We start from the raw sequence: 57671 nt of genomic DNA on the forward strand, positions 1-57671 counted from the left end.
AGGTCAATGTGCTATTTTGACTCGTCCTCAGTCTCTGCCACAAGTTGCCATCCCTTGCTGTTTGGATGCGCATTCAGCCACTCCTGATAGTTTGCGTAACCCTTGCACTTCATGAGTCGCAAATGAGCAGACCCTGGAATCAGGACGATTTGAAATTCCATGTTAAAATGAGATTCGTCTGGTGGATCGTTATCCGATAATAAAATACTCAACACGCCAAAATTCAATCCACCAACATCAGGAGATTCGGGATCAGGTGTGAAATTTATTGAGGCGAGTGCAAACTCAGTTTCCGTTAGGTCAAGGAAATCCGATTTCACCTCAATGGCATTATATCCCAAGGATTTATCCAATAGGTAAAAAGATGACTCTCTCCTGTTTTTAAAATGAAGGATGCACAAACGAGATCCATCTGGGCTGCCAAGTACCGTGCAACGATCTCCTCGATAATGCTCACTGCCAGGAAACAGCTTTTTCGTTTGCCCGCCACTCACTAAGCACCAGAACTCCCGGTCATTGATCATCAACTTTTTCACGCTCATTTCAGCATTCGCGATGACTGCTGAAAGCACAAAAAGAGTGAGCAAAACGAGATTCATAAATTTCACACCGCCACCTGTAGCTTGAAAGGTGCGGCCCTGAAGTGCACCGGGGTGCCCTCGCTGGCCAGCTCCCCATCCACCTCCAGTGGTGCACCAGGCATAGAAGTCACCGTGAACTCCCGGAGCTGCAGGTAATCGATGTCTTCGGCAGGCTCATACCCATCTACCAAAATGGCGCGCAGCATCTGGGCGAATTCCCAGCCTCCCAGACCGCGAAAGACCAGGACATCCAGCAGGCCATCCTGATTGGACGCACGACGGAAGACCGGCACAGGGCCGCCATAGTGCTTCCCTGCCCCGACAAGGACCACCGAGCCGTGCATGGAGGGGCGCCCCTCAATGTGGACGGAAAGCACAGGCGGCTGCCTTGTTAGCACCTGCATGGCAGACATGACGTAGCTCAGCGGGCCAAAGCGTTTTTTGCTCTCCCAAGAAGTCTCCTGGATGATTTCGGCATCAAAACCCACGCCGGCTAGCTGCACAAAATACTGGTCATTCGCCATCCAGAGATCCAGCTCCCGGAAACGGCCCTGGGAAATCTGCGCCCAGCACGCGGGCAGATCCGCGCTGGGCAGGCCCAGCTCCAGCGAAAACACGTTCATCGTCCCCACAGGCAGTACGCCCAAGGCGGTGTGTTTTTCCCCCGATGGCCTCGCCGCATTCACCCGGCTGAGCCCCTGGAGGACCTCATTCATGGTGCCGTCTCCGCCTGCTGCGACAATGAGGGGATGCCCCTCCAGGGCCAGTTTTTCCGCCAGATCCGTGGCCTGGCCGGGACCTTCCGTGAGGATGAGTTCTGGCGCTGGAGTGAGGGCGCGAATGGCCTTTTCACGCGCAGCCGCCTGGGTGCTGCGGGCGGCCGGATTCAGAATGACGGGGATTCTTTCGGGCATGAGGGGCAGCGCTTATGTCCCAGAATGCGGGTAAGCTCAAGCAACAGTTCCCTACCCCAAGCGGCTGAGGAGGCTAGGCTTCCGATCAACGGCGTTACCAACCCAGGAATCAGGGATACTTAGCCAGCAGTTCAGCGGCCTTGGCGGGCTCCACCTTCTCAAAGAAGTCGTCCTCCACCATGCAAACAGGGCCAAAGCCGCAACTGGCGAGGCACTCGGCGAATTCGATGCTGTATTTGCCATCTTCGCTCACCGCGATGGGGTGATGGTGATCGCAGTGGCTACGGTCGATCTTGGCCTCTTTGCAGAGGGCGTCCATCAGCTCGTAACTGCCCGTCATCGCACAGGAAAGCGTGCGGCAAACACGGATGTGATATTTCCCAGGCGCGCTCTGGCGGAACCCGGGATAAAAAGTCACCACTTCCAGCACCTGAATGGGCTCCAGCCCCAGCTTCGCCGCCACCCAGTTGACGATGTCATCACTGATGAAACGGTAATGCTCCTGCATCAGATGCAGGAGGGGCAAAACGGCACTGCGCTTGGAAACGGGGTAATGCGTGATCACCTCGTCCATCTTGCTCTCCAACTCTGCGGGGACTGTGAATGCCATCTTGAAGTTCAGGTATTAAAGGTTGCTAGATTCAGCGCGTGCAGGCTGTTAGCGGTCGCACTCGCCCATCACAAAGTCGAGGCTGCCCAGCACGGAAGGAATGTCGCTGAGCATGTGACCTGGCATGATCTTCGAAAGGATGCTGAGGTTCACAAACGAGGGGCTGCGGATCTTCAGACGGTAAGGGACGCCGCCGCCCTTGCTGTGGATATAGAAACCCAGCTCGCCCTTAGGATTCTCTGCACCAAAGTAAACTTCTCCGGCCGGCGCATCAATGCCCTGAGTGGCAATGATGAAGTGGTGGATCAGCTCCTCCATCTTCATCAGCACGCGGTCCTTGTTTGGCAGCAGGTTCTTGGCATCGGCCACATTGATAGGGCCGCCAGGAAGATTGGCGAAAACTTGGCGCAGGATGCGGACGCTTTGGCGCATTTCTTCCATGCGAACGAGGTAACGGTCGTAACAGTCGCCTTTGGTGCCGATGGGGATATCGAACTCGTACTTCTCGTAATCCAGGTACGGGTTCGTCTTGCGCAGGTCATGCTCCACACCGGAACCGCGAAGGTTCGGCCCGGAGATGCCGTAGGCAATGGCATCCGCCTTGGTGATGACCCCAATGTCCTGCGTACGGGCAATGAAAATCGCATTGCGGGTCAGCAACTTGTCGATCTCGTCAATGACGGGCTCCACCTCAGCCAGGAATTTCAGCACCGCTTCTGTGAAACCTTCTGGCAGATCGCGAATCTGGCCACCCACGCGGGTGTAGCTGGTGGTGAAACGGGCACCCGTGAGCTGCTCGCAGAGGTTATAAATCTTTTCACGTTCCGTGAACGTGTAGAGGAAGACCGTCATGGCCCCGACATCCATGGCAAACACGCCCACGCCCAGCAGGTGGGCAGAGATGCGGGCCAACTCACAGCAGATCACGCGGATGGCGCGGCCCCGTTCTGGCACTTCCCAGCCCATGAGTTTTTCCACCGCGAGGGCGTAGGCCACATTGTTGGCCAGGGGTGCCAAGTAATCCAACCGGTCCGTATAAGGCACGAACTGGTTGTAATGCATGTTTTCGGCGATCTTCTCATCCCCACGGTGCAGGTAACCGACATCCGGCTCCGCTTTCGTGATGGTCTCGCCATCCAGTTCCAAAATCATCCGCAGCACGCCGTGCGTGGCCGGGTGGGAGGGGCCCATGTTCAGGACCAGCTTTTCGCCCACGATGTCGCTGGTCGTCTCTTCGAGGCTGTCCAGGTGCAGCGCCACCTTGGCGGCGGTGTCCGGGGACTCGTATTCACGGGTAACAGCAGGCATAATGGGGTAAAGATGACTATTCTACGCTGGCCAAACAGCGGCAACACGAATTTGTGAAAAATTTCACAAGCTCACTACAAGATGCCCTGAAACAAGGGGTAGGACAAACAAAAAGGCTGTCTGAAAACAGACAGCCTTTCCGAGGTTGGAAATCCGGACAACGAGCCAGGAAATAAATCAGGCCGTCGGGGCAGCGCCCTCAGGAGCCTTCGGCAGCGTGAAACGAAAACGGATCTTACCACGCTTGGCAGCAGCACGAGCCTTGCGCTTGGTGCGCTCTTTCGGGTTTTCGTGGGCGCGCAGGCGGCGCATTTCTTCGAGAATGCCTTCCATCTCGAGCTTGGTTTTCAGACGCTTGAGAGCGCGGTCAACAGGCTCACCTTTGCGGATTTGGACTTCGGGCATACAGTTTCAGAGAAATGGTTTAGAAAAGGGGTGACGACTCTAGAGGCACACAGCCATTCGTCAAATGGAAAGATGGTTTGCAGATAAGGATATTTCCATCCCCGCAGTGTCCTCCTGCGGTTCATCTGCCGCCACCGGACTCTACACTGGCCACTACCTGGAAAAAAGCACTGGCCGCAAAGCAGAGCCCTCCGCCCCGCACTGGAAGAATACTCCACTAGGCGAAGTCATACTGACCGACATCGCCCCAAAAAATGAGGGTAAAAGGGGGCCGCGACAACTGGCTGCTCATCCACCACCCAAGCGCCGCCTTGTGAAACAACAGTTCTTCCAAGACCGCTCCGTGCACCGGCCCGAAGGCTGGGCCATCCGCGATCTTTTCGCTATGCTGGAAGAAACCGCCCTCACCGCCGAGACCACCACCGCTTGGCTAGAAACACTCCTCGAGGAAAACGCAGCCCATGCTTTTCACAATAATAGGTGCAGTTCCTGGTGTTTCGATGCAGTCCGAGCCCATTCGGAATCTTGACGTTCAGGGCGCTTCAGACATCGGGCAACAACAGGTGGTGCCCAGAGTAGCCTAGAACGACTGGCGGTGACTAGCGGAGGGATGAACGCCTCGAACTCTCGCAACACCTTGTCCTGCCGTCGCAATGCGTCTGCTGCCCAGTGAGGTATTGGATTTTGACCAACACCCCGAACGATCAAGTCGCCCAGGTTTACAACCGAATGTCGGCGATCTTGCCTGCGGAGTCTTGGCAAGGTTGGCTCGATGGGAGAACGCCGACGGCCGTTACTTACTGATTGAAGATGAACTGCTGGGTATTGATCAGTGCGTAGATCAGGTCCTCCACGGTGCTGAGGCCCTTTTCCTGGGCCTGAAGGCAAAGGCCCTTTTCCCTGGCGGTGGGTTTGCGGGAAAGCACGGCCATGTAAGCGGCGTCGATTCTTTCGTCGGCAGACCGGGCCTTGCCCACGGAGAGCATGAGCTGGCTGTAGCGGTGAACGATCTGCGGCAGGAGCTCTCCATTCATCAATGCCAGAGCCTGGGGAACGGAGGCTTCATTGTTGCTGTTCTCAATGATTTCCCGGTCGCTCTGGCCAAATTCGCGCAGGTAATGACCGCGCGGGGCAGGGCTTTCGATTTCCGCTGCCCGCAGCCACTGCCGAGACTGCTGGGCCCGCGAACGGAAGTAGTCCCGCCAATGTTTCCGGGGGATGGCATAGTACATGGCCTCTTCGCTCCAGGCCCTTATCTCAGCTTCGGCGACCTCCGCCTTGGTCGGCTTGGTCGTTTTGATCTTGCCATCCTCAGGGGCCATCTTGAGCCCGCCGTTCGCAGCACCGGTCGCCTGCATGTCGGCACTGGGGGCGGCTTGAATTGGAACCTCCTGATTGGGTTCATAAGCAATGATCTCAAAGGGCTTGCCGGTGACCTTCTCGAACAGCTTTTTTTGGCCAGGAATGATCACTTCCGTCATGACGGTGCGGCGGGCATTGGTATAAAGAGCAGTGATCTCCCGGCTGATGGTTTTGATTTTCACATGGCACTCAGCAGCGTGGGCGGCGGCAGCCTGTTTTTCAGGTCCGGTGGCTGTGGCGGCGATGGATTGGTATTTTTTGGCCTCCTCGCGGGCCTCCACTAACCGTTTCTGCAGGGCCTCCACACCTTCCGGCTGCTCCTGGAACTTCTTGGCGGCCATTTGAATGCTCTTAAGCGTCTCAGCCGGATCGGCGACCTTTTCCACGGCCAACCTGCGTTGCTCAAAGAATTCGTGGGAGGCCATGTTTAGCATGTCGGGATTGGGGTTGATCAGCGTCACAAAGCTGTCCCACAGTTGCTCAGCAGTCATGCGGCGCAGCAGCGGGCCTGTGAAGTGGCTGGCAGTCCCCAGTGCCACCTCCTCGTGGGAGGCCTGGCGCTGGTAGGTGCTCGTGTTGAAAAGGATGCGCAGATACGCCTTCATATCGTAATTCAGGCTCACCATCAGCTTTTCAAGATGGCTCAATAGTTCAGGATTCACTGCCACGGTAGTGTCCGTGAGATCGTCGAGCGGCTCGATCAGGGCGAGTCCGAATACCTTTTTCCACAGGCGATTGACCACGACCTTGTTGAAGCGGTCATTATCGGGATTCGCCAGCCAGCGTGCGTAGGCCTGGACCCGTGTTTCACCTGGCAGAGGAGTACATGCATGACCCATGATGGCAGCCGGTTTCACGACGGATTTGGGCTTCGCATCGTCATACTGGTAATCCGGTGGCAGGGTGACCTTGCGCTTCTCGTCAAAGGTCACCTTGGGGTAGCGCCCGATGCCACGAGGCCCGCTCATGGCCTGATTGTATAAACGCTCAGCCTTGAGCAAGTAGTCCTCAGCCGCCCGGCGTGCCCGCCCCACTTTCTCCAACTCCGCCCAGAAAGCGAGGCGGTCGGCCTCGGTGGTCGAGTTTTTGGGCCATTCAGGCTGCTTGAACGTGGTGCGAATGGCCATGCCTTGATCACGCAGAAGGTCGCTGATACCGCCCGTGAAACTGCCGCCGGAGTCTCTGATCTCCACGCCAAAGGTGAAGGCCGCCATCTCGTAGAACTGCATCTGGGTCCACTTGTCAAAGGGGTGATTGTGGCACTGGGCGCATTCGATGCGGGTGCCCAGGAAGATGCGCAACGTGCTCGCCATGTTGTCCAAGGGCATGCCACGATCACGTGTGTAGTAGCCAATCGCCCCATCGGACCAGGCCTTGCCATCTCCGGCGACCATCTCCCGCACGAACATGTCGTACGGCTTGTTGCTGCGCAGCGCATCCTTGATGAAATGAACATACGCGGGGCCTGCTCGCTGGCCCTTGGATTGCACACGCAACACATCCGCCCAGTAATGAAAGTAGTTCTGCACATAGCCCTCGGAATCGAGGAGCTTGTCGATCAGTGCGGCCCTCTTTCCATCTTCTTTGGAAGCCAGAAACTCCTCAGCCTCACGCGTGGTGGGAATGCGGCCCACCACATCCAAATAAATGCGGCGCACGAAAACACTGTCATCCGCCGGGGCGTTGGGTGTCAACTTGTTCGCTGCCCAGTCCCTCGCCAAAAACGCGTCAATTTCATCGGCGGAGGAGGAAACTTCTGGATCGGCCCGGGCGATCGGCCCAAGGCAAAACGTGACGATAATTGAACACGCCAGGAGGCTTTTCATGCAAGGTGAAACGCAGGATCAAACCTGGGTTTTGCAGATGTTTGCGTCGTCCCACATCTTGAGGAGCGGCACTCCCCCGACTACCGCAGCCGCCACGCCGACAACCTAGGCAAAGAACTTACGAGGTGACGATCCAAGGGAGCGCGGGCCTCCGAGCCCGCAGCACACCGCCAGCAGGAAACACTCCGGATCAACCAGCCAACGCCGCAAGCACGCCGACAAGCCTGAGTTCTGGCAATTCCGCATCCAACGCTCCGACGCTCCGACGACCCGCAGCGGACTCGGAGGTCCGCGCTCCATCACCGCAGAGGACTATCGGGTGACGAAGATGAAATTCGCGAAAACCCGCGACCCGGCGACGAATAAGAACATCAACGACAAGACCACCATTATCTACAACGACTATGTCACGATCCGCGACATCCCGCTGGAGGCTTACCACTACGTCGTCAACGGCAAACCCGCCCTCGAATGGGTCATGGAACGCCAGTCCGTCACCACCGACAAAGACAGCGGCATCATCAAAGACGCCAATCTCTGGGCCACCGAAACCATGGACAACCCCAAGTATCCCCTAGAACTCTTCCTCCGCGTCATCACCGTCAGCTTGGAAACGATGAAGATCGTCAAGGCATTGCCTCCACTTGAACTCAATCAGTAACGTCTTCTTCGTTTTTGCTTTGCCCTCGAGTACGCCCGCAATGTGCAGCACAAGGTCATCCTCATCAGCGGTCAGCGGCTCGCGGAGCTGATGATCGAATACGGCGTCGGAGTCTCCACCGTGCGCAGTATCGCCCTGAAGCGGGTGGACTCAGACTACTTTGAGGATTGAGGGAGTCCCCAGACAGCCGCTTTTTTACACCTCCTCGTCCTGGACCCAGGCCTTCCCGATCCGGTAGTAACGGCGGCTGGGCAAGCCGAAGATGAAGCGGTAGAGCAGGTAGAGGAAGAGTGAAAACAGGACCACTGGGATCCCCACATCCAAGACGAAAGGGAAGGTGTTTTCGACGTCCCCATACGTTCGCAGTTGTAGATAGCTATGGGTCACCCCATCACAAAACAAGACGACCAAGGCCGAACTCGCCAGAGCATAGGCCACGCGCGAGCGATGGGTAAAGACCAGCAGGACCAATCCGAGGAAACTCAAGACAGGGGCCGCTAAACTGCCCAGTTGAACTGCATAAGCATTCCAAAGTTCCTCAAAACCACTCTCTTGGATGATGCCCCAGTGGATCCAATGGATCACAACGACTTTCAGCAAAAGAATGAAAATTGCCCACTTCGTGGACCGAGGCCGGAGCAAGGGCTGTGGTGGCAAGCCCTCAGCCCCCAGCACATCCACCTGCGGCGGTGCATACGGATTCACATCGCTGCCGGGTAATTCAGACATGGCAGCACCTCAAGCGCCATAAGACTAACCCTTCAGGCCTTCCTGGCGGAGGAAGTTTTCGACCCAGGTGATGTCGTATTGGCCGTTTTGGAAGTCGCTGGTGGTGAGGACTTTGCTCTGGAGAGGGATGGTCGTTTTGATGCCTTCGACGACGAATTCACCGAGGGCGCGGCGCATGCGACGGATGGCGATCTCGCGGGTGGCACCGGTGACGATGAGCTTGGCGATCATCGAGTCATAATACGGGGGCACTTCGTAGCCGGAATAGACGTGGCTGTCCACGCGGACGCCGCGACCACCGGAGGTATACCAGAGATTGATCTTGCCGGGGCTGGGGGCGAAGTTGCGGAAGGGGTCTTCGGCGTTGATGCGGCACTCGATGGAGTGGCCACGAGGGACGGCGTTGACGACGTGCTCACTGAGCGGCAGACCGGCGGCGATGCGGATCTGCTCTTTGATGAGGTCGCAGCCATACACTTCTTCGGTGATGGGGTGCTCCACCTGGATGCGGGTGTTCATCTCCATGAAGTAGAAGTCTTCACGGTTGTTATCGACGAGGAACTCAATGGTGCCGCAGTTTTCGTAGCCGATCTCTTTGCAGATACGGACGGTGGCATCGCCCATCTTTTTACGGAGGGCATCGGTCATCTTGGGGCTGGGGCACTCCTCGATGATCTTTTGGTTACGCCGCTGCATGGAGCAGTCGCGCTCGCCGAGGTGGACGACGTTGCCCTGGCTGTCGGCGACGATCTGGAACTCGATGTGGTGCGGTTTTTCGACCAGCTTTTCCATGTACATGGAGCCGTCGCCGAAGCACTTGAGGGCTTCCATGGAGGCGGCCTGGAAGCTGGAAATGAGGGTGGCCTCGTTCAGCACGGGGCGCATGCCGCGACCACCGCCACCTGCGCTAGCCTTGATGATAACGGGATAGCCGATCTTCCGAGCCCACATGAGGGCTTCTTCCTCGTTATGGATGAGGCCATCTGAGCCGGGGGTGACGGGCACGCCTGCCTTGCGCGCAGTGGCGCGGGCGACGTTTTTGTCCCCCATCATGGAGATGACTCGGGAGCTGGGCCCGATGAACTTGATTTTGCACTGCTCGCACACGTCGGCGAATTCGGCTTTTTCGGAAAGGAAGCCGTAGCCGGGGTGGATGGCGTCCACATTCGCGATCTCCGCCGCGCTGATGATGCGGCTGATCTTCAGATAGCTCTCGCTGCTGGGGCCGGGGCCGATGCAGATGGCTTCATCAGCAAGGTGGACGTGCATGGAGTCCACATCCGCTTCAGAGTAAACGGCGACGGTTTTAACATCGAGTTCTTTGCAGGCGCGGATGATGCGGACGGCGATCTCACCACGGTTGGCGACGAGGACTTTTCGGAACATGAGGGACGGGAGAGGAAAAGGAGGTGCGTATCTTGACTTTCTGACGGCTGACCCCTTGACCCGCCTGACCATCAGGGGTCAGGGGTCAAGCATAGCGACGGTCAACTGTCCTAGGCTTTCAATTCGAAGAGGGGCTGGCCGTATTGGACCGGCTTGCCGTCTTCGACGAGGACGCGGGCGATGGTGCCACGTATCTCGGCCTTGATCTCATTCATGACCTTCATGGCCTCAATGATGCAAACGTTGGAGTTTTCATCCACGGAGTCACCAATGTTGGCAAAGGCTTTTTCGCCTGGGGCGGAGGAGCGGTAGAAGGTGCCGACCATCGGGCTGTTGATGGTAGGGCCCGCAGGCTCGGCGGCGACAGCGGCGGGCGCTGCTGCGGCAGTGGCCGCTGGAGCTGCTGCGACCGGTGCGGCGGAGGCCATGGCAACCGGGGCGGCGGCCGAGGCGACGGGGAGGTGCTTCAGCAGCTCTTTGGCCGCCTGGAAGTCAGATCCACGTCGCAGTTCGACCTTGGATCCTTGGTTTTCGAAATGAAAGTAACTGAGGTCGTTTTCGGCCATGAGGGCCACGATCTGCTTGATCTGCTTCAGGTCCAAAGCTGTGGCCTCCTTCTCGTTAGATTTTGTGTCGTCCATTAATGGGATGTGAGTGCGATTAGAGGTGTCGAGGTTAGCCCCTCTGACTGCCGTGGCAAGAATAAAGACAATCCCAGTTTAGGGACGGCCGCGAGGGCCTTTTTTTCCGGGGGCGCGTTTCACCGAGGCGCGCGGGGGCCTGCTGGGGGAGTCCCCACGGGTGGAACGTGGCTTTCCGGCACCGCCGCTGCTGCGGGGTTTGCGGTCGCCATCCGGGCGTTTCCCACGGGGACGAGGGGCCTCGTCATCACCAAAGGAGGAGCGTCCACGAGGGCCGCTGGAGCCACCACGAGGGCGGTCTTCACCATCAGAGAAACTCGGGCGAGCGGCGCCAGGGCGGTCTTTACCCCCAAAAGAAGGGCGGGCGCGGGGGGCACCGAAAGGACGATCTTCCCCTTCGGAGAAGCTTGGGCGGGGGCCACGGGGACGTTCTTCACCGCCAAAAGATTTTTTGGGGCGCGGTGCACCGAAGGGGCGCTCTTCGCCATCCGAAGGAGCGGCCCGGGGGCTGCGGGGGCGATCTTCGCTGCCAAAGGATTTTTTTCCACGAGAACCACCACGGGGGCGCTCTTCACTGCCGAAAGTTTTTTTGCCACGCGGTCCGCCACGGGGACGGTCTTCGCCTTCAGAGGTCCTGGCACGGGGGGTGCGGGGGCGGTCTTCGCTGCCGAAGGATTTCTTGGCGCGTGGGCCACCGCGAGGTTTGGCCGGGGCGCGGCGCACGGGGCGGCCAGATTCCTCATCGCCGACATCCGTAGCCGAGGCGGTTTTGGCGATCTTGGCCGGACGTCCGGTGACGCCGTCTTTGGAAAAGAAGCGCTCGACTTCGACTTCGGTGAGCTGTTTCCAGCCGCCTTTTTGAAGGCCTTTAAGCTCGAGCCAGCCGATGCGGGTGCGGGTGAGGCGCTCCACCTCAAAACCGAGCTGATAGAACATGAGGCGGATCTGGCGCTTCAGGCCCTGTTTCAGGACGACATGGGCGCGATATTCGGTGATCATCCAGGCGCGTTCGCACTTGGCGTGGCCTTCTTCAGTGAGCATGCCCTTGACCAGCTTGGCCATGGTGGCCTGGTCCATGGGCTGATCCACGATGACCTCGTATTCCTTTTCAGCACCCATACTGGGGTGAATGAGGCGGTGGGAAAGCTCCCCACGATTGGTCATCAGTAGCAGGCCCTCGCTGTCTTTATCCAGACGGCCCACGTGGTGGAGGGTCTGAAACTGCTTGGGCAGGAGCGAGTAGATCGTCATGCGATCCCGCTCATCGCTACGGCTGCAAATGTAGCCGCGCGGCTTGTGCAGGGCGATCACCACACCGCTCTCAGCTTTGACGGGCTTGCCGTCCGCGATGATTCGATCCTCATCTGAGACCTGGGTGGCCAGGTCTTTGATCACATGTCCATTGATGGAGACGCGACCTTCTTGAATGAGTACTTCGCAGCCACGGCGGGAGCCGAGGCCGCACAGGCTGAGATAACGGTTAAGGCGCACGGTGGGAGACTGCGGGGATTAACCCGCGCAAACTATTCGGATTTGGTCTTGGGCAGACCGGTCGGGAGACGACCGTCTTTCCACTGACCACGGGCCTTCATGAGCTTGATGCGCTCGCCACGCTTAAGGACGCTGCGCTTGGTACCAACGGAACCGGCGGTTTTGAGGCTGCGATGCTGAGACATGGTAAGAAAAGAAGGTTCGGGGTTGAAAAAGGGTGGCGAGAATAGGCGACTCTGCGGCTTGCGCAACTTGTTTGTTCATGGGGAGCCCTCTGGCCAGGGAGGACAAAGGGGCCGGACCCCTGGTTTCTGCCCAAGGGGGTGATGTAAAGACACGGCCATTTTTTGCCTGGTAATGGAGGTCGGACGAACTTCCCTCCTTGACCGTTGACCCCTTGACAGCCAAGCCTGGGCCGCCTGATTGAGCCATGTCCGACGCCAGCGCCACCCCCATGATGAAGCAGTATCTCGCCATCCGGCGGGAGCTTCCGGAGGATGTGCTGCTGTTTTTCCGCCTGGGGGATTTCTACGAGCTTTTTTTTGAGGATGCCAAGACGGCGGCCCCCCTGCTGAATGTCTCCCTGACCAAGCGCAATGGCGTGCCGATGTGCGGGGTGCCCCACCACGCCTCCCAGGGCTACATTGCGAAGCTGATCAGGGCGGGCAAGCGGGTGGCCATCGCAGAACAGACGACGGACCCAGTGCCTGGAAAGATCGTGGAGCGGGCGGTTTCGCAGATCCTCAGCGCGGGGACGATCAATGACCTCAACCTTCTGGAATCGAACCGGTCGAACTACCTGGCGGCGGTCTTTCGCACGGCAAAAAAGCTGGGCCTGGCCTATGTGGACCTCACCACGGGGGAATTTGAGGTGGCGGAATTTAAGGAAGCGGTGGACCTAGTGGATGAGCTGGAGCGCATCCAGGCCAGTGAGCTGCTGCACAGTGAGGAGCAGCGGGATTTGATCGAGTCTCTCGGCAGCCCCGCCTGCGCCCTGGCCGTGGAGGGGTACCTTTTCTTGGAAGATCAGGCGGACCACGCGCTGACGCAGCATTTTAAGGTGAAGTCTCTGGATGGTTTCGGCTGCCAGGGCCTGACGGCAGCGCTGTGTGCGGCCGGCTGCATCCTGCAGTATCTGCAATTTCAATTGCGGCGAAATGTGGACCACATCCAGCGTCTGCGTGTGGCCCAGACGAGTGATTTTGTGCTCATTGATGCGGCGAGCCAGAGCCACCTGGAACTGGTGACGGCACGCGGTGGCGCCCAACATACTTTGCTGAGTGCGCTGGACCGCACCTGCACGCCCATGGGGGGGCGCAAGCTGCGCCACTGGGTGCTGCACCCGCTGCGGGATCTGGAGCAACTGACGCAGCGGCAGGACATGGTGGCCACGCTGCTGGCAGAATCCCTTTTGTTAGGCCAGTTGCGCACACTACTCAAAGAGGTGCGGGATCTGGAGCGCACCAGCAGCCGCCTCAGCCAGGGAAGCGGCAATGGGCGCGATCTGCTGGCCATGGCCGCCTCTTTGGAAGTGGTGCCTTCGCTGAAAATGGCGATGGAGCAGGCGCGCAGTGCGGACTTTGCCCGGCTGCTGGTGAACCTTCATGACCTCTCTGCCCTGGCCACCCAGATCCAGCAGGCGCTGGTGGAAGAGCCGCCCATGCAAATCAAGGAAGGGGGCGTCTTCCGCCCGGGTTACCTGCCGGAGCTGGATGAGCTGCGCGATGCTTCCACGTTAGGCCGCCAGTGGATCGCCGATTTACAAAATCGCGAGATCGAACGCACGGGCATCAAGAGCCTGAAGATCAAGTATAACGCCGTGTTTGGTTATTTCATCGAGATCACCAAAGCGAACGTAGGCAGCGTGCCGGCCGACTACCATCGCAAGCAGACCACGGTGAATGGCGAGCGCTACATCACGGATGAGCTCAAGCGCATGGAGGATAAAATCCTGGGCGCTGAGGAACGCAGCAAGGTATTAGAGTATGAGGAATTCATCGGCCTGCGCAGCCGGGTGCTCACACATCTGGCAGAGATTCAGGAAACAGCGGCCGTGCTGGCGGTACTGGATGCGCTTTGCTCCCTGGCGGAGACGGCACGGTTGTTCAACTACACGCGCCCCGTCCTCAATGACACGCGGCATCTTTTCATCCGCGATGGCCGCCACCCGGTGCTGGATCAGAACCTGACCAGTGGCGAACGTTTTGTGCCCAATGACGTGACGCTGGAGCCTGAGGAAAGCCGCCTCATCCTCATCACCGGGCCGAACATGGCGGGCAAAAGCACCTACCTGCGGCAGACGGCGCTGCTCACCCTCATGGCGCAGATCGGCAGTTACTTACCCGCCACCAGCGCGGAGATCGGTCTGGTGGACCGCATCTTTACCCGCATCGGTGCCAGCGACGACCTGGCCCGTGGCCAATCCACCTTCATGGTGGAGATGAATGAGACGGCGCTGATCCTGAACAACGCCACGGAGCGCAGCCTCGTCATCCTGGATGAGATCGGCCGCGGCACCAGCACCTTTGATGGACTGAGCATTGCCTGGAGCGTGGCCGAGCACCTGCACGACCACATTGGCGCGCGCGCTTTGTTTGCCACCCACTACCACGAGATCACGGCCCTGGCCCAAAGCCGTAGCGCGGTGAAGAACTACAACGTGGCCGTGAAGGAATGGAACCAGCAGATCATCTTCCTGCGCAAGATCCTGCCCGGTTGCGCGGAGAAAAGCTACGGCATCCAGGTGGCCCGCCTCGCCGGCCTGCCAGAGAACGTCATTGAGCGGGCTAAAGAAGTGCTGGCGCAGTTGGAAGCCGGGCATCAACCGGCGGAGAGCGTGACGCATGTGCCGATACCGACGAGTGTGCCCGCCAAAGTTAAGAAGACTCGCCTAACGAATGATGCGGATGCAGGGCAGATGGTGTTGTTTGGGTGATTCGGAGAGTTCTCTATTTGCCCGAGTTCTTGAGATGAACTGATTTTTCGCAAAGGTCACAAGGCATCTTTCATTGACGGATTACGACACCTCGGAAGGGTTGCTGCGTGTTTCCCAAGCCTGATTCGGCCTTACTGTTCCTACTGAACGAACTGACGTCCCGTGGGCCTCGGAAAGGCTTGTTCCAATGGAGTGATCCACTACCAGCCATATTGGAAAAAATCCACGCCACAAACAACATTGCAGCCTTGCCGTACTTGTTGCCCTTCATTCACCACCCCAGCGAAAAAAATCGTGATTTCGCAGAACGGATAGTCGCTCAATTGCTTCCTCAACTGGACGCCAGTCAAATTACCGCCTTGGAAAGCTTGATTCGTGAAAGCTGGTCCACATTTAATCATGACGGCCATAAGTTTCTCGCCTTATCGACCGAAGGTTGGAAACTAAGCACCTTAGCAGCAAGCGGATGGAGACGTGAAAAAGCCGTGGCAAAACTTGCCAGTTCCAAAGATTCCGAGGCGCTCCCATACGTTCTTTTGCGGCTCAACGACTGGGTGCCCCAAGTTCAGGCAGCGGCTCATCAGTGGTTTTCATCATGCTCTGATTTTATTGATATCAGGCAGATCATTCAGTGTGCCCCCATCTTGGCAGCACTCACCGAACGAGGACGCGGACAGTCATCGCCATGGGTCCAAACTTTGATTGAGCGGTTGGCTGCACCGGAAATTTCTCCACTGCTTTTGAGTGCCTTGCCGTCTTCAGGCACTCGATCCCGCCAATTGATTTTCTCTCAGCTTGCAAAAGGCGGTTCATTAAAAAATTCAGAGCTTCAACAAGCTTTGCTCACACATGCAGATCCCATGCTTGGGGTGCTTTTACTGAAGCATCTTCACACGAAAGATTCTGAACTACCTGACCATCTTCTGCTACGCGCGATCACGTCTAGACGCTCGCTGTTGCGGCGGTATGCATGGCATCGATTTTCGGAAAGGCAATTAAGCCAAGCTACAGAACTTCTCACAAAGGCCCTGTTCGATCCCACTTCAAGCATGCGCACATTCGCGCAGTATTATTTGTCGAAAGACATTTCATCTGAAGAGCTGCAGAGTCGTTATGCGGAGGCACTGAAGATTTTGTCCAGTTCCAATCAGATGATTGCGATCTCCATTCTGGGTTTTCATGAATCCAAGGGTCAATGGCTTACCGACGATTACCTGCCTTGGCTAAATCATTCAAGTGTTCGTGTCAGAGCATCTGCACTACGCTGCTTCGCAACGGCTCACTTTGATCAGTCATTGCCATGGCTGAAAAAAGAAATGCTGAACGTCAGCAGTCCAACTTTAGGCAAATTAGCGACGGCCTTGCTTCAACGCAGACCTTACGCCTTAACGATGGATATCATTACCTCAATGCTTAGCAGCGAAGAATCTGACGTCGTGCGCCTCCGTGCATTCCAACTACTTTGTAAAAGAGGAAAATGGGAGCAGCTCCCTTGTCTCTTGCAGCTCACACGAGACTCTAGCGAATCACTACGGCACAAAGCTGTTTCACGGCTATCGGTGTGGCTCAAGGACTACAACCGTTCTCAAATACAACCCACTCCAAAGCAGATTCAGCAAGCTGTTACAGAGCTGTGCAAATCGAAGCCTGTCATGAGTCTAGCATTGCATCTGGAGTTTCACAGCTTGCTAAGCAGCCTCCTCCCTAGATAGAGGTAGAGGAGGCACTTTTCGATGGCTTACCAAGAAAAAGGAACTGGAAGCTGGCTTGATTCTCCCTCTTTTGAGCCAGTAGATCCAGATAGCTTTATCTTTGCGAGGCCGCAACGAGTGCACCTGCAAAAAAACAGCCACGTCGTTGTTGGCAAGTGTCGTGTCATCGGTTAGGCTTCAGCCATCATGATTCTATTCTCATTTGCTTGATCCTCTGAACGCAGAGGTCCTGGCCACGAAGCTGGGAAGTTAAACTCCTGCGCCTAGGCGCGACGGGAGGATCAAGACCCATTTTTGCATTAGAAAATCATGAATACCCATCATGGGCAGGCTTCGGCGTGCCCTCAAGGGCCGACCTTGTCGGCCATCCTCGCGGGGCGTGCCTGGAAGGCGCGCACGCTGCGTAACAATTGCCTGCGCCAGCATGCTCATGCCCTGGCGCGATGTTTCAGGAGGCAGGATCTGCGTGCCCTGAAACAAACCTGCATCCGTCTGGTGACGATTTTAGAAACACGTAGCCGCGTGTTCCACGAAATCCATCCCACGGAGCTTGCCCTGGTGCCTGCTCTCACGCGATTAAGTGCCTATGAAGACCGCTGGTTACAAGCTCCTGAGGACTGGCAACCCCGTCCACAAGACGATGCTGCCTCTCAGTGGGCGGACTTCCTGCGGCATCTGCTGGCCCGGTACCCGGTGCCGCGCTTTATGGATGCGGCGTGGCTCGTGAAAGGACCTTTGGAGCACTTCGAACGCGACTGCTGGTGCGCACTGGGTTTCGGCCAGAGCCTGCGCAAGGTGCCTGGATTTCCAGCCAGCGTGTCGAACCGAGTTTTACACTTAACGTTAGGCCGTCAGGAGAGCGCGTCTCTTCCTTTGGCCATCTGGGAGACTCAGATGGATCTCCTCCAGGCAACCTCGGCACTGCGGAGGGCGGTTTTGGCCAGCGGGGTCACCCAAGAGCTTTACCGCCATGGCGTCTATACGCGACTGCTGGAAAAATTCGCCGCTGGGCCAGAGGAGGCGGCCAGCCACTGGACCGTGGTCACGCAAGCCCTGGCGGTGGCTGACATGGAGGGACGCGCGGGTCAGGTGGAGGCTTTGTTAAAACTGCCGTTGAGCAGGCTCATCCACCACAGCATCCGGTGGGTGACGCGACTGCTGAAGGAGAACGGCCATTTGCTGACGGAGAAGCAGGTGCAGCAGGCGGTGGCCAAGGCAGAACTGTCCCGGCTGGCCGCCTCCCGCTGGTCTCCCCTCCTGGCAACCAACCTGTGCAGAAAACTGCCAAGCATGGGCCCGTGAGCCCGTGGCAAATGGAGGAACTCTGCTCCGTCCCTGAACTGAAGGCGGAGGGTAAGGTGATGAACCACTGCGTGGCGGGCTATGCCCACCGCTGCAAGCAGGGGCACTCCGCCATCTTCAGTCTGCGCCGCTATGAAACCCATGCCGATGGGCAGACGGATCTGAAATCTTATGCCACCCTGGAAGTGCGAGTACTCAGCCGCAAGATCGTGCAAATCCAAGCCTACCATAACCGACCCGTGAACGGCGTGGTGATGTCCATGATCCGGCAATGGGCAACAGCGCATCAGCTGATGTAGGACGCTGTGCTGAAAGTCTTTGTCAGATGGCCTTGATCATCCTAATTCGACACAGCACTTCCTCCCTGTAGAGCGTTGTTAGAAGCTCCAGAAGGAGAAAATACGTCGTTGGAATGCTGAGGGTGTCAGCTCCATGATCTTCCCTCTCCCTAGGGTTTGCTTTCCCCAGGCATCACCGGCAGCAACACCCGCGAGCGGTGTTCCTTTTCATGCAGGATGGTGTGGGTGCCGGGCTGGGTTTCAGCCAGCCAGGTAGCGGTCTGGGGGCCGCCGGTTTGGTTGTTAGGCTCATACAATGGGGCACCGGTGCTGGTGAGGGTGATGCGGAGGCGGTGGCCGGCATTGAGGATGAGGCTGGTGTGGCCGATGGTCCATTTCAGCCGGGCAGGCTGGCCGGGGGAGAGGAGAACCTGCTTGTCAAAACCTTCGCGGTAACGGGCACGCAGGGGGTAATCCATGAGCAGGATGCTGCGGCCATCGGGATAGACATCGGAGACGCGGAGGATGAAGTCGGTATCCGGAACGGTGGAGGTGACCCAGAGATCGGCGTGGATTTCGCCGGTGATTTCCAGCGGCGTGGTGAGGGGAGCGGTGGTCCAGGTGCGGACGTCTTTTTGCTGCTCCACCGCCTGGGCATCTTTGGCCCCCGGAAAGGCGCGGCCGGGGATTTCCATGGGCCGGCGGGGATCGCACTCATAACTCGTGCTGCTGGTGGGCGAAGTGGGGGTCTCGGTCGTTAGCAGGCCGTGAGAATGGAGATAAAAAGGAGTAGCGGTGGTGGCCGGGGGCCAGTCGGCGGCCTCACGCCACACATTGCCAGGGGCACCGGGCTCGCCCACGGCCCCCATGACGTAGTAGCGGACGGCGTGTTCCTTTTCGATGCCGTTGTCCACGCCTTTCAGCCAGTGGTCAAACCAGCGCACCATGTGGTCCACCTCCGGCCAGATGGCGTTTTCAGGATACGTGAGGTCGCCCACCTTACTGCCTTTATTCAGGCGGCCATGCAGCCAGGGGCCTAACAAAAGTTGCTGAAAGGCATGCGGCTTACGCCCGATGAAGCTGTGGATGCTGCCCTGGACCATGAAGTCATACCAACTGCCGATGGTGAAGCAGGGAACGGTCATTTTGGCAAAGTGGGGCCGGGTGTCTTCGACCTTCCAGTAGTCATCGTAGTCCGGGTGTGCATCCCACTCCTTCAGCAGCGCCGCATTGTCTTCAGGGTTGCGGCAGTTCGCGCCGAAGTCAGCAAAACGACCGGGGCGTGTGATGCCGCCGATGCGGTAGCCCTCATGAAAAAGGCTGGTGCCGGTATCCACCATGTACTGGCAGGCCAGGTGCGGCGGCTGGGTGACGGCGAGGAAGTTCTGCGCAAAGCCGCCCTGAGAACCGCCAAAGCTGCCCACCTTGCCCGTGCACCAGGGCTGGGTGGCCAGCCATTCGCAGGTGTCATAACCATCTTTCTGCTCTCCCCAACCGAGGGCCCGATACCCCACGTAGCGCCCCTCGCTGCGCTGAGCACCGCGGAAGTTTACCATGGCCACGGCGTATCCACGGCGGGCGAGTTCGGCCGAGTTTTTTCGCGAACCGCTGCTGGTGAGGGTGGCGTAGCGTTGCTCAAAAACGACCGGCCACTTCCCTTCCCCCTCCGGCAAGTAAAGATAGGCCGAAAGGCGGACTCCATCGCGCATGGGTATCCATACATGCTGCTCGCGCACGCCGGGAAGATCCAGAGGAGGCAGGTCTTGCCCGAAGAGAGCCAGGGTGGAAAAGACAGCCAAGATGGCGAAGGCGAATTTCATGGAGAAGACAATACGCAAGGCTGCGTGAGGAAACTTGCGGCGAGGTGTAGCGGGCAGCCAACTCAGAAGTTTTGATCCCGATGCCTCACCCGTAGAAACCTGGATGAATAGAACGGTGTATCATGAATGACTGGCCCACTCTTCATCCTGACCATGAAAATTCTCGCTGCTGCTCTGACCTTTTTTCTCACGATCTCCCTGGCACACGCAGACCCCAAAGAGGAAGCGCGACAACTGAGCCGACAGGCCTTTAAGATGGATCGTGAGATGCACCAACGGATCCCGAACATTGATGACCGCGATCCTGCACTCAAAGCCCTACACGAGGAATCCACCAAGGCTTTGATGACCTCTGAAGCAGCGCTGAAAACGCATCCAGCTCTAGCAGATGCTCGGGCGCAGCGAACCGCAGCTTTCGACAAGATGGCAGCCATGATAAGCCAAGGAGATGCGGCAGCACGAGACGAGGCCAAGGCTGCGTATGCGGAGAGCGAACGACATATCCACCTCCAAGCGCGGCAGGTGCCTGAGCTTTCAGCTTTACTGGTTGCAGCGGACCAGGCGGGCACAGCCTACAGCCAGAAAAGAGAGAGCGTGTATGCCAGCCAGCCTGAGACGGCGGACCTGGCCAAAAAGGCAGCCGAACTTCGAGCCAAAGCGGCAGAGCTACGCCGGGCTGCACGGTGATCATCGGTCCACCTTCAGCCGCATGAACCCGCGCCCGATCAAGGGTAGGCGCGCAGACTGGGTGCCATCGGGATTCATGGTGATGGCACTGGGGGGAAGATCGGTCCAGTTCACCAGATTGACGGACTGCTGTAGGCGTGGCGGGGCCCATTCGGCAGCGGGTGGGCGGAGGCGATAGGTCCAGACGAGCTGTCGATCCACGCTGCCATTTTCGACCTGCGGCAGAATGAGGCTGGGCGTGGCCACGGAGGCGGAGGCCCCTTCCAGGGCGAATTCCACGGCATTCGTTAGGCCGTCGCCATCGGGATCATCCTGAGGCGCGGTTTGACCATTGGTGATGCCTTGCGTGGCGATCCATTCTTTGAATGGGAGATCGGCATCTAGGCCCAAAATGTCGGTGACGATTTCCCGATCCGTCAGCGGGGTGATCTGGGGGGCGACATCCATGGCCCGGAAGGCCTCGATGACCATCTGGGCGATCTTTCCATGAGCACTGGTGGCGGGGTGGAAACCATCGCCTGAGAAGGCGTAACGGGGCCGGGAATCGGGATCGGCCTCCTTAAAAAAATCAATACCGCCGATGCGAAAGGGGCCGCTGATGATGTCCTTGGTAAACTGATAGACGCCGGGGACAAAACCGATGCCCTTGCTCTGCGCAAAGGTGGCGAGCTGGGCATTGAGGCTATCGAGTGCAGCCGTGACGCGGGCGGTTTTCACTGGGTCCGTCGGGTACTGCCGCTGCACATCCGGCGCACAGCCCAGATGCGGGACGGAGACGAGCACAATGGGCAGGGAGGACTTCACCCCACGCACGTAATTGACGATCCACTGAAGGTTATCCCGGGTGGCATTGATGTAGGTCGTGGGGGAAGCCCCGTTGTAGATCTGGCCGTAGTAGCTATCCACATCATTGCCGCCGGCGAAGATGACGATGCGTTCAGCGGCATCTTCGATTTGGCCTTCCAGTTCCATGATCCACCAAAAATTCTGGATGCGGCTGAGCTGCGTGCGGATCTCCGTCGTCGTCGCACCGGGGAAGGCCCAGTTGTGCTCATGCCCGGTGAGTCGAGGGTCGGCATAAGCCCTGAATTCGCCCAAATCAAACGAGGCATTGCGGTGCTCGTGCAGGATTTCAGCCCAATTACGCGAGTCCCAGGAGTCGGGGTTGACTGGGAAGAGAGCGGGAAATTCCACCTCGTATTCCTTGGTCAGGCTGTCGCCAATGACGAGGCATTGCGCAGCCTTGGCAGGCACGCATAGCGTGGCCAAGAGGAGTGGCAGGCAGAGACGAAAAAGGGGGTACACAACAGTTCTCTGACGGAAGATTACGTGAAACAGTTCAAGTCCGGCCCTATTTTACTGGGATTCATTGCACGGAGATTGAATTTTCCTGAACGCTCATTGCGTGTTACTGTCTCCCGCCCTCATGGCTAACGTCCCTCAATCCACGACCTGGAGTTCGACTCCGCGCTCTTCCTTCCGCTCCCGTGAGGACTGGAGCCTGAAGTGGTGGATCATGTTTGCCCTCATCCTTTCCTTTTTGATGCATGGGCTGCTGTACGTGAGTTTTGACAAAATCAGCCGTTTCCTGGGAACCAGCGCGCCCTCCAAGGTGGTGATCAACAAGGTACCCGAGCGGATTAAAATTGATCCCAAGAAGCTGCAGGAGCAAAAGGCCATCCAGGAAATTCCTGAACTGATCGCACCGGGTAACCAGCCGGATATCAAATCCTTTGAGCCGAATTTGGACAACTTCGACAAGGCCCAGATGGTGCCTGAGAATCAGGAGATCGACCTGACGCCGAACGTCAAAGACGTGACCAATTTCATCCGCGCCAATGACCCCGGCGATGGCAAGACGCCGGGCGGCAAAATGCCCGACATGGCCGCCATGCTCGCTCCCCAGGCCATCGCAACGCCGGACTTGGCAACGGAGATGGCCAGCGTGCGCCGGGATGTGCTGTCCAAGCCCGTTTCTGAAAAACAGATGCTGCTGGATGCCGGTGGCCTGGACCCTGTGGATGGCGGCAAGGTGGACATGAAGCTTCTGGATCAGGTGAAGGCCCAAGGCCAGGGCGACGGTGCCGGGCAGCGGGTGAAAGGCTTCAGCAACCTGGATGACCTCCTGGGTGGGGGTGGCAGCATGGGCGGCAGTACGGCTCCCATTTTGATGCCCACGGACCTGCTCTTCGAATACGGCAGCGACCAACTGGCCGAAGGTGCCCGCCTGAGCCTGATGAAGCTGGGTTTTCTGATCGAAAAAAACCCGAATTCCCTCTTCATCATCGAAGGTCATACCGACAGCTACGGCGGGGATGAATACAATTTGGAACTGAGCATCCGCCGCGCCAATGCCGTGGTGCAGTGGCTGCGCGACTCCCTGCGCCTGGGTGTGGACCGCATCCAAGCCGCCGGCATGGGCAAGACCAAGCCCATCGTTCCCACCACCGGCACGGTGGAAGAACAGGGGCTAAATCGCCGCGTGGAGATCAAGGTCCGTCCTCGGAAATAAATTTCTTAAGGGCCGAACGTTGCGCTTTGGGTGGCAGCGGCGTAACATGAGAAGACATTCATGAGCGCACCCGACGAGTCCAAAGATCAACGGCTGAAACAGGCCGAGAAGATCACCAGCCATCCCGAGCAGTATAAAGTCTGCGAAGGCTGTGGGTCCATCGTGGTGGCCCGTGCCGTCACCTGTCCGAGCTGCCACGCCTACAAGTTCGATGCCACGGCGACACGCGTCGTCACCCAGGCCAAAGATCTGGCCCTGCGCAGCGCTCACTCGGTGCTGAGTTCGGATTTGACGTGAAGTTTAGGTTCTGACGCGAAGCTCCAGAATTTTGGAGACTTCGATGTCGAGGAATTAAGGGGTGGATGCATTCTGTGGGAGGGCATCGTGCAGACGGCGGGACGCCGTCACTCCTTGAACCCATCGGTCCGCGAAGTGCAGGACCGAAGGTGCCGTATTCAGCGGCGGAAGGGTGAGACAGGCGGTGGCTTCTGCGATTCTTCGCGGGTGCGTTCTTTATCGGCGCTGTTGCGATAGAAGATGACGCCGTTGCGCTTGAGGTTGGTGATGAGGTCTTTGAATTCCGATTTCAGCTCCGGGTCATTCATCAGGGCACCCAGGAGACCTTTGCCGGAAGTGATATTGCGGGCAGCGACGGAGAAGCTGTCGGCGGCGGTTTTGATGGATTTAAGGGAGGCATCGGCCGTGGCCATGGCGGTATCTGCCTTGGCGATGACGGGGTCCAACTTGTCAATCATGGGGCCGAGCTTCTGGGTGCTGGCCTCGACATTTTTGGCGGAGACTTTGAAGCTGGCAGCAGCGTCCTTGATATCGGCAATGGCAGCCTTGAGGTTGTTGGCATTTTCATCACCCAGCACTTTTTCATCCACGCGTGTCATGGTGTTGTTCAGGTGCTCCATGCTTTCCTTGAAGTCGGTGATGGTGGTGTCTGATAGAGCACCCTTGTTCACCTTTTCCATGGCGGCTTTCACATCCACCAGGGCGGTGCGCACGTCATCCAGGACGAGGTCCACCTTCTTAGCCACCACTTCGGCCTGGCCTTGCAGGTCGGAAAGGCCGCCGGATTTGCTGCCTTCGATGATTTTGTCATAGTCATGCGGCAGAAATTTGTCCGACAGGAGACCGCTGGGTTTGATCTCCACCAGGGCATCTCCCATGAGGCCTTTGGAGCCGATGCCAAACGTAGCATCCACAGGAATGTCCACGACGTCGAAGATCTCCAGCGTCATGATGACGCCGGTGAAGGTCTCATTGAGTTCGGGGTGCTTCACCACCTTGCCCACTTTGGACCCGCCAAGAAAGACAGGGGAGCCTTCTTTGATGCCGGAGGCGTTTGGAAAGGCCACCTTCAGGCGGTAGGTGTCGCGAAAGAGGGTGCGCAGGCTGCCAAATTCCAGGATGATGCCGCCGAGCATCAGCAGGCCCACGAGGAGGAAGAGGCCCACGAGGATTTCTGTTTTGCGATCTTTAGTCATACGGGTCTTAGGCACAGAGGCCGGAGCGTCCGGCGATGAAATTTTGGATGTCGGGATTCGTGGAAGCACGCAGCTCGTCCCGCGTTCCGAGGAAGGAGACCACGCCGTTTTTCAGCATGGCCACCCGGTCGGCGATCTTGAACACGCTGCCCATGTCATGGGTGATGACGATGCTGGTGACGCGGAAGCGCTTTTGCAGACGGATGATCATCTGATCAATCACGTCCGTGACGATGGGGTCGAGCCCGGCGGTGGGCTCGTCATACAAGACGCATTCAGGGCGGCAGATGATGGCGCGGGCGATGCCCACACGCTTGCGCATGCCGCCGGAGAGATTGATGGGCATCTTATCTTTGTGCTCCGCCAGTTCCACCAGCTCCAGGGCCTCATGCACTTGCTGATCAATGTCGTCCTGGTTCGTCACACCAGCTTCTTTCAGCGGGAAGGCCACGTTTTGAGCCACGGTGAGGCTGTCAAAAAGGGCGGCGTTTTGAAAGAGATAGCCCATGCGGCGGCGGAACTTCACCAACTCCCGTTCATTCAGACTGCACAGGTCCACGCCATCCAGCTCCACCCGGCCTTCATCGGGATGCAGGAGGCCGATGATGTGCTTGAGCAGCACGCTTTTGCCCTCGCCGCTGGGGCCGATGAGCACCAGTGTTTCGCCATGGTGAATAGTGAGATCCACACCTTGCAGCGTCTTTTGCTCACCAAAGCTTTTTTTCAAGCCGGTGATGCGGATGAAAGGCACGTCTGGATTGACGACTGGGAGGGCGGGCTCGTTCATCACAGAGCAGTCCCCAGGGGGAAAAAGTAGTTCAACAGCAGGGTGAGGAAGAAATTCGCCACCAGCAGAGCCAAGGAGGAAAACACGACTGCCCGCGTGGTGCCCAGACCCACGCCCACGGCTCCATTGGAGGCGACCAATCCCTGATGGCAGGAGATGATGACGATGAGGATGCCGAAGACGAACCCCTTCACCATGCCAAAGCTGAGGTCCTCCAGATTGGTATGGTCCCGCACATGCTCCCAGAACCAGGCAAAAGGGATGCCAAACACACCCGTGCCCACGATGACCGAGGCCCCCAGGCCAAAGACGATGCACTCGGCGATGAGCAGCGGCATGGAAATCAGCATGGCCAGGAAACGCGGCAACACCAGATAGTCCACCGGATGCGCCCCCATCACGCGGAGGGCATCAATCTGCTCGCTCACCTTCAGGGTGCCGATTTCAGCCGCCATGGAGGCACCCACACGGCCCGTGACCATGAGTCCAGCCAGCACGGGGCCCAGTTCCCGGCACAGGGAGACGCTGACGATGCCGCCCACGGTGGACTCGATGCCGAAGTCCTTGAATTTGAAATACGATTGCGCCGTGAACACCGCGCCCGTGAAGGCCCCGGTGACCAGCACCACCGCCTGGGAGCCATAGCCGATCATGACCATCTGCTCCGCCATGAGGCGCAGGCGCAGGGTGCCCTTCGTCAGAGACTCCCACAGCTCACCCACCAGCGCGCCCAACTGCCCCAGGTAAGCCAGGAAGTTTAAGAAAGCGCGCCCAGGCAAGGCCAGGAATCCGAACAATGCATCCATCAGGCCGCCACGATGGCACGCTGCCGGGCAAAGGCAACCCATGAGACGGTGCCAAACACGAGTAAGTAAAGACGCTTAAAATCCAAAAAAGGCAGGATGTACCGACGGTCTTAAACCCTGCAGTCGGTGATTTAAGGCTGCCAGCCGACCGGTTGTGTCCAGGCTTTCTGTAGCTGGCCAGGAGTGGCCGGGTTTTTCATGACCTGATCGGAGATGATGATGGCGCGGACGTAGAGTTCATCACCTGTCATTTGGTAGCTGGATTCCAGGCTGTCACTGCTGGCGAGGAGTTTGCCCACTTCTTCGCTGTGCTTCAGGCGCACGGGGTAGTTGTCATCGGCAGGGGCAGGCACTTCTTGGACAGCGCGGTTGTAGTTCTTCGGCGTACCACGGAATTCGGTGGTGTATTTCACGCCGGGTTCACCCTGAATTTTGACGGTGAGTTTGCGGGTGGTTTTGTCAAAGGTGACGTCTTTCAGCGTGACCCCGCAGGAGGCGTAGAAATCTCCCCGGTGCATGGCTTCCACCAGCGCATCGCCATCCAGCTTATCCGCCTTCACCATGACCCAGCCGCGTCCCGAGGTGGCTGTACCACCATGGTAATGATGGCTGTCATCGGTACCCAGGGCGAAAAGCGGTGCGGCCTTCAGCTCGACGAGGCGGATGGTATTGGCGATGTCCCAGACGCGCTCAGTCGAGGTATCCACACGCGCGGGGTCACCCTCAGGGTAGGTGGAAGGGTGGCCGTTATAAACTTCGAAAAATTTGTCCTCGATGACGTGGGCGATGTCCTCGGCACTCACGGCCCAGCGAAAGTTGGGATGATTTAGGTGAGACATGATGGGCTTGCCCTTTTTCAACCCCTGCGCCGCGATGGCCTGCAAATTCGTGCGCATCGTCTCACGGATGGAAACCAGGTCCTTCACTGGCTGTATCGCCTCCGTGAGATTGATGGCATTGATGTGAATGGGCGATTTGGCAAAGCCTGCGCTGACTTCCTCCGCCTGCACCAGCAGGAACTTTCCTGGCACCTCCAGCTTCCCGCGATATTCTTCCAGGGTCTTCAGCTTCACTTCCACACCGCCTTTCTCGGTCGGGCGGGTGACCAACCAGTCGGCACCAAAGCGTTCGGTGCATTTCTCCACCACCTTGCGGCCCAGGGTGATCTTTTTCTTTTCAATGGTGGATTCCGCCACCCATTTATCACCTTCTGCCAGGGTGTTGTGATCCGACATGCAGAGGAAGTCATACCCTTGGTCCTTATACCAGGCACAGATCATCTCTGGGAAGTCATTGCCGTCACTCCACAGAGAATGGGTGTGCGTGTTCCCCTTGAACCAGCGCGGTTCGTCGGCAGTGACAGCGGTAGCGAAAAAAAGAAACGGCAGGAGGGCAAATCTCATGAGGGTTCTCCTTGAACGCGGCGTATCGGCACGAACAATCAGACGCTCATGTTAAATTCTGTACACCTAGCTCTCGCGAATACTGAAGCGCACCTGCTGGCGTTGCGTCAGGAGTCAGGCCACTGGGAAGGGCAGCTTTCCAGCAGTGCGCTCTCCACCGCCACCGCCGTGGTGGCCCTTCGGGGAGTGGATGCCGTGGCGCATCGCGACATGATCGAAGCCGGCACACGCTGGCTCATCACCCATCAGAATGACGATGGAGGCTGGGGAGATACCACCATCAGCAAGAGCAATCTTTCCACCACCCTCCTCTGCTGGAGTGCGCTTCAGGCAGCCACAGGCCTGGCAGATCAGGCTATATCCAAGGCTGAGAAGTGGATCACGGGGCAGGTCGGCTCATTGAAACCCGAGGCGATTGCCCAGGCGGTGATCGGGCGGTATGGCAAGGACAAGACTTTTTCGGTTCCCATCCTCATGCTGTGCACCATCGGCGGCACGATGGGGAAAAAAGCCTGGCGTCGCGTACTGCCCCTGCCGTTTGAGCTGGCGGCTTTACCACGCTCTTGGTTCGGCGCAGTGGGCCTGCCCGTGGTCAGTTATGCCCTGCCCGCCTTGATCGCCATCGGCCATGCGCGGTTTAAAAATGCGCCTCCTGCCTGGTGGAATCCGCTGCGATGGCTGCGGGCGGCTTTGTGGCCACGCATCCGGCCCATGTTAAAGACCCTTCAGCCCAGCAGTGGCGGCTACTTAGAGGCCACACCCCTAACCAGCTTTGTGACCATGGCCCTGGCCGCAGCCGAGGAGAAAAACCACCCCTGCATCCCCGGGGCGGTGGCGTTTTTAAAACGCTCCATGCGCGCCGATGGCAGTTGGCCCATTGATACGAATCTGGCCACCTGGGGTACCACCCTGGCCAGCAAAGCCCTGGGCCATACGGACGAGCGCGTGCGCCAGTGGCTGCAAGGGCAGCAGTATCAAACGATGCACCCCTTTACCAATGCAGCGCCAGGTGGCTGGGCGTGGACGGACCTGCCCGGCGGGGTGCCAGATGCGGATGATACAGCGGGGGCCTTGATCGCCATGAAGCTGACGCCGGGAGAGGGCGCTGGAGGCCCTGCGCAGGCGGGCATCACCTGGCTGCTGGACCTGCAAAATCGCGATGGCGGCGTGCCCACCTTTTGCCGTGGCTGGGGAACCCTGCCGTTTGACCGCAGCACACCCGAACTCACGGCCCATGCCCTGCTAGCCTGGTGGCTGTGGGAGAAAGAGCTACCTTCCGCGCAACGGCAAAAGGTGGCCGAGGGCACGCGCCAAGCCTTAAAGTACCTGCGCCGCACACAGCGCGCCGATGGCTCCTGGATTCCCCTGTGGTTCGGCAATGAACACACCGCCGATGAAGAAAATCCCGTCTATGGCACCGCCCAGGTAGTAGCCTATCTCAGCGGCAGCGAAGCCCTGGCCGCGCAGGCTGGCGACCTCATCGAAAGCGGTCGGCATTACCTGCTGACCACACAAAAGACGGATGGAAGCTGGGGCGGGGATCTGCACGCCCCCGCCTCTTTGGAGGAGACCGCTGTGGCGCTGAATGCTCTGCTGCTACTGCCAGGGAAAGAGCCCCTGGACTACGCCACACGCGCCACCCTCTGGCTGGTGAACGCAACGCAGAATGGCACGCACTTTCCTGCCGCGCCCATCGGCCTGTATTTTGCGCGTTTGTGGTACCACGAGCGGCTTTACCCGGTGATCTGGACGCTGCAGGCACTTCGCCGCGTAAAAGCGGTCTTGTCGTCCGTTGATGAACCCGGTACAACCACGCCACCATGACCACTACCCGCCGTACGTTTTTGACCACGCTCGCTTCTTCGGCTGCCGCAGCCTCCACCTTCGCCCGTGACTGGACCGGGCAGATCCCCGAGCGGTATCCAGACCCGGATGTCATCGCCCTGGAGCCAGCTTTTTCCAAATACATCCAGGGAAACTCCCCCATCCGTCGTCTGCACACAGGCATGCTGTGGGCAGAAGGTCCGGCCTGGAATGGTACGGGCAATTACCTCGTCTGGAGCGACATCCCGAACAATGCGCAGATGCGCTACCTGCCGGAAGATGGCCACGTGAGCATGATGCGGAACAATTCCGGCAACAGCAATGGCAACACCTTTGACTGGCAGGGCCGCCAGATCTCCTGCGAGCACGCAAACCGCCGTGTGACCCGTTATGAACTCAATGGTAAAGTCACCGTTCTCGCCGCCGAATTTGAAGGCAAACCCCTCAACGCGCCGAACGATGCAGTGGTGCATCCCGATGGCGGCGTGTGGTTCACGGACCCTGGCTACGGCAGCATGATGGACTACGAAGGCAACAAGGGCGAACTGCATCACAAGGAGGCCGTTTACCGCATCGCCCCCGATGGCAAGATCACCAAAGTGAGCGACGCCGAGGCCAAGCCTAACGGATTGTGCTTCAGCCCTGACTATAAAAAACTGTACGTCGTGGATACAGGCCCGGCCAAAAACATCCGCGTGTATGACGTGGTGGATGGAGTGAAGCTGGACGCGAATAAAGAGTTTGCCGTGAACAAGGGTGCTCTCACGGACAAAGCAGGCAACGGCGGCTCCGACGGCGTCCGCTGCGACGTGGACGGCAATGTCTGGGCCACGGCCGGGTGGATCGGCGATGGCTACGATGGAGTCCATGTCTTCTCTCCGGAAGGTCAGCGCATCGGCCTCATCAAGCTTCCCGAAACCGGCAGCAACCTGTGCTTTGGTGGGCCAAAGCGGAACCGTCTTTTCATCACGGCCAGCCAGTCGTTGTACTCGCTGTATGTGAATACAAATGGCGCGCATTTCTGCTGAGACGGGTCAAACAGATCAATCCCCAACTCACCCTTTACAAAACTGACCCGCATTTACCTTTGCGATCAGCAGGACGCGGGTGAGGATGGAGACGTTATGCAAACCATCTCTGTTCTCATTGGTCTCGTCTGTGCGGCCTTGCTGATCCCCGGCCTGATCCCGCTGCTCGGTTGGACATTGTGGGCAACGTTGTTCGGGGCACTGATCGGCATCATCTTTGGTTCATTCCCCAAACGCAAGATCGGCCTAACCATTAACATGGCTGTTGCCCTCATTGCGGCGCTCCGCCTGTTCCTGGGCGGCGGCGTTATTTGATCGGCACTTTGACTCGCCCGTGCTTCACACTCACGTGAGGATTGTCACGGGCGAGAAAGCGCCAGGGGAAATCGGCTGCTTGGCTGATGCCCACACGCACATCGCTGAGGACTTCGAGGCTCTCGGGCCCTGAGCGTAAGCCACAGCCTTTCAATCGGCGACTGCCTGCCATGGTGGCTCCATGATGGATACCCCCGATACCGAGCGCGAGAGCAAGCTTGCCTGGGCCGGAGCAAAGGTCCGTCACCTTGGGTCGTTGCCGGCGCTGCTGCATTTCGGCGATCCCCAGGCGTGGATCAAGAGCGCGGATGAGGATGAGGCCATCGCGCTCGCCACCTTTCACCAGCAGGTTAAACAGCCAGTACATGCCGTAGTTAAAATAGACGTAAGCCGTGCCAGGGGCCTGACTTTTCACAAACTCGCGCGCGCTGGGTCGGGTAGCGGTGTGGCAGGCGGGATCGCCCTCCACGGCATAGGCCTCGGTCTCCACAATGATCCCTGAGCAGCCCTGCCAGACGAGCTCCACGCCGATGAGGTCGCGCGCGACGGTAAGCACGTCGCGCTCGAAATAATCGTTGGTTAGGAAAGCCATGGTTACAGCCCGGTGGGGTGATCCACAAACGTCCATGGCAGGCCGAACTGGTCCTGGAGATGCTGGGCCAGGGCTTTGACGCCGAAGGTCTCGGTGGCGTAATGGCCGCCATAGAGGACATTGATGCCCAGTTCTTCCGCCAGGGTGTAGCTCCAGTGTGGCCCTTCACCCGTTATAAAGGTATCCACCCCGGCACGCGCAGCGGCAGCCACTTCGGACCCGGAACCTCCAGAGGAGATGCCGATCTTGCGCGTGATCTTGGGCCCCGCGGCGCAGACGTGCACGCGCCCGCCGTCCAGCGCCGTGGTGAAGCGGGAGATCACTTCCTCCAAAGGAAGCTTGGCCTCGCAGGTGACCCCGACGGCCATGCCTTTGTAATCCAGAAACCCACCGCTGGGCTGCAATTGCATGGCCTGGGCGATCTGCGCGTTGTTGCCTAACTGAGGATGCACATCCAAAGGCAGGTGGACGCTGTAAATGGCCAGGTTATTTTCCAAAGCGAGGCTGAGACGCTCAAATGTGGCTCCAGTCCACGGCTGCAGGCCGCTCCAAAACATACCGTGGTGAACGATGAGGAGATCTGCCCCGGCGGCGATGGCCTTTTTCACCACGGGCAAAGTGGCATCCACGGCTGCGACGACATGGCTCACTTCACCTGGGCGATTGGCCAGTTGCAGGCCATTAACGGCGGGGGTGTAGTCCGGCAGTTCGCGGATGCGCAGGAGGGTATCGAGGTGGGCCGTGAGGTCAGTCAGCTTCATGCGGCTAACAGATCATGGTTGAGGCCGGGGCTCCACCAGATTTCACCTCACTTCGGCGTCGTCAGCACCTTCAGGCCTTCCGGACTGAAGTCAGCGTCGGTCAAGGTGACGCCATGTTTGATGCGCGAGCCTTCCATGACGGTACCGCTGCCGCTGGACCCAGCGCGCGTGATGCTGAGACTGGCGGGCAGGTGGCGGTCGAGATCATCTTTTTCCACGCGGGTGGTCTCCATGCGGACGACGACCTGGCCTGCGGCATTGTACTTTTCCACACGCAGGGGCACACGGCGTTTGGGGTCAATCCAGCTTTTCACAGAGGCGTAGCTGGAGCGATCCGAGGAGCCGGGTTTGGACTCTAAAATCTGGCAGTTCACGCGGCCCACATCTTCGGTGCCGACGAGGGTTTGCTGGCTCCAGCCGAAGAAGTTTTCGATCAAGTCCTCATAGGTCAGGTCACTGCCAAAGAGGCCTTCTTTGAGCTGCGCAGCGGAGAGGGATTTGACGCTGTCAGGCGGGACAAAAAGGGTCCCGCGTGCGGCCTGGCCGCTGGGCTTGCGCAGCAGGACAGACTCACCTTTGCGCTCTTTGGGGAACAGGATCTGGTACACCAGGTCGGTGCCTGCCTGGGTGTGGCGTTCTTTGGTCTGGATCTGGATGGCCCCGCCGCCATTCACCTCCAGGCGCAGGCGAACGTAGGCCGTGCCGTCGAGGCGATCGGCATTCAGGCGTGCGGCCAGTTCTGCTGCTGTGGCGGGAGATTCAGCCGCTGTGGCGGGAGCCAGAGCTGCCCAGCCAAGGGCGAGCATCGCAAAAGAAAGGGGGAACGTCTTCATGGTCAAAGGCATCGTTTCTCGCGGCCATCTTGCACGCGTAACTCCACAGATTGTATCGGGGCCTAAGACCGGAAAAAGGAAAATCTGTGGCTGGCCACCCCCCAGCTCACCCATTCAGCGCGGCGGCGGGATTCAGGCGGGAGCTGCGCCAGGCGGGGTAGAGGCCGCTGAGGACGCCCACGATGACGGCGATGGCCACGGCTTTGAGTAAGAGCGAGGGGCTCAGGTCTGGCTCCAGCAGGCCTTTGATGGCGGGAGCGTTTTGCATAGCCTCCACACCCAGGATGCCGAGAAGGACACCGCCGATCCCGCCGGCGAAACCCAGCAGGGCAGACTCCCACAGCACCATGCGCACGATGCGGCTGCGCTTCCAGCCCAGGGCGAGGAGCACGCAGATTTCCTGCTTCCGCTCAAAGACGGTCATGAGCATGGTATTCATCACGCCCAGCACGCCCACAAGCACGGCCAGCAGGGAGGTGCCCCAGCTCATGGCGCGGATCATTTTGTAGCCTTGGCTGTTGTTAAAATGTTGGGCCACAGAAACGGCGCGCACTTCAGGGGCCACCTTGTTGATCTCGGCACACAGGACCTGCAGTTGCTCCTCCGTCATGCCGGGCTGGGCCCGCACGTCCACCACATTGATCTTGCCCTCGCTGGCCATCAGCGTTTGAAAAACGGGCAGCGCCAGGATGATGGAGCCATCTTCCACCAGGGCACCGCCATTGACGATGCCCACCACGGCTAGCTCGGTGGCCTCGACTTGCAGGGTATCCCCGACTTTCTTTTTCAGCACTTCGGCGGCGGTTTGCCCCAGGACCACGGCCTGCTCATTCTCATCCTTCGGCAGGCGACCGGAGGTGACCGTCAGCTTATCCCAGGTGAAGCCACCCCACTCGCGGGCTGAGACCATGATCATATCCGCCTCTTCCACGCTCATGAGTTCCACCATGAGCATGCAGGTGGCGGAAACTTGCGGCAGTTTGGCAATGCGATCCCGCACCGTGGGGCTGAAGGGCTTGGGCACCATCGCGCCGCCCATGTTGCTGACCACAATGTCCGTCCCGCGTGCCTTCAGGCCGGTGGCCCAGCTTTTTTCAAAGCCTTCTGAAATGCCCACCAGAGCCACCACAGCGGCGATGCCGATGGAGATGCCCACCAGGGTGAGGGCGGTGCGAACGCGGCGGCGTAGTAGGCCACGAACCACGATGGTGAAGAAATTCATAATTCGTTAGGCTTGGGCTGGAGTCACCGCTGGCAGGGCACCGTCGGAGACCACCTGGCCGTCCTTCATCAAAATCGTGCGGGTGGCCAGACGGGCGATGCCGAGATCATGCGTCACCATCACCAGCGTCATCTTTTGCTCTTCATGCAGCTTCACCAACAGGTCGAGGACCTGGGCGGCATTGTGGCTGTCTAGATTGCCTGTCGGTTCATCCGCCAGCAGCACGGAGGGGCGATTCGCCAAGCTGCGGGCGATGGCCACGCGCTGGCGTTCACCACCGGAAAGTTTGCCGGGAAAATGGTGGATGCGATGGCCCAGGCCTACCTGCTCCAGCAGCTCCACCGCGCGGTCGCGCCGTTCCTTGAGGCTGAGTTTTCCCTCAAACATGGGGATCTGTACATTCTCCACCGCCGTGTAGGTAGGCAGCAGGTGAAAGGCCTGGAAGATGAAGCCGATCTCATGCGCACGATAGGCCGCCGGGTCTGCCACGTCTGGCAAAGATAGACCGCGATAATTCAGCGTGCCAGCCGCCGGACGATCCAGCGCGCCGAGCATTTGCAGGAGGGTGCTTTTGCCACAGCCGCTGGGGCCCGTGATGGCCACAAACTCACCGGCTTTGACCTGGAAACTGACGCCACGCAGGGCCTGCACTTGGCCGCCGTCGTAGTCCTTTTTCAGGCCGATGGCTTCGTAAACCAAAGACGCAGCGCTGGAGGACGGGGGAGGGGCACTCATCAGGTGGAAAGGGAAAAACAACCGTGCCCCACTCAACCCGGCATGGCCATGGAAGAAGGGGCTTCTGGAGACTTCGGCTGGCTGCGCCATTGTGGCCCTACTTTAGGGTCGGCAAGGTCACGCAGCAGATCCAGCACGGCCAGGCGATAGCTAGAGTAGGGAGCCGTTTCCTCCTCCGTGCGGGGCGCGAGCTCGGCGGCACGCGCGGGCAGTTCCCAGTGGTGCATGCCCAGGTGGCGATGGTGCAGGCCATGAAAGGGCTCATGCAAAAGCGTGTAGGCCAGCACTTTGCCGGTCCAGCCTTCATCCACGATGCTCCGCGTGGCCCCAGTGGCGCTGGTGCCGCGCAGGCCCACGTGCTCCACGTACTTGCGCCAGCTTTGCAGATTGGCCGCCATCATCGCAGGCAGCAGATACAGGCACAGATAATATTTCCACAGGCCAAACCACGCGACGGTGGCCACCACCACGGACCAAAAGACCACGATGCCGATGATCTCCTGCCAGATGCGTTTGCGCACGCGTTTGTTCCGGATGGGGGAATTCGCCCGGAAGAAGGTGCGCAGAAACAGGTAGGGCGTGAACCACAGGCCAAAGGTCAGCTCTAAAAAGGCGGCCATGCGCCGCAGCCAGCGCGGGGTCTGCGGGTCCACAAAGGGCCACAGCTCCTCATCCCGCTCCGTGGCCAGGTGCATGTGATGCGTCTGGTGAGCGGCACGGTATAAACTAAAGCTGGTTAGGCTGAGGATGCCGATGAAGACGCCGTCGAATTCATTGAACTTCCGGTTCTTCCGAAGCAGGCCGTGCGAGGCCTCATGAAAGCCGATGAGCACCCCGTGCATGAAATGCCCCGCCAGCAGGACCAGCGGGACCACCAGCCACCAGTTCTCATGATACAGCGCGGCCATGAGGCCGGCCTGGATAAAGACGAGCACAAAAACCAGGATCTGAAAGGCTGAGCGACTGATCCAGTGCGGTTCATGGGGATCGGCCCCGTCACCTTTCACGGTGAGGTCCAGGGGATCAGAAGAAGAGGCGGCGGCATTCATCACATTCAGGCCAGGAGATCGGCGAGGGGAGTATGGGGTGAGAGGGATACGTTGGCCAGCACGCGTTGGTAGCGGCGGTTCAGTTCCTGCGTGTCTTCAGGAGTGAAAAGGGAGGGCCTGTAGAGCCACACCACTTCCAGTTCGTCCCCATCCTCCGTCACTTCACAGGCCAGGTCAAACCGGGCGGTGCCGGTGGACCGCATGCGCAGTTTAAATGACAAACTCGGCAGGGTGATGTCTGGGATGGGGTGGTTTTGCAGGGCAAAACGCACGTCGTAGATCGGGTTGTGCCCGGCCTCCGCTTGCACGCCCAGCGCTTTCGCAAGTTCGGCAAAGGGTATGGCTTCCGCGAAGCAGTCCATGCTGGCATCTTGCACGCGCTTCACCGCCGTGGCAAAGGTCTGCGTGAGGTCCACCTGCCCGCGGAGGGGCACCACACCGGCAAAGTAGCCCATGGTTTCCTTCGCGGCCTGTTTGGTACGATTCGCCACGGGGCTGCCGACGATGATGTCCGTCTTCCCGGTCCACTGCGCCAGGGTGACCTGGAACGCGGCTAACAAAGTATTGAACAGCGTCGCGCCCGTGGTCTTTGCCAGAGCGCGGATGTTGCGGGTGGCCTCCGGGGAGAGGCTGGAGGCCCAGTAGGTGAGCTTTCCAGCACGCGCCGTTTCATCCGCCGGGCGTTCCCACAGGCGGGGAATCTCCGCCAGATGCTTGCGCCAGAAAGCGGCGCGTGTTTCCAGCTCTGAGGCTTGCCAAGAAGCGCGTTCTGCCGCCGCCCAGGCGGTGTAACTCATCTCCACCGGCGGCAGGGGACCCCCGCCAGGAAGCTTGTTTTGCAGATAAGCCGCCGCCAGTTCCTGAACGAAGACGCCCAGGGTCCAGCCATCGGCAATGGCATGATGGATGGCAAACACCAGCACCAGATCTCCCGGCCCACGTTGCAGCATCTCCACTCGGTAGAGAGGCCCGCGCAGCATGTCGAAAGGTCGGGTAAAAATCTCCCGCATCACGGCTTCCAAAGCCTCTCCGTGAGCTTGCTCCGCGGGCAGTTCACGGTAATCCAGCACCACGGTGCCAGTGCGGCGGATCATCTGAAACGGCTGCTCCTTTCCGGGGAGGAAAGACAGCCGCAGTACTTCCTGCCGCTCCACCACCAGCTTCAGCGCCGCATCGCAGTCCGCCTGCGTGATGTTGCCCCGCACCTCGATGAAAGCGCAGATGTGGTTGCCGATGTCACCGGGGGCGACGGGCGAATTTTCCCACAGCTCACGCTGGGGCAGGCTCAGGGGCTGGAGACGGATTTCACCGCTCTCCAGCCACTGTTTGAGGTTGGCACGAAGGTCTAGAGACATGTCAGGATGACATCGGCTTAGGCACCGGCTTTGCGTGCGGCTTTGGCAGCCGGGGCCGGGATTTCCTCTGCCGCCGTCACATCATCCAGCAGGCTGGCAATGTCGTCATCCGAGATGGCATCCAGATCCACTTCATCCACGGAGGTGGGGGCCTCCACGACCGCAGGGGCCGCTGGCGCTTTCGCCGCCGCACCGGAGGCACCGCCCAAATGCTCGCCAATGAGCGCGGCCAACTGGCCGATGGTGCGGGCACGCATGAGGCTGGTCGGTGGCAGAGCCACGCCGATGGTGCTTTCGATGAGGTTTTCGATCTCGACCCCCATGAGGGAATCCAGACCCAAATCCGTCAGCGGCTGGTCATCGCGTAGGCTGTCTGGCTTCACGCGCAGGACGGAGCCGACAACTTCTCTCAAAGCCTGGGCAATGATGCCCGCGCGATCTTCGGCGGAGGCGGCGTCAATCTTCGCACGCCAATCCCCGGTCATGCCGCCAGACTCCGCACTTTCCACGCCCGAGGCGAAGATGTGCTCCAGCAAAGGATTTTCCTGGAGACCGCGGAAGGACTGCCGCCACTTGGCCCAATCCACCCGCAGTGCGGCCACCTGGGCTGAGCCTGCGGTGAGGAAGGTTTCCAGCAAGGAAACGACCTCGCCCGGAGTGATGGCGGAGGTGCCCTGGCGTGCCAGGAACTCGGCCACCTTCTCATTGCGCGCCACGTAGCCTTCGCCACCCAGCACACCCCAGTTCACCGCCAGAGCGGGCAGGCCCAGAGCCCGGCGATGATGCGCCAGGGAATCCAGGAAGGCATTGGCACCGGAGTAGTTACTCTGGGCCGGATTGCCAAACACGCTGGAGATGGAGGAGAACATGACGAAGCAGTCCAGATTCAGATCCAGCGTGCCTTCATGCAGCTTCCAGGCACCGAGCGCCTTGGGGGCCAAAACGGTGCGCATGCGCTCGCGGTTCAGCACGCCCATCGGCGCATCGTCAATGACCATGGCCAGGTGGAACACACCTTTCAGCGGCACCTTGGCAGCCTCGATCTCACGCAGCATCCGTGTAATGTCCTCCGGCTCGCCGGCATCGCCTTTCAGGATCTGGATCTTCACACCCTGACTTTCCATCTGGGTGACAAAGGCCTTCGCCTCAGGCGTGGATGCACCACTGCGGCTGGCCAGCGCCAAATGACGCGCGCCACAGTCCACCAACCACTGCGACAGCACGCGGCCAAAGCCACCAAAGCCACCGGTGATGAGGTAAGTGCCCTCGGCCTTCACTTCAAATCCAGGCGCTGGGGCTTCACCCCGGCGATTCACAAACGCATCCGTGAAGGTCACCACCACTTTGCCTGTGTGCTTGCCAGCCGCCATGAGGCGGAAGGCGGCATCCACGCGGCTAGCAGGGTAGGCGCGGAAGGGCAGCGGGCGCAGGGCCCCCTGTTCCACCAGCTCCACCAGCTCACCTAACAAACGACGTGTCAGTTCTTCATCCCCACCAAAGACCGCATCCATAGCCACGACGTGGAAGGAGGCGTTCTTGCGCAGGTGCCAGAGTGGGATGCGAGAGTTTTGGTAAATGTCGCGTTTGCCGATCTCAATGAAACGACCGAACTCGGACAAGCAGGAAAGGCCCATGGGGATGGCCTCGGCCGCGAGGGCATTCAGCACCACATCCACGCCTTTACGATTCGTCAGGTCCATGACCGCATCGGCAAAGTCGGCGCGGCGGGAGTCAATGACATGCTTCACACCCAGCGTTTGCAGCAGGGCGCGCTTGGAGGCGCTGCCTGCCGTGGCGATGACTTCACAACCCAGATGCAGAGCGATCTGGATGGCCGACATGCCCACGCCACCTGCACCGGCGTGGACCAGGATGGTCTCGCCTTTGCGCATGCGGGCCACATTGTTCAGCGCGTGCCAGGAGGTCATGAAGACCACCGGCAGCGTGGCTGCACCCTCAAAGGACAGATGATCTGGAATGCGCACCACATCCCCACCACGGGCCAGGGTGTGCGTGGCCAGGCCATACACGGCCAAACCAAAAACGCGATCACCCACGGCGACGTGCTTGATGTCCTTGCCGATGGCGAGAACGATCCCGCCGACTTCATCGCCAAAGATGCGAGCGTCCGGTGTTTCCGCCGGATACAGCGCCAGCGCTTTGAGCACGTCGCGGAAGTTCATGCCTGCGGCTTTCACTTCGATGAGCACTTCTCCATCCCCACACACCGGCAGGGTGAAGGGGGTGAGCTTCAGCGTGTCCAGCATGCCGCGTTCACGCGACTCCAGGCGCAGCGGGATCTTGGGATCCAGCACGGTTTCCTTCACCGGCAGACCGCGCTTGATGCGCTGCACATAACGAGCTTCACCACGGATGGCGATCTCGCGCTCCCCGTGTTCCTGCAGCAGCTCACGCCACAGCAGGGCGGCATCTTCAGCGGAGGCTTCCGGGGGAAGATCCAGGCCACGGCAGGCAAAGTTCGGGTGCTCACTGACGATGACGCGGAAGACACCGATGGACGGTGCCTGCGCCACATTGGTCAGCCCCATGTGCTGGCCTGCGGGCTGGGCCCCTCGGGTGATGAGGTCCATCCGCAGCTTGACGGCCGGGGTGGTGTTTTCAATCGCCTGCGTCAGGTGCAGCAGGGCATCAATGCCCATCAGCGCCGCATCGCCTTCGCCTTTGCCCGCGGGTTCATCCAGCGTCCACAGGTAGGTCATACGCTCGGGCGGGGTATCGTCCGCATAGGAGGTGACCAGGGTCATCCAGTCTTCCGGCGTATCGGCACGCAGGGTGTAGTCATCGCCTTTGGCTGCATAGGCAGCACCGCGGCGGGCCGTGCGCACACGGACACCAGCGGCTTTGAGCTGCGCCACCAGTTGATCTCCCAGACCACCCTTGTCAGCGAACACCAGCCAAGAGGCCTCAGGTGCCAATGGCAAAGTTTGTTCGGCATCCACCTGCGTCACCGCTTGCGTCTCCGTCCAGGCTTTGCGGCCCAAAAGACCGATCTGCCCCTCTCCCCCACGCGGACCGTGCAGACCCGGGATGGAGGTGGTTTCGGCAAAGCCTGCCGTTTTCATCGCGGCTTCCCACTCAGGGCGCTGCATCAGCGGTTGATCCGGACGCAGATCACGATCTGTCAGATGCCACCAGCCGCTGGTGAGGCCGAAGACGCTTTCCGTCCAGAGCTGCGGCGTGGCCACATCCATGAACACCAGGCTACCGCCCTGTTTCAGCACCTCATGCAGGTAACCCAGCGTGGCGCGCACATCCGCCACGGCATGGATCACGTTCGTGCCAATGACGAGGTCATAGGTGCCCGCTTCGTAGCCTTGCGCGGCGGGCGGTTGTTCCAGGTTAAACACTTTGAACTCCACCTCAGGGAAGGCCGCCAGCTTTTGTCCCGCGACGGAGAAGAACCCGGCGGACACGTCGGTAAACGTGTAGGAATGCAGGCCGCGTGGCAGCAGCGGCAGCAGGTAGGCACTGAGGCCCCCGGTACCGGCACCCACTTCCAGGATGCGTAGGCCGCGCCCTTCCGGCAGGTTTTTCGCCGCCTCATTCACTGCGCTGGTGATGGCCGCCATCCAGTGACTGGAGAGCAAACCGTCGCCGTAGAATTGATCCAGCAGATCGCTGTTAGCGCCGCCGAAGAGCACCTGCACGGCATCTTTCTCACCGCGTAGGATCGGACCCAATTCCGCACACGTGATGTTCACCAGCATGCCTTCCGGCAAGTGGCCGGGGTTTTGATCCACGAAGGTTTTCAGCACTTCCGTGGCGTTGTCCGCAGCGGCATCGAAGGTCGCCGTCGGCACATGGCCTGCGCCCTTCACAGCCAGCAGGCCGCGCTTGGTCAGGTCATTCACCAGGTGGTGATACACGCGCTGCATCGGCGCAGCCACTTTCAGGCTGTCCACGGTCCACACTTCGTCGGCCTTTAGGCCAGCGGCCATCTGGCGCAGACCGCGAGCGATCTGGGCGGCGGCGAGGTCATCCTCAGCGGCCATGGTGGCCTCCAGGTTCGCCTTGCCACGCACGGCGATGACTTCTTCCAGCGTCTTCTGAGCCGCCTCTTTCAGGTCGGCCAAAGGCACCGGAGTCAGGGTAGCGGGTGTGCCCACCGAGGCGGTGCGTTCCCAGTCCACATGATACAGCAGATCGCGTGTGCCACTGGTGCCTGCGCGGCGGGCGGCGGCCATGCTGACGGCGCGGAAACCATCCACCAACACGCAAGGCGCGCCGGATTCATCGTAGAGGCCGATGTTGCCCTCGATGAACTCGTCATTGAACTGCACCACTTTCGCCTGCACCCGCGTCACGGCGCCTGGAGAGCGCAGATACAGGATGCGGCCAAAGCGCACGGGCAGCTTCATCTTCGCCTTGCGATCTTCCACCGTTTTAGACCCGGCAGAGAAGGTATGCAGCGCGCCATCCAGAAGGACGGGGTGCAGGCAATACTCACCCGCACGATGGGCGATGTTTTCAGACAGCGCCACGCGGCCTGCGGCCTTGCCACCGGCTGCCCACAGCTCACGCACGGCGCGGAATTCATCGCCATAACGCAGGCCCAGGTCACTCATGTGCTGGTAGAAATCCGTCACGTCCAGGGACGTCAGGCCCTCCGTGGCACCTTCCCAGGTCGTGGCATTGAACAGAGATTCCGTACGCTCACCGCGCATGGAGCCGACCACGTGGACGGACCATGCCGCCCCGGTGTCGAATTTGCTCTGGATGGTGAAGGTGCGCTCGTTCGGCTCATAGGTCACTTCCAGCACCACGCCGGAAGGGTTTTCTGTGAGGATCAGCGGCTTGCGGATTTCAAAGTCTTCCACAGCGAAGGGGCGACCTTCAAAGTATTGCGCCCCCGCTTCGAGGATGAGTTCCACAAAACCGGCTCCAGGGAAGATGACGTGGCTTTCCACCTTGTGATCTTTCAGGAAGGCCATGTGGCGATTGTCCAGACGCGCGATCCACGTCGGCGTAGCGCGCGGCAGGCGGATGTCCAGCAGGCCTTTGCCCCCAGCACCAAGACGGCCTTCGCGCCAATCTGGCGATTCATTCCACCAGCGGGCCTTGTCCCACGCATAGGTCGGCAGGGCCAGTTGATGACGGGAAGGCGTCATGCCTTTGAAGTCCAGATCCACACAGGCGCGGTGCAGTTCCAGAGCGGCTTCCAGCATGGATTCATGCTCACGATCCCGGCGTGCCGAAGCCACCACCGGGGCCTTTTGATTGCGCGCACCCAGGCACTCCTGGATGGACAGGGACAGGGCTGGGTGAGCGGTGATTTCCAGCCACACATCCACGCCGAAGTCTGCCAGCGCATTCACCGCTGGGGCGAACATCACTGCCTGCCGGATGCCACGGCCCCAGTGGCCTGCATCGCACTCTTTGCCGCTGATGCGGTCACCGGTGACGGTGCTGAAAAACGGCACCGTTTCTTCACGCGGTTCCAGCTCGGTCAGTGCCGCCACGAGTTCATCGGCCGCAGGCTGCATGTAGGCATGGTGGAAGGGGTGATCCACCCGCACAAAACGGGCAAACACACTGTCCGCCTCCAGCTCCACACGAATCTTTTCCAGCGACTCCTTCGGCCCAGATAGGGTCAAAGAACGCGGGCCATTGAAAGCGGCGATGCTGACCACGCGGTCATGCCGCGAGATGACGGCCAGGGCGGATTCCTCATCCAGACCCACAGCCAGCATGGTGCCTGCGCCACGAGCGCATTCATTCATGAAACGCGCACGCAGGGCGATGACCTTCGCGCCTTCTTCCAGGCTCAGCACGCCCGCCACGCAGGCAGCGGCGATCTCACCCACGCTGTGGCCCACGATGGCCGCAGGCTGCACGCCCCAGGATTTCCACAGTTCCGAAAGGGACACCTGCATGGCAAAGATGGCCGGCTGGGCGATCTCCGTCATGCTCATCTTCGAGTCCTTTTCATCGCGGCCTAACTCCTCCAGGAGGGAGAATTTGGCCCACGGCTTCAGCGCCGCAGCGCAGGCCTCCATCGACTTGCGGAAGACCGGCTCATTCTTCATGAGTTCACGGCCCATGCCCCACCACTGAGGGCCCTGGCCACTCATGACAAAGCCTACCCGCGCAGCGGTCTCGCGCCGTGGGGAGAACCCACTGCGCACGTTTGGCACTTCCGAGCCGACGCCAAAGGCATTCAGCGTGGCGATGGCCTCATGCGCCGTCTTCGCCACCATCGTCAGGCGATGCTGGTGATGATTGCGCCGCGCTCCCAGGGTGTAGCAGAGGTCCGGCAGCACCGGGGAGGTGCCGTTGGATTTCTCATGATCTTCCAGCCAGGTAGAAAGGCGATACGCCGTGGCCTTCAGCGCCTCTTCCGAGCGGGCCGAAAGCACCAGGGGCCAAGGGCGATCAAAGGCCGAGGCGGGCAGCTTGACATGCGGTTTGTTAGGCGCTTCCGCCAGGATGACGTGGGAGTTGGCCCCGCCAAAGCCGAAGGAATTCACCCCAGCCATGCGCACTTCGTAGCTTTCCGGGAAGTCTTCCATCTCCACCGGGATGCGCAGTTTCAGCGCCTTGAAATCAATGTGCGGATTCGGCGTTTTGAAGTGCAGGCTCGGCGGGATCTTGCCGTGCTTCAGCACCAGCAGCGCCTTGACCAGACCGGCCACGCCAGCCGCTGTTTCCATGTGCCCCAGGTTCGTTTTAACGGAACCCATGGCGAGGGGGGAGCCTTCGTCGCGGTCTTCACAAAGAGCTTCAGAAAGCGCCGTGGCCTCGATGGGATCTCCCACCGCCGTGCCCGTGCCGTGCGCCTCGATGTAGCCGATCTCGCTTGGGCTGATGCCCGCGTCTTTGCACGCATCCTTCACCAGCCGGGCCTGGGCCTCGGGGCTGGGCAGGGAGATGCCATTCGTGTGGCCGTCCTGGTTGGTGGACGTACCCAGGATGACGCCCTGGATCGGGTCGCCATCGGCAATGGCCTGGGAAAGCTTTTTCATCATCACCATGCCTGCGCCTTCCGCACGCACGAAGCCATTGGCATCTGCATCGAAGGCTTTGCACATGCCGTCTGGAGACAGCATGGAGGCCTGGGAGAAACCGATGAACCCACCCGGGGTGATCATCACCGTCACGCCACCGGCCAGGGCGGTGTGCCCGCGCCCGGTCCAGATGTATTCGCAGGCTGCATGCACCGCTGTGAGGGCGGAGGAGCAGGCCGTATCCATGGCCACGCTGGGGCCCGTGAGATTCAGCGAGTAGGAGATGCGGTTCGCCGCGATGGAGTGTGCGCTGCCCGTGGAGGAGTGCGCGCCGATGCCTGCGGAGTCAAACGGAGTGCCCTGGATGACCTGATAGTCTGTGTGGGAAACACCCACATAGACGCCAATGTCCGTGCCTTTTTCCAGATCCAGCACGATGCCAGCATCTTCAATCGCTTCCCAGGCGGTCTCTAAGACCAGTCGCTGCTGCGGGTCCACATACGGGGCCTCGCGCGGGGAGATGCCGAAAAACTGCGGATCATACTGATCAATAGAATCCAAAAAGCCGCCGCGTTTGGCAATGGACTTCCCGGCTAGGCCTGGCTCAGCATCGTAAAAACGTTCGATGTTCCAGCGATCTGGGGGCACTTCGCACACCGCATCACGCCCCTCCGCCAGTAATTTCCAAAAAGCTTCGACGTCGTTAATTCCGCCGGGAAAGCGGCAGCCGATACCAATGATGGCGATTCCTTCTTTATGCATGCAGTTCAAGCGTAGGGGGAGTTGGGGAGACGAGTTTTTTTGCCAAAACTGACGCCGCCCGTAATTCGAATCGTGCGAAGTGCCTGCTGTGCGTCCCTGTTTTTTCAGAGATTGTTAAAATCAGCAGTTCACCGGGGGTCATTTGGGCAAAACAGTATTTTTTGCAGTGGCCCATAGAGGGCATACACCGCTAATTTAATGACTATCGCTCAATTTTGGCGATAAGAAACGCATAAAACGTCTCAGCAACGATGGTTCTGTGAACAAAACCCTTTAACTTGAGGACTGACTTAACAAGATGTGTGGCATTGCAGGCGTGATGGATCTGGTCGGGCGGCGCAGTGTGCCGCACGAAATCATCGAACGAATGTCCCTGGCCCTTTATCACCGGGGGCCCGATGAAGAAGGCTTCTTTATCCGCCCTGGACTGGCCATGGCCTCGCGCCGCCTCAGCATCGTTGGCCTAGCTGATGGTCAGCAGCCCATGCACAACGAGGACAAAAATGTCTCCGTCGTTTTTAATGGCGAGCTTTTCGACCACGTGGAAAAGCGCGTGGAGCTGGCTGCCCGGGGCCACACCCTGGTCACCCACTGCGATACCGAGATCATCCCCCACATGTGGGAAGAGAGTGCCGAGGGCATGTTCGAGCGCCTTCGCGGCCAGTTCGCCATCGCCCTGTGGGATGAGCGGCAGCAGAAACTGACCTTGGGGCGAGATCGTTTCGGCATCAGCCCACTCTATTGGACTCGCCAGGGCGACTGGCTGCTCTTTGCCTCCGAGATCAAGAGCCTGCTCGCCTCTGGCATGGTCCCCGCCATCCCGGACCGGCGCGGCATTGACCACGTCTTCACCTTTTCCGCGCTGCCCGGTCCCATCACTTGCTTTGAGGGCATCCAGATGCTGCCCCCGGCGCATTTCCTAGAGGTGCTGCCCGGTCACAGCCACGGCAGCCCCAGCATCCGCGAGCGCCGCTACTGGGACATGGACTTCCCCGATGCCGGCCAGGAAAACCCCGAGACGAATGCGAAGACCCTGGTGGATGAGTTTGAACACGTCATGCTCGATGCCGTGGGCAAACGCCTGCGCGCGGATGTGCCCGTGGGCTCTTACCTCTCTGGTGGTGTGGACTCCAGCATGATCCTGGCTCTGGCCTGTCACCTGCGCGGCAAGTCCATCTCCACCTACACCGTACGGGTGAATGACCCGAAGCTGGACGAACTGGATGCCGCCAGCATGGTGGCCAAATTCATCGGCGCACCACCTCCCGTTGTGCAGGAGTTTACTCACGAGGACGCGATCTCCACGTATCCCAAACTCATCGCGGCCGCGGAAGCCCCGGTCATTGACACCTCCTGCGCCTCCCTTTTGCAACTGGCCCAAAAAGTCCACGAATGTGGTCAAAAAGTGGTACTCACCGGCGAAGGTGCAGACGAGTGGCTCGTCGGTTACCCCTGGTACAAAGCCGCGAAGATCATCGGTTTTCTCGATGCCATCCCCGGTCTGCGCATCAGTGATAAAGCTCGCCGCGCCTTCCTGAGATTCAGCGACGTGCCTCAATATCCTCCGAGCTTCCGTGCCCGCACCGAGGCCAACGTTGGCGGCCCGAATGCCTGGATTGATAGCTACGGCCTGCTGGGCCTAGCAAAGCTGCGCTTTTACTCCGACTCCATGCACACCGTGCGGGAATCCACCGATCCCTGGTCCACCCTCGGTATGAACCTGGACCGCGCCAAAAAATGGCACCCGCTGAATCGTGGCATCTGGGTCGCTGGTCGCGTCACCCTGGCCGGGCATCTTCTCCAGGCCAAGGGCGACCGCGTGGCCATGCACTCCTCTGTGGAAGTGCGCTACCCCTTCCTGGATGAGGCCGTCTTTGACTTTTGCGCCAAGCTGCATCCCGACTGGAAGCTGCGTGGCTTTCGCGACAAGCACCTCCTTCGTCTCCTGGCCGAACGCTGGCTGCCACCGTCCATTTACAAACGTGGCAAGGTCATCTTCCGCGCTCCGCTGGACAGCTTCCACCTCGAGCCCGAGCCGCCCTACATCCGCCAGCTCCTCAGTGAGGATTCGCTCAAACGCACGGGCTACTTCGATGCAGCCACAGTCCAACACTGGCGCAAAACGTACAGTACTCTGCGAGCGACCTCCCTGCCCCGCCTTTCCATTGAGATGGGCCTTGCTGCGGTTGTTGCCACCCAGCTCTGGCATCACCAGTACATTGATGGCTCCCTCTGCGATCTACCTTCCCAAGCCCGCACAGGTCCTTTGGTTACCATCCCGTAAAACAGCTTTTGACGCCAAAGTGCGCCCGCGAGGAACAGGTCACCTCACTGGCACACAATGGAATAGCAGCGGTGGAGAGACAATCTCCACCGCTCTGTTTTAAGTCATTTAAAGGCTCGCAAGCAAAGACCTACCAACCGACTTGGCCTCTTCGTCGTCCTTTTCCACGCTCGGCATCTTGAGACCTTTGGCGAGGTATTTGCGCGCTTCGCCCTTATTGCCCATCTGGGCGTGGGTGCGGCCTAACTCAATGTAGTGAATGAGGCGACGAGGATTGAGGGCGATGGCTTTTTCCAGACAGGTCACGGCCTCGGTGGTACTTGCCTCGGGCAGCTCTTCATAAACCAGGGCGGCCAGGGTGCGCTTGATGCCGCTGATGTCGGCCACATTGCGATGCCAGCGACCAATGATGTGCCAAGCGAGATCGTTGCGGGGATTGAGCTGGATGGCTTTTTCCGCTCCTTGTTTGATGAGTTTGGAGCAGCGCACTTGCTCGCCGGAGTCCTGGAGCGGCAGCATTTTCCCGTAGCTGATGGCGGGGGAAAGTTGGGCATCGGAGTTCTTCGGGGCCAGAGCGGCGGCCCGCTGACCATAACCCAGGGCGACTTTGCCGAGTTTGAGCTTTTCCGTTTTAGAAGCGGTGTCCGCCATAAGGTGGCGATACTGCCGGGCAATGCGCACGAGCACGTCAGCATTTTGGGGATCGAGCTTTTCAGCCTGGAGGTAGTAGATCAGAGCCTGGTTGGCATCCAGCTTCAGGTCATAGACCTCGCCTTGTTTCACCAAGTCCTGCACGGACTGTGCCTGAACTGAGCCTGCAAGCAAAATGCCCGATGCGCAAATCGCACGGACGCCGAACCAAAAGGATGACCAATTTTTCATAAGCGCTTGGAACTCACAATGCGCCCAGCGTTCAAAAGTTCCGCCTCACTTAAACGGGGTCCCACCAGTTGCAGGCTGGTGACAGGGACTTCCTTGCCCTGCACCGGCACCGGGATGGCGATGGCGGGGTTGCCCGAGTAATTGAAACTCACGGTGTTTTGCAAACTGAAGGTGACAGCCTCAAACAGCACGGAACCGCCGAAACGGGGGATGGCGGGTGGCAACTGCTTCAGCGTGGGCAGGGCGATGAGGTCCACGCGGCCAAAGGTGCGACGCAGGGTGCGCTGCCAGGCGGCTTTGCGTTTCAGCGCGGCCTCGTAGCCGCCGGTGACGTGCTCAATCCGGCCTAACAAAATGGTTGCTTTCGTCACGCTGGAGACGCCGCGCTTGTTGCTATATGGCTCATCATTCGTCCAGGCATCTCCCACGGCGATGGTGAGGCCATCCTTTTGGGCCTGGTCCCAGGCGTCTTTGAAGGCCTTGTCCAGTTTCACAATGCGGAAGCCGGATTTTTTCAGAGCTGAATCAATGGCGCGGTCAATTTCGGGGTCGGTGCCGTCCACGTAGAGGCGGCCCACGCGCAGGCTGCGGCCATTAGGGTGCTCGGCCCGGGCCTCGGCGTATTCGTCTTCAAAGCCCGCCTTCAGCAGGCTCATGCCGGTGGCCAGGTTGGGGATGGTTTTGGCAAGAGGGCCCACGGTGTCCAGGTTCTTCGGCGACATGGGAAACACGCCTTTCAGGGAGACGAGACCGTAGGTGGTCTTCAGCCCATACACGCCACAGCAGGCGGCAGGGATGCGCACGGAGCCGCCAGTATCGGTGCCAAAAGCGATGTCTGCCATGCCGGTGGCCACGGAGACGGCGGAGCCGCTGGAGGAGCCGCCGGAGATGACGCGGTGCTTACGATCCGTCAGCGGACTGCGCGGGGTGCCAAAGTGGGGATTCACACCGGAGGAGGTCACGCCAAATTCACTGGCATTGGTCTTGCCTACAATATGGACGCCACGCGCGCGAGCCAGCCGGAGGCAGGCGGCATCCTGCCTGGCGGGGGGATTGTTCTTTGCCAAGTAGGCGGAGCCTGCGGAGGTGACCTGACCTTTGATGTCAATGAAGTCCTTCACCGCCAGTTTCAGGCTGCCCTCTGGGGCGGGCCAGTAGCGGACAAAGACATGGTCGGTGGGGTTGCGGGCGGGCTTGGTGGCTACCAGCGTGCACGAAGGTAGAGTGGGTAGCAAACAGGCGACTGTGAGGAGCGTGGAGGCCAGCCGGAAGTGAGGGGGACGCATAGGGAGAGTGAAACAGGGGAGTGAGGGATAAGCCAGCGAAATTCAAAGACCGACCCACTAGAAACGTGCCAGATCGTCGGCAGTCCGCAGATACATGGAGATCATTTCGGGGAGCTATTCGCGCCTGCGGCGGAGGATGGATGGCAGAGAATGCGAAATGTTAAAACGCACTTTTTGTTACGCACAAGAAGTGACCGGATGGCGAATAGACAGTGCGGGCGGTGATACTGCCTGCCCCAAAAACCAAACTCCTAACTGTTTCTGCATCATGAAAGTTCTCTTCACTCATTCCCTGAAGGCGGGCCTGCTGGCCACCACGCTCCTCACCTCCTCCTCTCTGCTGGCGCAGGTGCAGCGGGTGGAAACCGTCACGGCGACTTCTTCGGAAGGCGTCATCAATGAATTCGGCCCGCAGTCCATCATCATCCGCTCCAGCACGGGCGCTACGCCTTCCCGCTACACCTTCCGCGAGACCACCACGTATGTGGATGAGTACGGCAATCCAGTCTCCACCTCCGTGGTGAAGTCTGGCCTGCCAGTGACCGTGTTTTACAGCCAGGAAGGCGATGCCATGGTGGCCACTAAAGTGGTGGTGCGCGGCATCAATACCCCCACGGCTCCTGCGGTGGAAACCAGCCAGACCACGACCACGGGTGTGATCAATACCTACGGCCCTGAAGGCCTGGTGGTGCGCACAGAGACCTCGGCAGATCCCCTGCGCTACACCTTCAGCAAGACCACCACCTATGTGGATGAAAATGGCCAGCCCGTCTCCATCGAGACCGTGAAGTCCGGCCTGCCCGTGACCGTGTACTACACCCGCAGTGGCGACAGCCTGGTGGCCAATAAGGTCATCGTCCGCCGTTCGGCCGCCATCGTGCCCGTGCCTGCGCCGACCGTGGAAAAGAAAACCACCACGACCACCCGCAGCACCATCATCAAAGGCGACGACTGAGCCGCCTAACATTCTTTGCACAACCAAACCCTCAAACCAACTCACCTCATGAAAAAACTCGTTTATTCCTGCATCGGCGGCGTTTGCCTATTGGCCCTGGCTTCCTGTGAATCCACCGACTACGACGACGATGATGAAGATCGCCGCGTGCAGACGCAGACCACCGTCACGGAAGAAGTCGTGCGCTCCACCCCCTATCCGGGCGTGATCCAGACGCAGACCACGACTGAGCGCGCATACTAATCTTTGCCCTCCAGTTTTCAAAGCTGTCTCTTCGCTGCCCCGGATGTTTTCCGGGGCAGCTTTTTTTATTCACTGTTAGGCTGAATCACCCCGGTAGGCGCGCGGGCTCCGTCTTTCCCCAGGTGCTGGGGGAGAGCATGGTGGTAAGCCAGTGGCGCATGGCTTTGAAGCCGCGCATGAGGGTGCTATCCATCACCTCCTGGCAGCCGAACCGCTGCGCGATAGACTCCTCCAGGCGGCGGTAGCGGGGCAGGAGGATGAGGGCATTGCGCGGGCGGGTGGTGGCATCGCCACGCTGGGCCACGGTGGGGTGCAGCAGGCCCCGGCAGAGGACCATCTCCTGACTGCTGACGGGGACTTTTTTCTCCGGCAGGAGCAACCACGGGCGATAGACGAAGTGGGCGGTGGGGTGGCCTTCCTCCAGCCGCAACCAGCCCAGGGTGCGGACGGGCACGCCCTCGGTGCGGCGGGCGAGGAAGCCCTTCACCCCGCGATCCAGATCGGCCTTTTGGGCGCGTTTATTCAGCAGAAAGTCTCGGCCCATGAGCGTGCCAAACAGGGTGAGGCGGAAGGACCACCCGGCCAGCAGCAGGCCGATGAGGATGAGGGTGAAACACACCAGCAGCGCCGGAATGGGCGTGACGGGGATGAGCGCGGCGCTGCCGGTGACCAGCGTGAGCAGGCCCAGCTTCGTCAGCTTCAGCCCGGCATCCACAATACCAAAGGGCGAGAGCGCGATGAGGACATTCAGCGCGTGGGAGCTGAGCCACACGGCGGCAAAGGCGAAGATGGAAAGCGGCACGGTGAGCCAGGGCGTGTGCAGCACGGCATCCAGCCCCGCCGTCATGGGCAGCATGGCCAGGCCAGAGGCAGGCAGCCCCTCCATCGCCTGAGTGGGGATGCGCTCCACCTGCGCCATGGCCAGGGCGACCAGGGGGACAAAGGCGGTGCTGGCCACCAGGGCACTGGCTTTGTCCTCAAACAGCTCGGCAAAGTCCAGGGGCTTTTTCACCAGGGCCGGGGCGGCCGCGCCCAGGAAGTCTTTTAAAAAACACAGGCCGATGAGCGCCAGGCCCGTGCCCCAGGCATACGGGTGGCAGTACCAGGGCAGGCGATGACGCAGCGCGGGCTGGGTTTCATAATATTTCCAGGCCCCGATGGCGCTCATGCCTAACAAGGGGCTGATGGCCACGCCGGTGATCTCAGACACGCCTTCCGCCAGGGCCACGCCGGGCACGATCATGTCCGCCTGCAGCTTTTTCGTCAGGGCCTCCTTTGCGGGCGAAGGCGCGGTTTCCTGAGCCATGGCCGGGGCGAGGCTGAGCAGACCGAGGGTGAAGGTGAGGCAGACCGATTTCAAAAAACGTGCGTTCATGGGGGCAGCATCAGGGGTTGGGGTGGACTGCGCAGACGGGGTACAGGATGCCTGAAGTCGGAGATTTGCCAGTTACAATTTTCAGCGCATCTCCTACCCACCCTTAAAACGGTACTCGCACATCGCCCGATCCCGTGCATACTCACCGATGCCTTTTAAAGCTCTTGGCCTTGACGCCAAAATTCTCCAAGCCATCGCCGAAGCTGGTTATACCGAACCTACCCCCATCCAGGCCGCTGCCATCCCGCCCATCATCGCGGGGCATGACCTCATCGGAATCGCCCAGACAGGCACGGGCAAAACCGCCGCTTTCACACTACCGGTGCTGACCTGCCTGGCGAATGCCCAGGGCGAAGGCCAGAGCAAGCGTGGCACGAAAGTGCTGATCCTGGCGCCCACTCGTGAGCTGGTGGTGCAGATCGAAGAAAACGTCCTGGCTTATGCCAAACACCTGCCGCTCACCATCGCGAAAGTCTTTGGCGGCGTGGGCGAGCGCCCGCAGATCAACTCTCTGCGCAATGGCTGCGACATCGTCATCGCCACTCCCGGCCGCCTCATTGACCTCATGGGTCAGGGCCACGGCGACTTCAGCGGGCTGAAGCACCTGGTGCTGGATGAGGCCGACCGCATGCTGGACATGGGCTTCCTGCCGAGCATCAAACGCATCGTTCAAAAGATGCCGCGCAAGCGCCAGACGCTGATGTTTTCCGCCACGCTTTCCAAGGAGATCGAGGCCCTGACGCATGAGTTCCAGAGCCACCCGAAGATCGTCCAAATCGGCCGCCGCTCAAACCCAGCGGAGACGGTGACGCAGCTCGTCTATGAAGTGCCTGTGCACCTGAAGCCCTCCCTCCTCAGCCATCTGCTGAAGGACGACCAGATGAACATGGTGCTGGTCTTTACCCGCACGAAACACGGTGCCGACCGCGTGGCGCGCAAGCTGGAACAGACCGGCGTGCGCTGTGCCACGCTGCATGCCAATCGTTCCCAGAACCAGCGCCTGAAGGCCCTGGCCGACTTCAAATCGGGCGAGGTGCGCGTGCTGGTGGCCACGGACATCGCCGCGCGCGGCATTGATGTGGATGGCATCTCGCACGTGGTGAATTTTGACTTCCCCATGCATGCGGAAGATTACGTCCACCGCATCGGCCGCACGGGTCGTGCGCAGGCCATCGGGGACGCCATCAGCTTCATCAGCCCCGAGGATCAGTCCTCGCTGAAAGCCCTGGAGCGCTTCATCAATCGCGGCCTCATTCGCAAGAAAGCCGAAGGGTTTGACTACAATGCCTCCGCACCTCCCCGCAGCGAAGAGCCGCCACGTTATCGCGATCCACGTTCCCAAGGGCGCGGTGGTCGGCCTCAGGGTCAAGATGGTCAAGGTGGCCGTGGTCAAGGAGGTCAAGGTGGACGCTCGCAAGGCCAGGGCGGGCAAGGCGGTCGCCCCCAGGGTGAGCGACCTGCTCGCGGTGGACAGGGTGGTGCTCGCGATGCCCGTGGCCCCGGCGGCCCCGGCCAGGGCGGTGGCCAGCCACGCCCCGCGCGTGCGCAGTCCAGCAGCGGCCCAGCCTCCAGCCAGGGTGAATCGGAATCTGGCAGCAAACGCAGCCTGTGGAAGCGCCTCTCGGGGCGTTGATTCTTGAGTCGCGCCATCACGGTGGCGCGGATGCCTGGGATTCTTAAAGCGTTTTTAAGCGGGGTGGACGAAGCCACGTTGGGGCGAACTCATCACTCGGAGAGTGATGCTGTTGGCCCCAGCCAAGCCTCGTTCGCCATGGAGCGCACGCGTCTCGCGTGCTGAGTTTCGCGTCCTCGCGGAACTCCCATCTAGCGACACCGTTCTCCCCCTTTGCACCTTCGCCAAACCTGACGCCGGGACGCCGTCACACCTTGAACCCCTCGGCCTCCGTCTGCCAGCTCACCGTACAGTACCCACCCACTCCCAGAGTGATGCCGTTCGCCCCAGCCAGCCCTCGATCGCCCCTTTGCATCCACCCGCCCTGGAGGAGAGAAAGCCATTAGCCGGGGGTGGAGTGCAGAGGCGTCGTTGGGGGGAAAAGGGCAGCCTTTTGCGGACGAGGATTCTGGCCCCACGGCTGCCTAACCGCTTATTGACGCACCCTCCCAAATACCAACACCGCATTTTGATGCTTGCCTCTAGCTGAGGCATTCTTCACGCTGCCGTTATGCGCTCCCTTTTACTTCCTTTTGTGTTCCTCGCCACTGCGGCGCAGGCTGAGTTCACCCTGGAACAGCAGCAGGTGCCGCTGGAGGTGCTGCCGACGGATCCGGCTCTGGCGAAGGTGGTGCTGCTGGCGGGCACGCCGAGCAATAAACCGGGCCAGCACGAGTACTTCGCCGGTTGCGCTTTGCTCATGGACTGGCTGAAGCAGGCCCCTGGTGTTGCCCCGGTGATGGTGGCGGAGGGCTGGCCGAAAAATGAGGCGGTGCTGGAGGGCGTGCGCTGTGTGGTCATCTACATGGATGGCGGGGACAAGCTGTCCTTCCTCACGCCGGATCGCTGGGCCCGCATACAGGCCCTGGCTGCCGCTGGCACGGGGCTGGTCATCTTGCATCAGGCCATTGACTGCCCGGCGGATCGCGCGGCGGATTTTAAGCAATGGTTCGGCGCTGTGTTCCAGAGTGACATCGGCTGCCGGGGCCACTGGGATGTGCAGTTTGACAGCGTACCTGAGCACCCCATCAATCAAGGCCTAACCACCTTTGCTCTGCCGAAAGATGGCTGGCTCTATAACCTGCACTTTGCGGATAAAGGCGTGACGCCCCTGCTGGCCTGCCCCATGCCGGATAGCAGCCGGAAGAACAAAGCGGCGAAAGCCCACGCGGGCCGTGCGGAGACCGTGGCCTGGGCCTATGAACGGCCGGCGGGCGGGCGCAGCTTTGGCTTCACCGGCTGTGATCTGCATGCGAACTGGGCGAATGAAAACCAGCGCAAGCTGCTGCTGAATGGCATCCTTTGGACCAGCAAGCTGGAGGTTCCTGCGCAGGGCCTGGCCTCCACCACCACGCCCGATGCCCTGGCGAAAAACTGGGACCGCAAAGTCTTCCTGAAAAAGCCTGCCAAGGCCACGAATTAGCCCCCACCGTTACCTCGTCATGTCGCCCTAGCAGGCCGCGCGCGTGCGTGAAGCCATCGTGCCACTGTGCGTGGAGCCTCCGGCGAATTAAGGCCGGGTCAAAAACCACTCGAACTTCTGTGTGACCTGCGCGCCACCATCGCTGCCGCCACTTTCCATGCGCATGAGAAAGTGCTGGTTCGTCACCTGGGTGATGAAGTAGCGAAACTGGTACCCCTGCTCCGACTGGCTGCCCACCCAGGCCCGCAGTGCCTTGCCCGTGTAGCCCGTGGCCGGGTCTGTGCAGCCCAGCGCCAGGCAGGTATCGCTGAGGCTCAGCAGACCCAGCCCTTGCTCAAAGACCTCGATCCCCGCAGGGCGCAGAGGCACCGTCTGGGTGTAGCCATCCATCGTCAGCTTCAGCGTGCCGGTTCCCTGCTTCGCATCCAGCGTCAGATCCACCTTGTCCTGACTTGGCTTTTTGATCAGCGGCATCTTTTGGACATTGGCCGTGATGGTTTTTTCTTTGAAGTCAATTTTGGCCGATCCCCCCGGAGCTTTCACACTCGTGGTGGCCTCGATGGACTCGGCCTTTAACACCCCCGCCTGCAGCAGGGATACGGACCCTAACAGACCCGTCATGAGAAGCAAAAAGCAAGGAATACGGCGCATGGCTACCACCAGACAACCGAGCCCCGCATTTCGTTGAATCCGTGAAAAGATTGTCGCGGCGAGCTTGCATTGATGGAGCAGCAGCGTCAGTTCCCCTTTTTAAACAACCCAGTCACATGGCCAGGAACTCAGCAGCCTCCGTCGTCGTCGTGGGGTCCATGAATGTGGACCTCATTGCTTCCGTGAAGCGTCTGCCCGCTGCGGGCGAGACGGTCTCGGCCTCGTCCCTGGAAAAACGCTTCGGCGGCAAAGGGGCGAATCAAGCCCTGGCCGCTGCCCGCCATGGGGCACTGGTGACCCTCATCGGCTGCCTGGGCGATGACCCCGATGGCCGCGACTACCGCAATCACCTGCGTCGCGAAGGCATCAACTGCAGCGCCGTGAACACGGTGAAAGGCGGCACGGGCAATGCCTTCATCGCCGTGGATGCGAAGGGCGAAAACCAGATCATCGTCATCCCTGGGGCGAATGCCGCCCTCACCGCCCCCTCGCTAAAGATGCAGCGTTCACGGATCGAGGTGGCCAAGGCCCTGCTCATCCAGTTGGAAGTGCCGCTGGAGACCGTGGTGGAATCCATCAAACTCGCCAATGGCCGCGACGTGCCCGTGGTGCTGAATCCCTCGCCCATCCACCCGGAATTCCCCTGGGGCGAGGTGGCCATCACCGTGTTAATTGTGAACAGCGGCGAGGCCCAGCAGATCTTCGGCGCGGATGCGGAAGAGATGGCTGAGAAAGTGGAGGAATGGAAAGCCTGGCTGGGCCAAAAAAAGGTCCGCACGCTCATCGTCACACGCGGTGAAAAATCCACCCTCGTGCTCACCGAGACGGGTCTGAAGAAGGTGGCCACGCACAAGGTCAAAGCCGTGGATACCGTGGGCGCAGGCGATACCTTCGCCGGAGCCTTCACCACCCACCTTGCCGAAGGCGCGCCCCTGCTGGAATGCGTGCGCTGGGCCAATACCGCCGGGGCACTGGCCACCCTGAAAGTCGGCGCCCAAGAAGGCATCCCGCATCGCGGCGATGTGCAGAGCGCGCTGAATGACTAACTTCGAGTGTAATAAAGAAGTGGTTAGGTTTGCGTCCTGCGCGTAACCAGAAACACCACTGTCGTCATTCCCCGAATACACACAAAAAAGGACACCACCGTTCGGTGATGCCCTTTTACATTTAAAGGTTTACGCTTTGTGAGCGACCTCAGAAGTTCCACTGAAGCTGCAGACCCAGGCGGTCCGCATTTTCCACTTCGTCATAGGGGGCGGCGGAGGTGTTGGTGCGCTGGAAGGTGTGGGTGTACATGAGGGTCAGCTCGATGTCCTTGTTCGGTGCCCATTCCAGACCCACGTCCACTTCGGAGACATTGTCCCAGGGGGAGTTGGTGCCGAATTTACGACCACCTTCATAGTGGTTGTAGCGGATGAAGGGGAACCAACTGGCTTCGCCTTGTTTGATTCGGTAGTTTGCCTGGATATAGCCACCCTGAAGTGAGGCTGTCTCAATGGTGGTCATGTCATCGGAGAGCTGAGGGCCACGGCCCCAGGCCCATTCCGCCTCGATCCCGAAGGGCTGCGGATACAGGACGTAGGTGAGGGCCATGCGCTCATCCTTGTTGCCATGCTCGGGAGAGCTGGGGGTGCCCACACCGGCGATGTTGGACGTGCGGCTGACGAAGCTGCCAGTGTAGCCCTGCAGACCGAATTCCATGATCTGACCGCTTTTGAATTCCACCGGATAGGCAAAACGGGCCACGTAGTGCGGCTGACCGTTGAGGTCGCCACGGTTCAGGCCCTGGCCATTGTAGGCACCGATGCCA

The 57671-nt window shown here is 59.9% G+C and carries 49 protein-coding genes and 1 pseudogene (1 of these 50 cut by a window edge); 20 read left to right on the forward strand and 30 right to left on the reverse strand.

All coding sequences use genetic code 11. From position 1 onward, the window contains the following. Positions 1–11: 11 nt before the first annotated feature. The 5 genes from ABEB25_RS12755 to rpsU all read right to left on the reverse strand — a co-directional run bounded on the left by ABEB25_RS12755 (position 12) and on the right by rpsU (position 3818). Positions 12–599, reverse strand: a complete 588-nt coding sequence (locus ABEB25_RS12755; RefSeq protein ID WP_345736794.1) for a hypothetical protein — start codon at positions 597–599, stop codon at positions 12–14. Between the two features lie 5 nt (positions 600–604). Next, positions 605–1495 (reverse strand): diacylglycerol/lipid kinase family protein, encoded by an 891-nt coding sequence (locus ABEB25_RS12760; RefSeq protein ID WP_345736795.1) that lies wholly within the window; start codon positions 1493–1495, stop codon positions 605–607. Positions 1496–1604: 109 nt separating this feature from the next. After that, complete coding sequence (locus ABEB25_RS12765) at positions 1605–2105, reverse strand: NADH-quinone oxidoreductase subunit NuoE family protein (protein WP_345736796.1); 501 nt, start codon at positions 2103–2105, stop codon at positions 1605–1607. 48 nt (positions 2106–2153) lie between these two features. Then, a complete protein-coding gene (gene nuoD / locus ABEB25_RS12770) occupies positions 2154–3413 on the reverse strand; it encodes an NADH dehydrogenase (quinone) subunit D (protein WP_345736797.1) in 1260 nt (419 codons plus the stop codon). A gap of 177 nt (positions 3414–3590) precedes the next feature. Further along, positions 3591–3818: a 30S ribosomal protein S21 gene (rpsU, locus tag ABEB25_RS12775; protein WP_184209660.1), complete on the reverse strand. Its 228-nt coding sequence runs from the start codon at positions 3816–3818 to the stop codon at positions 3591–3593. 64 nt (positions 3819–3882) lie between these two features. On the opposite strand from rpsU, the gene ABEB25_RS12780 reads away from it, so the two are divergent. Next, a complete protein-coding gene (locus tag ABEB25_RS12780) occupies positions 3883–4347 on the forward strand; it encodes a hypothetical protein (RefSeq protein ID WP_345736798.1) in 465 nt (154 codons plus the stop codon). Positions 4348–4487: 140 nt separating this feature from the next. Beyond that, the gene (locus ABEB25_RS24510; protein WP_425572046.1) at positions 4488–4622 is read left to right on the forward strand and encodes an SOS response-associated peptidase family protein; all 135 of its coding nucleotides are present in this window, start codon (positions 4488–4490) and stop codon (positions 4620–4622) included. On the opposite strand, the gene ABEB25_RS12785 is transcribed toward ABEB25_RS24510, so the two are convergent. Then, positions 4616–7006: a DUF1549 domain-containing protein gene (locus ABEB25_RS12785; protein WP_345736799.1), complete on the reverse strand. Its 2391-nt coding sequence runs from the start codon at positions 7004–7006 to the stop codon at positions 4616–4618. The genes ABEB25_RS24510 and ABEB25_RS12785 overlap by 7 nt on opposite strands. A 298-nt stretch (positions 7007–7304) precedes the next feature. Between ABEB25_RS12785 and ABEB25_RS12790 the strand changes: the two are divergent. Both ABEB25_RS12790 and ABEB25_RS12795 read left to right on the forward strand, forming a co-directional pair. Beyond that, positions 7305–7667: pseudogene (locus ABEB25_RS12790) on the forward strand (type ISP restriction/modification enzyme); the annotation flags it as partial. A 42-nt stretch (positions 7668–7709) separates the two neighbouring features. Beyond that, a complete protein-coding gene (locus tag ABEB25_RS12795) occupies positions 7710–7838 on the forward strand; it encodes a hypothetical protein (protein ID WP_345736800.1) in 129 nt (42 codons plus the stop codon). Positions 7839–7862: 24 nt separating this feature from the next. On the opposite strand, the gene ABEB25_RS12800 is transcribed toward ABEB25_RS12795, so the two are convergent. The 5 genes from ABEB25_RS12800 to ABEB25_RS12820 all read right to left on the reverse strand — a co-directional run bounded on the left by ABEB25_RS12800 (position 7863) and on the right by ABEB25_RS12820 (position 12099). Continuing rightward, positions 7863–8396, reverse strand: a complete 534-nt coding sequence (locus tag ABEB25_RS12800) for a hypothetical protein (RefSeq protein ID WP_345736801.1) — start codon at positions 8394–8396, stop codon at positions 7863–7865. Between the two features lie 24 nt (positions 8397–8420). Further along, a complete protein-coding gene (gene accC, locus ABEB25_RS12805) occupies positions 8421–9782 on the reverse strand; it encodes an acetyl-CoA carboxylase biotin carboxylase subunit (protein WP_345736802.1) in 1362 nt (453 codons plus the stop codon). A 110-nt stretch (positions 9783–9892) separates the two neighbouring features. Further along, positions 9893–10423, reverse strand: coding sequence for an acetyl-CoA carboxylase biotin carboxyl carrier protein (gene accB / locus ABEB25_RS12810; protein WP_345736803.1), 531 nt, complete (start codon positions 10421–10423; stop codon positions 9893–9895). A 78-nt stretch (positions 10424–10501) separates the two neighbouring features. Next, positions 10502–11914 carry a pseudouridine synthase gene (locus ABEB25_RS12815; RefSeq protein WP_345736804.1) on the reverse strand — a complete coding sequence of 471 codons (1413 nt, stop codon included), beginning with the start codon at positions 11912–11914 and terminating at the stop codon, positions 10502–10504. A gap of 32 nt (positions 11915–11946) precedes the next feature. After that, positions 11947–12099: a small basic protein gene (locus ABEB25_RS12820; RefSeq protein WP_184204702.1), complete on the reverse strand. Its 153-nt coding sequence runs from the start codon at positions 12097–12099 to the stop codon at positions 11947–11949. 245 nt (positions 12100–12344) lie between these two features. Between ABEB25_RS12820 and mutS the strand changes: the two genes are divergently transcribed. The 4 genes from mutS (at position 12345) to ABEB25_RS12840 (ending at position 18162) form a co-directional block, all read left to right on the forward strand. Further along, positions 12345–14849: a DNA mismatch repair protein MutS gene (gene mutS, locus ABEB25_RS12825; RefSeq protein ID WP_345736805.1), complete on the forward strand. Its 2505-nt coding sequence runs from the start codon at positions 12345–12347 to the stop codon at positions 14847–14849. A gap of 212 nt (positions 14850–15061) precedes the next feature. Continuing rightward, positions 15062–16561, forward strand: coding sequence for a HEAT repeat domain-containing protein (locus tag ABEB25_RS12830; RefSeq protein ID WP_345736806.1), 1500 nt, complete (start codon positions 15062–15064; stop codon positions 16559–16561). Positions 16562–16870: 309 nt separating this feature from the next. Beyond that, the gene (locus tag ABEB25_RS12835; protein ID WP_345736807.1) at positions 16871–17863 is read left to right on the forward strand and encodes a hypothetical protein; all 993 of its coding nucleotides are present in this window, start codon (positions 16871–16873) and stop codon (positions 17861–17863) included. After that, positions 17860–18162 carry a PcfJ domain-containing protein gene (locus ABEB25_RS12840; protein WP_345736808.1) on the forward strand — a complete coding sequence of 101 codons (303 nt, stop codon included), beginning with the start codon at positions 17860–17862 and terminating at the stop codon, positions 18160–18162. Before ABEB25_RS12835 ends, ABEB25_RS12840 begins: the two co-directional genes overlap by 4 nt. 149 nt (positions 18163–18311) lie before the next feature. Here ABEB25_RS12840 and ABEB25_RS12845 read toward each other — a convergent pair whose 3' ends face one another. Then, complete coding sequence (locus tag ABEB25_RS12845) at positions 18312–19961, reverse strand: CocE/NonD family hydrolase (protein WP_345736809.1); 1650 nt, start codon at positions 19959–19961, stop codon at positions 18312–18314. Between the two features lie 153 nt (positions 19962–20114). Between ABEB25_RS12845 and ABEB25_RS12850 the strand changes: the two genes are divergently transcribed. Further along, on the forward strand, positions 20115–20648 hold the full coding sequence (locus ABEB25_RS12850) for a hypothetical protein (RefSeq protein WP_345736810.1): 534 nt from the start codon (positions 20115–20117) through the stop codon (positions 20646–20648). Here the strand turns inward: ABEB25_RS12850 and ABEB25_RS12855 are convergent, their stop codons facing one another. Continuing rightward, complete coding sequence (locus tag ABEB25_RS12855) at positions 20649–21902, reverse strand: SGNH/GDSL hydrolase family protein (protein ID WP_345736811.1); 1254 nt, start codon at positions 21900–21902, stop codon at positions 20649–20651. Between the two features lie 916 nt (positions 21903–22818). Between ABEB25_RS12855 and ABEB25_RS24515 the strand changes: the two genes are divergently transcribed. Together ABEB25_RS24515 and ABEB25_RS12865 are read left to right on the forward strand one after the other, a co-directional pair. Then, a complete protein-coding gene (locus tag ABEB25_RS24515; protein ID WP_425572061.1) occupies positions 22819–23160 on the forward strand; it encodes an OmpA family protein in 342 nt (113 codons plus the stop codon). A 60-nt stretch (positions 23161–23220) separates the two neighbouring features. Beyond that, positions 23221–23457, forward strand: coding sequence for a hypothetical protein (locus tag ABEB25_RS12865; protein ID WP_345736813.1), 237 nt, complete (start codon positions 23221–23223; stop codon positions 23455–23457). A 158-nt stretch (positions 23458–23615) separates the two neighbouring features. On the opposite strand, the gene ABEB25_RS12870 is transcribed toward ABEB25_RS12865, so the two are convergent. From ABEB25_RS12870 to ABEB25_RS12885, 4 genes are all read right to left on the reverse strand, one after another. Then, on the reverse strand, positions 23616–24653 hold the full coding sequence (locus ABEB25_RS12870; RefSeq protein WP_345736814.1) for an MlaD family protein: 1038 nt from the start codon (positions 24651–24653) through the stop codon (positions 23616–23618). A gap of 7 nt (positions 24654–24660) precedes the next feature. After that, positions 24661–25440 (reverse strand): ABC transporter ATP-binding protein, encoded by a 780-nt coding sequence (locus ABEB25_RS12875; protein WP_345736815.1) that lies wholly within the window; start codon positions 25438–25440, stop codon positions 24661–24663. Continuing rightward, positions 25440–26246 (reverse strand): MlaE family ABC transporter permease, encoded by an 807-nt coding sequence (locus ABEB25_RS12880; RefSeq protein WP_345736816.1) that lies wholly within the window; start codon positions 26244–26246, stop codon positions 25440–25442. Before ABEB25_RS12880 ends, ABEB25_RS12875 begins: the two co-directional genes overlap by 1 nt. 131 nt (positions 26247–26377) lie before the next feature. Then, positions 26378–27649 (reverse strand): PHP domain-containing protein, encoded by a 1272-nt coding sequence (locus tag ABEB25_RS12885; protein WP_345736817.1) that lies wholly within the window; start codon positions 27647–27649, stop codon positions 26378–26380. 48 nt (positions 27650–27697) lie between these two features. Here ABEB25_RS12885 and ABEB25_RS12890 point away from each other — a divergent pair, with 48 nt between their 5' ends. The 3 genes from ABEB25_RS12890 (at position 27698) to ABEB25_RS12900 (ending at position 30816) form a co-directional block, all read left to right on the forward strand. Further along, positions 27698–29473 (forward strand): prenyltransferase/squalene oxidase repeat-containing protein, encoded by a 1776-nt coding sequence (locus ABEB25_RS12890; RefSeq protein ID WP_345736818.1) that lies wholly within the window; start codon positions 27698–27700, stop codon positions 29471–29473. Then, positions 29470–30501, forward strand: coding sequence for an SMP-30/gluconolactonase/LRE family protein (locus tag ABEB25_RS12895; protein WP_345736819.1), 1032 nt, complete (start codon positions 29470–29472; stop codon positions 30499–30501). Before ABEB25_RS12890 ends, ABEB25_RS12895 begins: the two co-directional genes overlap by 4 nt. Before the next feature lie 96 nt (positions 30502–30597). Beyond that, positions 30598–30816: a hypothetical protein gene (locus ABEB25_RS12900; RefSeq protein WP_345736820.1), complete on the forward strand. Its 219-nt coding sequence runs from the start codon at positions 30598–30600 to the stop codon at positions 30814–30816. Here ABEB25_RS12900 and ABEB25_RS12905 read toward each other — a convergent pair. From ABEB25_RS12905 to ABEB25_RS12940, 8 genes are all read right to left on the reverse strand, one after another. Further along, the gene (locus ABEB25_RS12905) at positions 30809–31408 is read right to left on the reverse strand and encodes a DNA-3-methyladenine glycosylase (RefSeq protein WP_345736821.1); all 600 of its coding nucleotides are present in this window, start codon (positions 31406–31408) and stop codon (positions 30809–30811) included. The two genes, ABEB25_RS12900 and ABEB25_RS12905, sit on opposite strands and share 8 nt — an antisense overlap. A gap of 2 nt (positions 31409–31410) precedes the next feature. Next, a complete protein-coding gene (locus ABEB25_RS12910; RefSeq protein ID WP_345736822.1) occupies positions 31411–32169 on the reverse strand; it encodes a Nif3-like dinuclear metal center hexameric protein in 759 nt (252 codons plus the stop codon). 47 nt (positions 32170–32216) lie between these two features. After that, a complete protein-coding gene (locus ABEB25_RS12915) occupies positions 32217–33002 on the reverse strand; it encodes an outer membrane lipoprotein-sorting protein (RefSeq protein ID WP_345736823.1) in 786 nt (261 codons plus the stop codon). A 106-nt stretch (positions 33003–33108) separates the two neighbouring features. Then, a complete protein-coding gene (locus tag ABEB25_RS12920; RefSeq protein ID WP_345736824.1) occupies positions 33109–34224 on the reverse strand; it encodes an ABC transporter permease in 1116 nt (371 codons plus the stop codon). 6 nt (positions 34225–34230) lie between these two features. Beyond that, positions 34231–34959: an ABC transporter ATP-binding protein gene (locus tag ABEB25_RS12925; protein ID WP_345736825.1), complete on the reverse strand. Its 729-nt coding sequence runs from the start codon at positions 34957–34959 to the stop codon at positions 34231–34233. A 32-nt stretch (positions 34960–34991) separates the two neighbouring features. Continuing rightward, positions 34992–36008, reverse strand: a complete 1017-nt coding sequence (locus ABEB25_RS12930) for a fatty acid desaturase family protein (protein ID WP_345736826.1) — start codon at positions 36006–36008, stop codon at positions 34992–34994. 5 nt (positions 36009–36013) lie between these two features. Further along, the gene (locus ABEB25_RS12935) at positions 36014–37363 is read right to left on the reverse strand and encodes a condensation domain-containing protein (RefSeq protein ID WP_345736827.1); all 1350 of its coding nucleotides are present in this window, start codon (positions 37361–37363) and stop codon (positions 36014–36016) included. A gap of 17 nt (positions 37364–37380) precedes the next feature. Beyond that, the gene (locus ABEB25_RS12940; RefSeq protein ID WP_345736828.1) at positions 37381–45090 is read right to left on the reverse strand and encodes an SDR family NAD(P)-dependent oxidoreductase; all 7710 of its coding nucleotides are present in this window, start codon (positions 45088–45090) and stop codon (positions 37381–37383) included. Between the two features lie 298 nt (positions 45091–45388). On the opposite strand from ABEB25_RS12940, the gene asnB reads away from it, so the two are divergent. Further along, entirely contained in the window at positions 45389–47374 is a 1986-nt protein-coding gene (asnB, locus tag ABEB25_RS12945; RefSeq protein WP_345736829.1) for an asparagine synthase (glutamine-hydrolyzing), read from the forward strand. 108 nt (positions 47375–47482) lie between these two features. On the opposite strand, the gene ABEB25_RS12950 is transcribed toward asnB, so the two are convergent. Together ABEB25_RS12950 and ABEB25_RS12955 are read right to left on the reverse strand one after the other, a co-directional pair. Further along, positions 47483–48256, reverse strand: coding sequence for a tetratricopeptide repeat protein (locus ABEB25_RS12950; protein ID WP_345736830.1), 774 nt, complete (start codon positions 48254–48256; stop codon positions 47483–47485). Beyond that, positions 48253–49542 (reverse strand): amidase, encoded by a 1290-nt coding sequence (locus ABEB25_RS12955; protein ID WP_345736831.1) that lies wholly within the window; start codon positions 49540–49542, stop codon positions 48253–48255. Before ABEB25_RS12955 ends, ABEB25_RS12950 begins: the two co-directional genes overlap by 4 nt. Positions 49543–49810: 268 nt before the next feature. Here ABEB25_RS12955 and ABEB25_RS12960 point away from each other — a divergent pair, with 268 nt between their 5' ends. After that, positions 49811–50497, forward strand: a complete 687-nt coding sequence (locus tag ABEB25_RS12960; protein ID WP_345736832.1) for a hypothetical protein — start codon at positions 49811–49813, stop codon at positions 50495–50497. Positions 50498–50545: 48 nt separating this feature from the next. Further along, complete coding sequence (locus tag ABEB25_RS12965) at positions 50546–50740, forward strand: hypothetical protein (RefSeq protein WP_345736833.1); 195 nt, start codon at positions 50546–50548, stop codon at positions 50738–50740. Between the two features lie 85 nt (positions 50741–50825). Here the strand turns inward: ABEB25_RS12965 and ABEB25_RS12970 are convergent, their stop codons facing one another. Continuing rightward, on the reverse strand, positions 50826–52115 hold the full coding sequence (locus ABEB25_RS12970; protein ID WP_345736834.1) for a hypothetical protein: 1290 nt from the start codon (positions 52113–52115) through the stop codon (positions 50826–50828). A gap of 148 nt (positions 52116–52263) precedes the next feature. On the opposite strand from ABEB25_RS12970, the gene ABEB25_RS12975 reads away from it, so the two are divergent. Together ABEB25_RS12975 and ABEB25_RS12980 are read left to right on the forward strand one after the other, a co-directional pair. Continuing rightward, positions 52264–53748 (forward strand): DEAD/DEAH box helicase, encoded by a 1485-nt coding sequence (locus ABEB25_RS12975; protein ID WP_345736835.1) that lies wholly within the window; start codon positions 52264–52266, stop codon positions 53746–53748. A gap of 550 nt (positions 53749–54298) precedes the next feature. Next, positions 54299–55210 carry a ThuA domain-containing protein gene (locus tag ABEB25_RS12980; RefSeq protein WP_345736836.1) on the forward strand — a complete coding sequence of 304 codons (912 nt, stop codon included), beginning with the start codon at positions 54299–54301 and terminating at the stop codon, positions 55208–55210. Between the two features lie 87 nt (positions 55211–55297). Here ABEB25_RS12980 and ABEB25_RS12985 read toward each other — a convergent pair whose 3' ends face one another. Next, positions 55298–55861: a hypothetical protein gene (locus ABEB25_RS12985; RefSeq protein WP_345736837.1), complete on the reverse strand. Its 564-nt coding sequence runs from the start codon at positions 55859–55861 to the stop codon at positions 55298–55300. Between the two features lie 116 nt (positions 55862–55977). Here ABEB25_RS12985 and ABEB25_RS12990 point away from each other — a divergent pair, with 116 nt between their 5' ends. Beyond that, positions 55978–56907, forward strand: a complete 930-nt coding sequence (locus ABEB25_RS12990; RefSeq protein ID WP_345736838.1) for a ribokinase — start codon at positions 55978–55980, stop codon at positions 56905–56907. A gap of 148 nt (positions 56908–57055) precedes the next feature. Here ABEB25_RS12990 and ABEB25_RS12995 read toward each other — a convergent pair whose 3' ends face one another. Continuing rightward, positions 57056–57671, reverse strand: the final stretch of a protein-coding gene (locus tag ABEB25_RS12995) for a porin (RefSeq protein ID WP_345736839.1). It continues 935 nt past the right edge of the window; the window shows 616 of its 1551 coding nt (coding positions 936–1551); its start codon lies off the right edge, out of view; the stop codon is at positions 57056–57058.

The sequence above is a fragment of the Prosthecobacter algae genome (assembly GCF_039542385.1).
Lineage (GTDB): Bacteria > Verrucomicrobiota > Verrucomicrobiia > Verrucomicrobiales > Verrucomicrobiaceae > Prosthecobacter > Prosthecobacter algae.

Bases quoted from the DNA above. Each gene is read 5' to 3' on its own strand.
- ABEB25_RS12845 (WP_345736809.1), bottom strand. From the start codon at position 19,961: ATGAAATTCGCCTTCGCCATCTTGGCTGTCTTTTCCACCCTGGCTCTC.
- ABEB25_RS12970 (WP_345736834.1), bottom strand. From the start codon at position 52,115: ATGAACGCACGTTTTTTGAAATCGGTCTGCCTCACCTTCACCCTCGGT.
- ABEB25_RS12905 (WP_345736821.1), bottom strand. From the start codon at position 31,408: ATGGCTTTCCTAACCAACGATTATTTCGAGCGCGACGTGCTTACCGTC.
- ABEB25_RS12780 (WP_345736798.1), top strand. From the start codon at position 3,883: ATGGAAAGATGGTTTGCAGATAAGGATATTTCCATCCCCGCAGTGTCC.
- rpsU (WP_184209660.1), bottom strand. From the start codon at position 3,818: ATGCCCGAAGTCCAAATCCGCAAAGGTGAGCCTGTTGACCGCGCTCTC.
- ABEB25_RS12965 (WP_345736833.1), top strand. From the start codon at position 50,546: ATGAAAAAACTCGTTTATTCCTGCATCGGCGGCGTTTGCCTATTGGCC.
- ABEB25_RS12820 (WP_184204702.1), bottom strand. From the start codon at position 12,099: ATGTCTCAGCATCGCAGCCTCAAAACCGCCGGTTCCGTTGGTACCAAG.
- ABEB25_RS12985 (WP_345736837.1), bottom strand. From the start codon at position 55,861: ATGCGCCGTATTCCTTGCTTTTTGCTTCTCATGACGGGTCTGTTAGGG.
- ABEB25_RS24515 (WP_425572061.1), top strand. From the start codon at position 22,819: ATGCCCACGGACCTGCTCTTCGAATACGGCAGCGACCAACTGGCCGAA.
- ABEB25_RS12875 (WP_345736815.1), bottom strand. From the start codon at position 25,440: ATGAACGAGCCCGCCCTCCCAGTCGTCAATCCAGACGTGCCTTTCATC.
- ABEB25_RS12865 (WP_345736813.1), top strand. From the start codon at position 23,221: ATGAGCGCACCCGACGAGTCCAAAGATCAACGGCTGAAACAGGCCGAG.
- ABEB25_RS12975 (WP_345736835.1), top strand. From the start codon at position 52,264: ATGCCTTTTAAAGCTCTTGGCCTTGACGCCAAAATTCTCCAAGCCATC.
- accB (WP_345736803.1), bottom strand. From the start codon at position 10,423: ATGGACGACACAAAATCTAACGAGAAGGAGGCCACAGCTTTGGACCTG.
- ABEB25_RS12890 (WP_345736818.1), top strand. From the start codon at position 27,698: ATGTTAAATTCTGTACACCTAGCTCTCGCGAATACTGAAGCGCACCTG.
- ABEB25_RS12935 (WP_345736827.1), bottom strand. From the start codon at position 37,363: ATGTCTCTAGACCTTCGTGCCAACCTCAAACAGTGGCTGGAGAGCGGT.
- ABEB25_RS12910 (WP_345736822.1), bottom strand. From the start codon at position 32,169: ATGAAGCTGACTGACCTCACGGCCCACCTCGATACCCTCCTGCGCATC.
- ABEB25_RS12895 (WP_345736819.1), top strand. From the start codon at position 29,470: ATGACCACTACCCGCCGTACGTTTTTGACCACGCTCGCTTCTTCGGCT.
- ABEB25_RS12755 (WP_345736794.1), bottom strand. From the start codon at position 599: ATGAATCTCGTTTTGCTCACTCTTTTTGTGCTTTCAGCAGTCATCGCG.
- asnB (WP_345736829.1), top strand. From the start codon at position 45,389: ATGTGTGGCATTGCAGGCGTGATGGATCTGGTCGGGCGGCGCAGTGTG.
- ABEB25_RS12885 (WP_345736817.1), bottom strand. From the start codon at position 27,649: ATGAGATTTGCCCTCCTGCCGTTTCTTTTTTTCGCTACCGCTGTCACT.
- ABEB25_RS12960 (WP_345736832.1), top strand. From the start codon at position 49,811: ATGAAAGTTCTCTTCACTCATTCCCTGAAGGCGGGCCTGCTGGCCACC.
- ABEB25_RS12990 (WP_345736838.1), top strand. From the start codon at position 55,978: ATGGCCAGGAACTCAGCAGCCTCCGTCGTCGTCGTGGGGTCCATGAAT.
- mutS (WP_345736805.1), top strand. From the start codon at position 12,345: ATGTCCGACGCCAGCGCCACCCCCATGATGAAGCAGTATCTCGCCATC.
- nuoD (WP_345736797.1), bottom strand. From the start codon at position 3,413: ATGCCTGCTGTTACCCGTGAATACGAGTCCCCGGACACCGCCGCCAAG.
- ABEB25_RS12880 (WP_345736816.1), bottom strand. From the start codon at position 26,246: ATGGATGCATTGTTCGGATTCCTGGCCTTGCCTGGGCGCGCTTTCTTA.
- ABEB25_RS12950 (WP_345736830.1), bottom strand. From the start codon at position 48,256: ATGAAAAATTGGTCATCCTTTTGGTTCGGCGTCCGTGCGATTTGCGCA.
- ABEB25_RS12915 (WP_345736823.1), bottom strand. From the start codon at position 33,002: ATGAAGACGTTCCCCCTTTCTTTTGCGATGCTCGCCCTTGGCTGGGCA.
- ABEB25_RS12925 (WP_345736825.1), bottom strand. From the start codon at position 34,959: ATGAGTGCCCCTCCCCCGTCCTCCAGCGCTGCGTCTTTGGTTTACGAA.
- ABEB25_RS12760 (WP_345736795.1), bottom strand. From the start codon at position 1,495: ATGCCCGAAAGAATCCCCGTCATTCTGAATCCGGCCGCCCGCAGCACC.
- ABEB25_RS12835 (WP_345736807.1), top strand. From the start codon at position 16,871: ATGAATACCCATCATGGGCAGGCTTCGGCGTGCCCTCAAGGGCCGACC.
- ABEB25_RS12785 (WP_345736799.1), bottom strand. From the start codon at position 7,006: ATGAAAAGCCTCCTGGCGTGTTCAATTATCGTCACGTTTTGCCTTGGG.
- ABEB25_RS12920 (WP_345736824.1), bottom strand. From the start codon at position 34,224: ATGAATTTCTTCACCATCGTGGTTCGTGGCCTACTACGCCGCCGCGTT.
- ABEB25_RS12800 (WP_345736801.1), bottom strand. From the start codon at position 8,396: ATGTCTGAATTACCCGGCAGCGATGTGAATCCGTATGCACCGCCGCAG.
- ABEB25_RS12980 (WP_345736836.1), top strand. From the start codon at position 54,299: ATGCGCTCCCTTTTACTTCCTTTTGTGTTCCTCGCCACTGCGGCGCAG.
- ABEB25_RS12940 (WP_345736828.1), bottom strand. From the start codon at position 45,090: ATGCATAAAGAAGGAATCGCCATCATTGGTATCGGCTGCCGCTTTCCC.
- ABEB25_RS12765 (WP_345736796.1), bottom strand. From the start codon at position 2,105: ATGGCATTCACAGTCCCCGCAGAGTTGGAGAGCAAGATGGACGAGGTG.
- accC (WP_345736802.1), bottom strand. From the start codon at position 9,782: ATGTTCCGAAAAGTCCTCGTCGCCAACCGTGGTGAGATCGCCGTCCGC.
- ABEB25_RS12870 (WP_345736814.1), bottom strand. From the start codon at position 24,653: ATGACTAAAGATCGCAAAACAGAAATCCTCGTGGGCCTCTTCCTCCTC.
- ABEB25_RS12955 (WP_345736831.1), bottom strand. From the start codon at position 49,542: ATGCGTCCCCCTCACTTCCGGCTGGCCTCCACGCTCCTCACAGTCGCC.
- ABEB25_RS12930 (WP_345736826.1), bottom strand. From the start codon at position 36,008: ATGAATGCCGCCGCCTCTTCTTCTGATCCCCTGGACCTCACCGTGAAA.
- ABEB25_RS12900 (WP_345736820.1), top strand. From the start codon at position 30,598: ATGCAAACCATCTCTGTTCTCATTGGTCTCGTCTGTGCGGCCTTGCTG.
- ABEB25_RS12850 (WP_345736810.1), top strand. From the start codon at position 20,115: ATGAAAATTCTCGCTGCTGCTCTGACCTTTTTTCTCACGATCTCCCTG.